The following is a 53,881-nucleotide window of genomic DNA, read 5'->3' on the forward strand; positions in this document are numbered from 1 at the left end:
CGCCGTACAGCTTGAGGTTGCGTTCGAGGAGCCAGCGGTGGACCGCGGGTTCGTTCTCGTCGGGGTGGCGGATGACGAAGGCGTTCAGGGACAGGGAGTGGCGGCCGATCTTGAGGGAGACCGTCGTGGACAGTTTGCGGGTGCCGGGGAGCTTGACGACGTAGTGGTCGGGCTCCGGGGACTCCCACTCCAGTTCGGCGTCCTTCAGGGCGCCTTCGACGATGCGTGCGGCCTGCTGTGACTCACCCATGGTGGGAGCGTACGCGACGCCGATGGGCGTGCAGGGCGGCGGTGTAGACCTCGGCGGTCGCGGCGGCCGAGGTGTCCCAGCCGAAGGAGCGGGCGTGCCGGGCGGCCGCCTCGCCCATGGTCGCCGGCAGGTGCGGGGCGTCGGCGAAGTCGCGCAGCACGCGCGCGTACGCAGCCGGGTCGTGGCCCTGGACGAGGAACCCGGTCTCGCCGTCGCGGACCGCCACCGGCAGGCCGCCGACCGCGGCCGCGAGGACGGGCGTGCCCGCCGCCTGCGCCTCTATCGCCACCAGGCCGAACGATTCGCTGTACGACGGCATGACCAGCACCGACGCCGCGCGGAACCAGTCCGCGAGCTGCTCCTGGCCGACCGGCGGGCGGAAGCGTACGACGTCCGCGATGCCCAGGCGCGCGGCCAGCTTCTGCAGCCCCTCCGGCTTGGCCAGACCGCTGCCGCTGGGGCCGCCCACGACCGGGACGACCATGCGGGAGCGCAGTTCGGGGCGCTCGTCCAGCAGGACCGCCACCGCGCGCAGCAGCACGTCCGGTGCCTTCAGGGGCTGTATGCGCCCCGCGAAGAGGGGGATGAGGGCGTCCTGCGGCAGGTCGAGGCGCTGACGCGCGGCGGCGCGGCCGTCGGCGGGGCGGAAGCGGTCGAGGTTGACGCCGGGGTGGACGACGGCGACCTTCGACGGGTCGGCGGCGTAGTGCCGGACGAGTTCGTCGGCCTCCTCGGCCGTGTTGGCGATGAGCCGGTCCGCCGCGGCGACGATCTGGGTCTCGCCGATGACCCGCGCGGCGGGCTCGGGGGTGTCGCCGTCGGCGAGGTTGGCGTTCTTCACCTTCGCCATGGTGTGCATGGCGTGCACCAGGGGCACGCCCCAGCGCTGGGCGGCGAGCCAGCCGACGTGGCCGGAGAGCCAGTAGTGCGAGTGGACGAGGTCGTAGTGGCCGGGGCGGTGGCCTGCCCACGCCTGCATCACACCGTGCGTGAAGGCGCACAGCTGGGCCGGGAGGTCCTCCTTGGCCAGGCCCTCGTAGGGGCCGGCGTCGACGTGCCGGACGGTCACGCCGGGGACGATCTCGACCGTGGGCGGCAGCGCGGCCGTGGTGGCGCGGGTGAAGATCTCGACCTCGATGTTGATCGCGGCGAGCCGCTGGGCCAGCTCCACGATGTAGACGTTCATGCCGCCCGCGTCGCCGGTGCCCGGCTGGTGCAGCGGGGAGGTGTGCACGGAGAGCATCGCGACGCGCCGCGGGCGGCGGTGCCCGAGCCGGAGCCGCGAGGGAGCCGCCGGAGAGCGACGCCCGAGCCTGCCGACGTAGTGGCTCACGAGGCGTTCCTCCTTGCTGCGGGCATGCCGGACGGAGGACCTGCCGCGCCCTCCAAGGGGGTCCAACCATGGACGGCCCGGTTCCATTTCCCCTCGGGGGATCTTTGCCGAATCATTACGGTTTGTCGCTCAACCGTTCGATATCCCCGGGGGTCCGCCCCGACCGGGCCCGCCGCCCGGCGCGCCGCATACCCTCGTACGTATGACATCCCGCGCCGCCCTCCGCCCCGTGGGCACGGTCACGCGCGGGACGACCAACCCCAACCGGCTGCGCCGCATGGACCGCTGGATCGCCGCGGCCCACGGCGCCGAACTGCGCCGGGCCACCGACCCCGTGGCGGTCGACCTCGGCTACGGCGCCGCGCCCTGGACCGCCGTCGAACTGCTCGGCCGGCTGCGCACGGTCGCGCCGCACGCGCGCGTGGTCGGCATCGAGATCGACCCCGCGCGCGTGCGGGCCGCCCGGCCCTACGAGCGGGAGGGACTCACCTTCCGGCACGGCGGGTTCGAGATCCCGCTCCCCCAGCGGCCCCTGCTGATCCGCGCCGCCAACGTGCTGCGCCAGTACGACGAGGAGCAGGTCACCGCCGTCTGGGAGCGGCTGTGCGCCCGGCTCGCCCCGGCCGCCGGACCCTCGCGCGGCGGGCTGCTGGTGGAGGGCACCTGCGACGAGATCGGGCGCCGGCACGTCTGGGTCGCGCTCGGCCCGGAGGGGCCCCGCACGGTCACCTTCGCCACCCGGCTCGGCTCCCTGGAGCGGCCCTCCGACCTCGCCGAGCGGCTGCCGAAGGCGCTGATCCACCGCAACGTCCCCGGCGAGCCGGTGCACGCCTTCCTGCGCGACTTCGACCGCGCCTGGGCGGCCGCCGCGCCGTACGCCTCCTACGGCGCCCGGCAGCGCTGGATGCGCGCGGTGCGGGACCTGACCGCCGACTGGCCGGTGACGGACGGGCCGGTGCGCTGGCGGCAGGGCGAAGTGACCGTGGCCTGGGAGGCGTTGGCGCCCCGCCGCTGATCCGCCCGGCGGCGGAGCCGGCGGACCGTCACCCACACGGGTGAGCTGCGGGAACGATCCCGGCGAGCCGTTCGTCGAACGGGCGGGGGACGCGCAGGGGACGCGCAGGGGACGGGCGGGGGACGGGCCGGGGGACGGGCCGGGGGAATCGACACGGCCGTATGGCGCTGGGGGGATGGCGGTTCCCGCCCCGGCCGGGCGGGACCTCTGTCGTTTTGGGCGGCGGCATGGCACGATCCCTCAGGCGTCCGTATGTTACTGACGGTTAATCAGTTCTGGATCTGTTTGGGGGAAGAGGAATGGCAACGGGAAAGCGCGGCCTGATCACGGCGGCCCTGACCGTCGTCTGCGCGGTCACCGTACTGTCGGCACCCGGCACGGCCTTCGCCGCTCCGGCCCCCACGCCCGACCCGTCGCCGTCCGCCTCCGCGACCCGGCCGGCTCCCGCCACCAACAAGGAGCTCGAGGCCGTACGACAGCGGCTGGAGGAGCTCTACCACGACGCGGCCGTCGCCACCGACGCCTACAACGCCGCCGAGGAGAAGGCCGACCAGCAGTCCGCGCAGCTGGTCGCGCTGGCCAAGAAGATCACGGCGGGCCGCGAGAGGCTCGCGGAGCTGAAGGACCGCATGGGCGCCGCGGCCGCCGCCCAGTACCGCACCGGCGGACTGCCGCCGGAGGCCCAGCTGGCCCTCAGCGACGACCCGAGCGAGTTCCTCGACGGCACCGGCCGCATCCGCCAGGGCGAGCGCGCCACCGGTCACGTGCTCACCGAAATCACCCGCACCCAGCAGGACTTGGAGCAGTACGCCAAGGACGCCTCCGCCCAGTGGAGGAAGCTGGAGGCCAACCGCAAGGCCAGGGCCGCCGCCCGGCAGCGGATCAACCAGCGCATCACCGAGGCCGAGGAGCTCGAGAAGCAGCTGGAGAAGGAGGAGAAGGAACGCCTGGCCCGCCTGGAGCGCCAGGCCGCGCAGAAGGCCCAGACCGCCTGGCTCGGCACCGGCGTCCTCGACGGCAGCACGGCCGGGGCGAGCGAACAGGGAAAGAAGGCCGTCGAGTTCGCCGCCGCGCAGCAGGGCAAGCCGTACGTCTGGGGCGCCGAGGGCCCCGACTCCTTCGACTGCTCCGGCCTCACCTCCCAGGCCTGGGCGAGCGCCGGCCGCACCATCCCGCGCACCTCTCAGCAGCAGTGGGCCCAGTTGCCCCATGTCGACGTAGCGGACATGCGGCCCGGCGACCTCGTCGTCTACTTCGAAGACGCCAGCCATGTCGGGATGTACATCGGCGACGGCATGATCGTCCACGCCCCGCGCCCGGGACGCACGGTGACGGTCGCGGGCGCCGGTTCGATGCCGATACTCGGGGTGGTACGGCCGGATGCGTGAGGTCTCGCACCTCTCCTGAGGTTTTGTACGGCCCCCCGGGGGTCCCGCCCGGCTTCGCCAAGGCCCTGCACGGCCGGGGAGGGGCGGCGCCACGGGTACGTGACGCACGTCGGCACCACGGGCGCGTGACACACACCTCGTGACGGGGGCCACCGCCGCGAACCCGGCCCCGTGACCGCGGCCACGTGACCTGGCGCACGCCAAGTCCCCCGCAAACTCCGCCCGGACGTGACGTTCGTCATTCCCTGGCCCCGGTCACCTCGCCCAACTGCGGTACGGAACGCGGCATATGACAGTGACCTGCCGCGGGGCGGGGTGGCGTGGACCATTCCGCTGCGGCGGCGTCACCCGCTATGGTCCCGATCGGTGGGTCGAGGTCTTCGCCCCGCCACGCCCTCGGGGGGAGGGAAGGAACACAGGACAATGCCCGTACCCGTACCGCGGCAGAGAGCGATCCCGGCCGTGGAGAGTGGTCAGGCGCCGGCCGCGTCCACCGCAGGCCCCACCAAGGAGGACACCACCGCCCCCCTGACGCTGCTGCTGATCGAGGACGACCCGGCCGGCTCCGCCATCGTGCCGGACCTGCTCGACTCGGCCGGCCAGCCGATCCGCGTCCGCACCGCCCGCAACCTCACCGAGGCCGAGCGGCTGCTCACCGACGACGTCCACTGCATCCTGCTCGACCTGGCGCTGACCGCGCCCGGCCGGGCGGGCGAGCCGGACGACGACGAGCTGGCCGTGCTCAAGCACGTGCTGGAGATCGCACCCCGGCACGCCGTCCTCGCGCTCACCGCCTCCGGTGACGCCGAGCGCGGCGCCCACGCCGTGCGCGTCGGCGCCCAGGACTACCTGTTCCGGGACGAGCTGGACGGCCGGCTGCTGAGCCGGGCGATCCGCTACGCCGTGGAGCGGAAACGTTCCGACACGGCCGAGCGGCGGCTCGCCGAGGGCCGTATGCGCGCGCAGGAGAACCGCCGCCTCGAGCGGGGGCTGCTGCCCACGCCGCTCCTGGAGGGCTCCCCGCTGCGCTTCGCCGCGCGCTATCGCCCCGGCCGCTCGCGCGCGCTGCTGGGCGGTGACTTCTACGACGTCGTCCGGACGCCGGACGGCACCGTGCACGCCATGATCGGCGACGTCTGCGGGCACGGCCCCGACGAGGCCGCGCTCGGCGTCGAGCTGCGTATCGCCTGGCGCGCGCTGACGCTGGCGGGGCTGTGCGGGGACCAGCTGCTGAGCACGCTGCAGCAGGTTCTGGAGCACGAGCGGTCCGACGACGAGATCTTCGCGACCCTGTGCACGGTGGACATCGCGCCGGACGGCCGTCGGGCCGGTCTGTGCCTGGCCGGGCATCCGGCCCCGCTGATAGCCCGCCCCGGCCGGGCCCCGCGGCTGCTGCCGTACGACAACAACGGGCCGGCTCTCGGGTTGCTGCCCGGCGCCCGGTGGCCCCGGATGCAGGTCGAGCTGGGTGCCGAGTGGAGCCTGATGCTCTACACCGACGGCCTGATCGAGGGCCACATCGGTGAGGGCCGGGAGCGGCTGGGCCAGGACGGCATGGTCGAGATGGTCAGCCGGCAGCTGGCGGAGGGCCTGCGCGGGGAGGAACTGCTGCGGGCGGCCGTGCACGAGGTGCGCGAGCTGAACGGCGGCGAGCTCACGGACGACGTGGCCGTGCTGCTGCTGGACCGGCTGCCCTAGCCTCCGGCGGGCTGGGTCGGGAGCTCGGCTCGCTGAGGCCGCCTGACTGAGCGGGCCGTAATCTCCGGCGGCGCCGGGGGCTGGCACGCTGAGGCTGGCGGCGGGGCCACGGGCTGGGCTCGCTGAGGCTGCCCGACCGGGCGCCGGGCGTGGCGGCCGAGGGCGGGGCGTTCGCGCGACTCGGCGCTACGAGGTGCCGCCGCGCCCACCCGTGCCGCCCCAGGCGGCACGCATGCCCGCGACCGGGACGCCCCAGGGGCGCGAGGAACCGCGCGACCAGCCCACCACGATCCGCAGGCCCGCTCGCTGCCCGCGACGGGGACGCCCCGCGGCCACGCCCCAGGGGCGCGAGGAACCGCGCGACCATCCCACCACGACCCGCAGGCCCGCTGCCCGCGACGGGGACGCCCCGCGGCCACGCCCCAGGGGCGCGGGGAACTGCGCGAGCAGCCCACCACGGTCCGCAGCCCGACGACGCGACCAGCCACACCGCACCGCACGCCCGGCGTCCGCCGAGCCGCACCGCACGCCGGCCGCACCACAGCCCGGTCCGTCCGCCCCCGCAAGGAGCCCGGAGGGCCTAGCGGCCGCCGTTCCAAGGCCCGTACGGCCCGTCGCTGCTGCTGCCGCCCCGGCGCCGCGGGCCCGAGATCTGGCGGAGCGCCGGCCGGACGTCGACCATGTACACGATCGTGGCGATGAGGCCGATGATCGGCAGGAACGACAGGATGCCGAAGATCAGGCTCACCACGAAGGCCAGACCGAGGATGACCAGCCAGAACGTCTTGGTCTGCTTGTCGGCGGCGCGATAGGCGTCCTCGCGGCGCACGGCGGCGTCCACCAGCGCGAAGCCGCTGAAAAGGGTGAAGGCCAGGCTCAGCAGGGCCATGAACCCCGCGAATCCCTCCATCAGCATGATGTCCACCATCCGGTTCGGCTCGTCCTACCCGGTCACCGTACCCGCAAGCCCGGCCCCGCTACCCGGACAACGGGCCGAGCACCCGGGAAGTGCCCGGCCCGCCCTGCGGGACAGAGTGATCACTCGGCGGGCGGCGTCGCCTTCTTCGCGGCCGGCTTGCGGGCCGGCGCCTTCTTGGCGGGGGCCTTCTTCGCGGGCGCGGCGGCCTCGGCCCCGGCGGGCGCGACCGGCTCGGCGGGCTCCGGCTTGACCGTGACCGGCTCACCGCTCGGCTCGACGGCCACGGCGAGGTCCTCGATCTGCTCCGCGGCCTCGCCCCGCCAGGACCGCACGGCCAGCTCACCGTGCTCGGCGACCTTCTCGTAGGTCTCACGGGCGCGGACGGCGTACTCCGCGGCCACGCCCACCCCGCGCAGCGCGAGGTCCTGGGCGGACTCGCCGAGCTTCTTCAGGTCGCCGTCGAGGGCGCCGAGGAGTTCGGTGACCTTCGTCTGCAGGGTCTCCTGGGCCTCCTTGGCGCGCGCGGCTGCGCGCTCCTGGACGACCTTCGGGTCGGTGTTGCGCACCGCCTCGATCCGGGCCGGGGCCTCGGTGCGCAGCTGCTCCACCAGGCCCGGGACCTTCTTCGCCTGCTGCAGGGCGAGGTCGGCGGTGCCGGCGGCGAAGTAGAGCGGGGTCGGGTCGCTGAGGGTCTTGCGCAGGTCGTCGGTGATGGCCATGGTGAGGGTCCTCCCGGATTCGCGTTCGGCTGAGGGTTCGGTGGGTCCGCGGTACGTCGGCCGGTCCCCTGGTCCGGTCAACCGGCCGACTGCCGCGGCTCTCCGTCGGCGGGGCCGCCGTCCTTCCGGACGTCGGTGCCGTCCGTCGGGAAGGCGTCGGTGCCGTCCACCCGGACGGCGTCGGTGCCGTTCTCCTTGCGGAACGACTCGTAGATCTGCAGCAGCGTCTGCTTCTGCCGCTCGTCGAGCGTGGGGTCGGCGAGGATGACGGCACGCGTCTCCACCTCGTCACGGCCTCGTTCCGCGTCCAGGATTCCCGCGCGGACGTACAGCGTCTCCGCGGAGATCCGCAGCGCCTTGGCGACCTGCTGCAGCACCTCCGCGCTCGGCTTGCGCAGCCCGCGCTCGATCTGGCTCAGATACGGGTTCGACACCCCGGCGGCCTCGGCGAGCTGCCTGAGCGACAGTTGCGCGCTGCGCCGCTGCTCGCGCAGGTACTCACCGAGGTTGCCGACATTGAGCGATGCCATGGCTCCACTGTGCACCCATCGCGCTAACAATTGCAAGCAACCCGCTTGCAAGAGTTACTCGGAGGTGTTCAGCGCCCCTCGGCCGCCTTCCGCGCCTCCGCCTCCAGCCGTTCCCGATGACGCTCCCACCAGGCCGGGTCGCCGGACGGCAGGCTGGTGTTGGTCTCGTCCATGCCGACGGAGCCGTCGATGAGCTCGCGGAGGATGTCGGCGTGGCCGGCGTGCCGGTGGGTGTCGGCGATCACACGGGTGACGGCGTGGTGGAGGGTGACCTCGTCCCGGCCGTCGGGCCACCAGGGGACACGGCCGACCGTGTCCAGCGCGAGCGCCTCGATCGTGGCGTCGGCGTGCGCCCAGGCCCGGCGGTACAGCCCCACGATCTCCTCGCGGGACTCCTCCGCCGTCGCCCACATGTCGCCGTTGTCCTCGGCCGCTCCCTCCAGCCAGGGCAGCGCCTCGCCGTGCGGCCGGCCGAAGGTGTCGCCGAGGTAGCCCAGCTCGACGGTGGCCACGTGCTTGACCAGCCCCAGCAGATTGGTGCCGGTCGGGGTCATCGGGCGGCGGGCGTCGTACTCCGAGAGCCCCTCCAGCTTCCACAGCAGTGCGTCGCGGGCGGACTGGAGGTAGAAGCGGAGGGCGACCTCGGGGTCGGGATCAGCTGGATTCATGGGGCCAGTGTGCCGGGGAGGGGGAGCCGGCCCCTACCCACTTTTTTGTGGGTACTTGGCGGCCGCCGGGCCCTGCGCGACGCTGGTCGCAGGTGATCAGGAGGCCGCGGCCGCCAGTCGCTCCAGGCGACGGTGGCCCCAGTCGGAGAGGGGGGCGAGGGCCTCGGAGAGTTCACGGCCGAAGGCGGTCAGCGAGTACACCGTCTTCAGCGGCAGGACGTCGTACACCTCGCGGTGCACCAGACCGTCCTCCTCCATCTCGCGCAGTGCCTGAGTCAGCACCTTCTCGCTGAGGCCCGGCAGCCTGCGGCGCAGTTCGCCGGGGCGGTGCGGGCCCGACTCCAGCAGCCACAGCAGCGCGGTCTTCCACTTGCCGTCGATCACGGCGATCGCGGCGGTCACTCCGCAGACGTTCGGGTCCTGGGCCCGGCTGCGCGTCATCCTCGCCCCGTTTCTTCTGCGTTGTTCCTGCGTCCGGTCAATTGTGCAGTTTTCCAGAGGAGTTCAAGCATGTCCTTCTACGACGATCAGTCCGCCGTCACCGTCATCGGCCTGGGCCCGATGGGGCGGGCGCTGGCCGGGGCCTTCCTCGACGCGGGCAGGCCGACCACCGTGTGGAACCGTACGCCCGGACGGGACGCGGAGCTGGTCGCCCGCGGCGCGCGGAGCGCCGGGTCGGCCCGTGAGGCGGTCGAGGCGAGCCCGCTGACCGTGGTCTGCGTGGTGAACTACGACGCCGTGGACGCGGTCCTGCGGCAGGACGAGGTGGCGGCCGCGCTGAAGGGGCGCACGGTCGTCAACCTCAGCGCCGACACCGCGGCCCGGGCCCGTGACCTGGGCGTATGGGCCGCCGAGCACGGGGTCGACTACCTCGACGGGGCGATCATGACGCCGGCGCCCAGCATCGGCACCGCGGAGGCGGTGTTCCTGCACAGCGGGCCGGCCGCGCTGTACGAGCGGACGCGCGAGGTGCTGGGCGCGCTCGGCGGCACCCACACGCACGTCGGTGAGGAGATCGGGCGCGCGGCGGCGTACGACCTCGCCCTGCTGGACGTGTTCTGGACGGCGATGTCCGGGTACGCCCACGCGCTCGCCATGGCACGGGCGGAGGGCGTGCTGCCGCGGGAGCTGGCACCCTTCGCGCAGGGCATAGCGGCGATCCTGCCGCCGCTGTTCGAGGAGTTCGCGGGGGACGTCGAGGACGGGACGTACTCGGGGCACATCAACCCGGTCACCTCGGCCGTGTCCACCATGGCGCACATCGTGCACGCCTCCGAGGCGCACGGCATCGACGCGAGTGTGATGCGCGCGACGGAGGGGCTGGCCCGGCGGGTCATCGGGCTCGGGCACGGCGGGGACGGGTTCATGCGGGTGGCCGAGCTGCTGGGGCGGCGCGGCTGAGAAGCGGCCGAATTCCCGTGGCGCTCCGGCCGCTCCCCCGCTAGCGTGGCGATCATGACTGCCGGGTCGGCCAAGTGCCGCGAACGAGTTGGGTGTTGCCCGGCCTCTGAGTGAGGCCGGTGCGGACCAGGGGTCCGCCGTCTCTGTCTCTCCTCCCCGTCCCAGGAAGAGAAGCGAGCGACAGAGAGACAACATGCCCAACGATTTCAATCAGCGTGTCATCGACGAGTTCCGCGCCCGGCACGGGCACGTCGGCGGGCCCTTCGAGGGAGGCCGGCTCCTGCTGCTGACGACCACGGGCGCCCGCACCGGGCGGCCCCACACCACCCCGGTCGGCTATCTGCCCGACGGCGGCGAGCGGGTCCTGGTGATCGCCTCGGCCGGCGGCGCCCCCCGGCACCCCGACTGGTACCTCAACCTCCTCGCCCACCCCGAAGTGACCGTCGAGAGCGGCCTCTTCACCTACCGGGCGCGCGCCGTGCCGCTGGTGGGCGAGGAGCGGGACGCGGCCTTCGCGCGGGCCGTGGAGGCGGATCCGGGCTGGGCCGAGTACCAGGCGAAGACCGAGCGGGTCATCCCCGTGGTCGCCCTGCACAGCGCGAACGACGGGCCGCCGCGGGTCAACGCCCGCTCAGCCGCGGAGGCCGTCCAGGTCGCCCACGACGGCTTCCGCCGCGAACTGGCCCTGCTGCGACAGGAGATGGACACCACGGGGGCCGGCCTCGGTGCCCAGCTGCGGATCAACTGCCTCACCTTCTGCCACGGCCTGCACAACCACCACATGGGCGAGGAGCTCATGCTCTTCCCGTCCGTCGAGGCGGAGCACCCGCGGGCCGCGGCGGCCCTGGTGCGGCTGCGCTCGGAGCACGAGCGGATCGCCGTGCTCGTCGAGGAGCTGCGCCGGGTCGTCGCCGGCGGCGACACCGCGACCGCCCGCGCGGAGGTCGAACGGCTGACGCGCGAGCTGGAGGCCCATCTCGCGTATGAGGAGGAGCACTTGCTTCCGCTGCTGGTCGACCGGGGCAGGGCTTGACCTCAACTCCGCTTGAGGTCGAAGACTGCGGGCACGGCAACAGATCACCTCCTGGGGAGAAGCCATGCGCGCAGTGCACGTGACGGAGTTCGGCGGGCCCGAGGGCCTGGTCCCTGTCCGGCTGCCGGACCCGGTCCCGGGACCGGGCGAGGTGCTGATCGAGGTGGCGCACGCCGACACGATCTTCCTGGAGACGCAGCTGCGGTCCGGCTGGGGCCAGGAGTACTTCCCGGTGCGCCCGCCGTACGTCCCCGGGGGCGGGGTCACCGGTGTGGTGCGGGCGCTGGGGGCCGGGGTGGAGGAGACCTGGCTGGGGCGGCGGGTCGGCGCGTTCGTCACCGGCAGCTACGCCGAGCTGGCGGTGGCGGGCGTCGACGCGCTGACCGTCGTACCGGACGGCCTCGACCTGCTGACGGCCGCCGCGCTGGTCCACGACGGGGTCACGGCCTGCGGGGTGATCGAACGCACCGGCGTGGGCGCCGGTGACCGGGTCCTGGTCCTCGGCGCGTCCGGCGGCATGGGCACCCTGTTGGTGCAGCTGGCCCGCGCCCGCGGCGCCCGTGTGGTCGCACCCGCCCGTGGCGCGGCCAAGCTGGCCCTGGTGCGGGAGCTGGGCGCGCACGAGACGGTCGACCTCACCGCCGGCGACTGGACCGAGCGGGCCCGGGTCGCGCTGGGCGGCGCGGCGGACGTCGTCCTGGACGGCGTGGGCGGCTCCCTGGGCGCGGCCGCGTTCGCCCTGGCCGCCGACGGCGGCCGCTTCTCCGCCCACGGCGCCCCCACCGGCGGCTTCGCGCCCGTCGACGCCGACGAGGCGAAGCGCCGGGACATCACCCTCTACGGCATCCAGGACTACCGGTACGCCCCCGCCGACGTGCGCCGCCTCACCACCGCCGCGTTCACCGAGGTGGGGGCGGGCCGGCTGCGGCCGGTGATCGGCGAGGTGTTCCCGCTGGCCCGCGCGGCGGCGGCGCACGCGGCGATCGAGGGGCGGGGGCTGGTGGGGAAGGTGGTGCTGAAGGTGTGAAAGCCGGCCCGGGCCGTGCGCGTGCGAGGCCCTCTCAGGCCAGTGCCCGGACCAGGCACGGCCCCGCGGTCCGCGGCCGGCGCAGCCCCAGCGCGGCCAGCGCGGCCGCGAGCGTCATGGCGTAGGAGTCGACGGCCCGGCGGACGTTGGGCACGTCCAGGCTCGCGCCGCTGACCAGCCGGTCCAGGTCCACGTACGCCGACCGGACGATCTCCAGCCAGCGGTAGACCCGCCAGTCCTCGGCCCAGCCGCGGGTGCACTCCTCGGGCATCCGCTGCGCCCAGCGGCGGATCATGCGGTCGCGGATCTCGGGCCGGGTCGGCGTCAGGTGCAGATGCCGGACGAGGTCGTGCAGCGGGTCGCCGACCAGGGCCATCTCCCAGTCGATCAGGGTCAGCGCCCTGCGGTCGGGGCGGCGTACGAGGTTCCACGGGTTGAGGTCGCCGTGCAGCAGTACGGGCGTGCGCCGCGCGACCGCGTGGCGCGCGAGGATCTGCCGCAGCCGGGGGGCGTCCGGCAGGCCGAGGGAGCGGGCGAGGTGCTGGGTGCGGTCCGGCAGCCCGGCGACCAGGACGGCGAGCTGGTCGCACAGCCAGGGGTGGAAGCCGCCCTCGCCCGCGGTGGGGTCGATCTGCCGGCAGTCGACCCGGGTCAGCTCGCACAGCTGGTCGACGAGCCCGTCCGCCTCGTGCGGCAGCAGCCCGTACACCGGGTGGGCGGGCGGCCGGTCCAGGTCGCGGGGGCCGACGTAGGTGTGGACGGCGAACGGCTCGCCCTGTCCGCAACGGCCCAGGGCGAGGACCCTGGGCGCGGCGACGGCGGCGCCGGACGCCTCTACGGCCCGCAGGACGGCGTGCTCGCTGAGGTAGCCGGTCTCGCGCCGCTCGACGTGGCTCACCTTGCGCCGTACGACGACGGGGAAGCCGACGCCGGGCACCTGGACGACCGTGTTGAGGTGCGCGGTGCCCTGGAGGACCCGTTCGGCCGGGGCCGCGCCCTCGGCGAGCAGCGCGCGCGTCACCGCGTCGGCCGGGAAGCGGGGGTGTTCGCCGACGCGGGCGTCGGGCTCCCAGGCGACGGTGAGCACCGGCCGTCCCGGGGTGCCGGCCCGCGACGCGCTCCAGCGGTGCAGGATGCCGGCGATCTCCCCGAGGCCGGGGCGCCGCCGGAGCCCGAGCGGCCCCTCGGCGTCCGCCAGGGCCCGGTCGACGGCGCGCGCCGCCGCTCGCAGGCCCGGGTCCCCGGTGGACCGCTCCAGGGAGCGCGCGGCCCGGATGACCTCGGCGTAGGCGGACCGCGCGCGCTCGAAGTCGACGTAGTGGCCGAGGTCCCGGCCGACGCCGTTCAGCGCGGCCGGGCGCACACGGCCCATGGCGTCCGTCCACGCCTCGATCACCTCGTCCCACTGGGCGGCCGGGTACCGCATGCGCCACAGATGGGCCGCCAGGTCGTGCAGGGGGTCGCCGAAGCCGGCCGTCTCCCAGTCGATCGGGACGAGCGGGGCGCCGTCGCCCGCCGGGACGATCACATTGCCGCGGTGCAGGTCGCCGTGGAACAGCCCGTACGGCCGCCGGGCCAGGGCGGGGACGCGCTCGGCGAACCGCGGCAGGGCGTCCTCGGGCACGCCGAGCGCCTTGAACAGGCCCCCGTAGGCAGGCCAGTTGGGGCGCCGGACCTGTAGCTCCGCCAGATGTGCCAGGCCCCGCAGGAAGGCCCGGCTGTCGGTGTGGTTGCCGGGCCGGCCGGCGGGCAGGGGCGGTACCGCGGACCGGCGCACCCGGGCCGTGCCGGCGAGCAGCCGTGTCAGCTCCGCGACCAGCAGGGTGTCGACGGGCTTGCCGTCGGGGCAGAGCGCGGCCAGGGTGACGCCCTCGACGAAGTCGAGGACCGCGACGCCGTCGCCCTCGGCGAGGCACCGGGGCACCTGCGGCAGGACGGTCCGGGCCGCCGCGTGGACCGCGGCCTCCCTCGCCCAGGTCCTGATCGCCACGGCCGGCGCGTCCGTACGGAGTACCCGCACGGTCACCGGCGTTCCCGGGCCGCGGCCCACCCAGGGCGCCAGGTCCTCGGGAAGCGTCAGCAGGAAACTGCGGTGGTGCCGGCCGCCGCGCTCCACGCCCTCGGCGGCGGCGCGCTCGGCGAACGCCTGGAGAACGCCTCCGGGTACAGGAGGTACGTCCACTGGCCGCTCCGAGGGCTGTCACGAGAGGTAGGGCAAAGGTAAGGCTCGACAGTCACAGCCCACGACCGGGGCCGGGTGCGAGTGGGCGCAACGGGTGGTCCGCCACTCTTCGGCATGAGGTCGTTCGAAGCTGCTCGACATGCCCCGGCCTCGTGCGGACGGGGAGACGGCTCGCGCGGTGCGGGCATGCTAACGCGTCGGGTCCCCGGGCGCGGTCATGGCGCCCCTGCCGCCCGGTCGCGTCGGCGGACGGCGTCCAGCACCGGTTCCAGGGAGTTCACCACGGTGGTGGCGCCCGCCTCCCGCAGCCGCTTCTCCTTGCGGAGGTTGCGGGCGTAGCCGAGGAAGGGGACCCCGGCCGTCGCGGCGGCCTGGAAGTCCGTGGCCGTGTCGCCGATCATCAGGGCCTCCTCGGGGGCCGCGCCGGTGGCGTTCAGCGCCAGGTGCAGACAGTGCGGGTGCGGTTTGAGCAGATGGAGGTCGGCGGTACGGCCGTAGATGTACGGGAAGCAGTCCGCGAGGCCCCGGCCGTCCAGGTAGGCGCGCACTCCGCGCGGGGAGTTGTTGGTGGCGACGGCCAGCCGGACGCCGACCGCCGCCCAGGTGCGTATCAGCGGGTCGGCGAAGGCGGTGGGCATCGCGGAGGAGACGGCGCGCAGTTCGTGCCGGGTGAGGTGCTCCTCCAGCTCGGTCAGCAGGTCGCTGCCGGGGTGCCGGCGGTCCACCGCGCGCAGCACCACGTGCGGGTCCGCGGTGTCGCGTTCGCCGTCCTCCAGCAGCCCTCTGAGCCCCTGTCCCTCCAGCCACTCCACCAGTGCGCGTGCCACGCGCCGTGCCGAGTGGCCGGCGAAGAGACGGCAGACGGGGCCGTCGAAGTCCCAGAGGACCACGCGGGCGCGGCCGATCAGCTCGTGCAGCGCCTTCGTGCCGGAAACCGCGTCGTAAGTCGCATCGGAAATCGCATCGGAAATCGCGTCGGAAGTCGCGTCGGAAGTCACTAGGAGAGTGTCAGGTCCGTGGTGATGGTTTCCCAGAGGGCGTTGAACCACAGCTGCGACTGCGCCACGAACGCCTCGTCCCGCTGTCCGCTGCGCCGGTCGAAGGAGAACAGCAGCGACTCGGTGCCCAGCACGTCGTACATGTCGAGGGTCTCGCCGTCGGTGGTCTCCTCGCGGCGGGCGACCATGTAGTAGGCGAGCAGCGCCTCCGTGCCGTTGAGCAGGTACAGCTTCACCGGCGGGGTGAAGGGCAGCGCACGGAAGGCGACCTTGACGTCGATGCCGTGGGTGGCGCGCAGGGCCTGGAGGTTGTGGCGCAGGACGTGGCCCTGGGCGTTGCGCTGGGCGAGCCAGCGCTCGTGGACGGGGTCGTCGTCGCCGCTTCCGCCGACCGGCACCGGGAAGGCGAGGTTGATCTTCCGGGAGGGCAGCAGGATGCGTACGTCGATGGACTCGGGGCTGATGCTGCCCTCGTGGATGCGGCGCAGCGGCTCGCCGAGGGCCAGCATCAGGGTCTCCGCGGTCAGACAGGCGGCGTCGATGCGGACGTGCCGGGCGGAGAACGCCTCGGTGAGGCGGGGCGCGAGGGCGACCATGGTCGGCTGCGGCTCGGCCTGCGCGGGGGTGGGCTCGGCGATGCGCGGGGGGCTGCCCTTGCTGACGTTGCTCAGCAGGCCGTCCTCCTGGAGGGCGCGCAGTGCCTGGCGGACGGTGCCGCGCTCCACCCCGAACTCCTCGGCCAGCTCGGCCTGGGTGGGCAGGCGGTCGCCGGCCCGCAGTTCGCCGCTCCGGATCCGCTCGCGCAGAGTGCCGGCTATCTCCTGGGGCGTGCGCCTTCTGCTGCCGTTCACCGCCACGTTCTCCTGGGTCACGACCAAACGCTACAACTTCCACCCATCTATGGGGAGTTGCTTGAAAGTTGTTTATGAGCACCGACCAAGTGGGGACAACTTAATCAGAGTTGGCAACCAACTCGGCCAAGTTGGCGGAAGCTTTACCTCCCACTTCCCGGGCCTCCGCCCCTGGCTTCCGCCTCCTGCCCGAAGGGGGAACCACCGTGCCCGTACTCGCCCTCCTCACCGCGGTCCTCGTCGTCGCCTTCGAGCAGCTCGTCGAGTGGAAGTACGGCCCCACCGGGATCGTCGGCCTGCTCCTGCTCACCGTCGGCCTCAAGGCGAAGAACCCCGCCGTCAGCTCCGCCGGCGCGGTGGTGCTCGCCCTGCTGGTCACCGGGCCGGCTCTGTGACGCCTTCACCGGCAGGTGGTTATGAGCTGCCTCAAGTGGGCATGACTACCGTTGAGTTGGTCGCCAACTTGAGCGACCTGGTCACACTTCCGGGGGAGTTGGCCCGGTCGGACTTCCTCCCGGAGGGGAGCCGGAAGCCCGGCCCACGCACAGTCACAACTGAACACCGGCTACGGATGAGCACAGCCACAACCGAAGAGCACAGCCACAACCGAACAGGCAGTCGGCGGAGCGGGGTCGCGCAGAACAGGAGGCACCGGTCAGAACACGTCCGGGCACCAAGGCCGCCGGGACGTGCGCAGCAGGGCGTCGGCCAGCCGGGCGGCGCCCGCTCGCTGTTCCCGTACCCGCCCCAGCGCGGCCAGCCGCACCGCCGACTCGTCGCCCAGCCACAGCGCGCCCAGCTCACCGGCGCCCAGCACCAGATCGGCGTCCCGGCCGGTCGGCGCGCAGGACGCCCCCTCGGCGGACGCCTCCAGCAGATAACGCCCCGCGGTGAGCCCGTCCGGGTCCGCCACCTCCAGCACGAGCGTGCCCTCACCGCCGTAGGTACGCGCCTGAAGCGCCCGTACGACGTCCAGCACCCGCACCCACAGCCAGTCGGCCTGCGTGGTGATCCGGGCCGCCCGCGGGTCGGGCAGCAGCAGCGGCAGCAGGTCGTCGGGGGCCCGCCAGCCGGACTTGACCTGGGTGATCCAGTCGATCGAGCAGAGGTAGTGCCACAGCGCCCGCTCGGCGGCGGGGCCGGCCGCCACCAGCCAGTTCACGCTCGCCGTGTTCTCCGGCTGCTTCGCCTGCCAGTTGTCGTCCGAGCGGTACGACACCATGCCCTCGACCTCGCCCCGCGCCGACCGGTACACGGCGAAGAACGGCTCGTTCCACGGACTGCGGCCGAGCCGCAGCGCACCGGTCGCCACCTGCCACCACCGCTCGCCCCGGTCGATCGCGCCCGGCTGCGCCCGCCGCACCCGCTCGTGCAGCTCCGGCCCCAGCTTGCGCACGTCCGCCGGGTCCACGAGGTCCACCCGGCCCCCGTCGTCCGGCCCCGACCAGCGCGGGTCGAGCCCGGTGCGCCGCACGTCGACCGTCCACTCGGCGGCCCAGGTGGCCGGGCCGAAGCCGAAGCGGCCGTAGATCGGGTACTCGGCGGCGATCAGCGTCGCCAGCACGTCCCCGCGCTCCTTCGCCGCCGCCAGGTCATGGGCCATCATGCGGCTGAGCAGACCCCGCCGCCGGTGGGTCGGCGACACGGTCACGTTGGAGATGGCGTCCGCGGCCACGACCGCACCGCCCACCGCCGTCACCTCCTGCGCGAAGGACCGGAAGGTGGCCACGCAACGGCCGTCCTCGAAGGCGCCCAGCGTGCGGGCCGGGTCGATGTACGACGCCCGGTCGGCGACCTCCTCCTCGGAGCTCTCGGGCGCGCGCAGGAAACCGGTGTTCAGGGCACGGCTCCAGTCGGCGATCTCGGACGCGTCGACGGGGCGTACGGCGATGTCGGTGTGGCCAGTCATGGGCCCACGGTAGGTGCGGTCCGGGACGCTGTCGCCCGTATTTCCACCTGCGGAAACACGGGCGGTGCTCACATCAGCAGGTCGTCCACCTGGGCCAGTCCCTCCCGGTACCGGCGGGCGATCTCCGCGCTGCACGCGTCGGTGGTGTGCTGCAGCCCGGCCCGCCGCCGGGACACCTGCTGCTCGTACCGTACGAGCCGGCCCATCGCGGCGTTCAGTTCCGGATCCGTGCGCGCGGCGAGGTCGGACAGCTCGACCTCGCCCAGCATCTCGGTGGCGAGCCGCCGGTACTCCTCCCCGTGCGGCGTGCCCAGCGTAACGTGCCGGGCCGAGGAACGGTGCCGGGCCGGCGCGTCGGTGAGGATCTCCGGCAGCCGGTCGACCACGGACGCCTCACCCGGCTGCGCGGGCACGGCCGCCGGCCTCCGCCGGGCCAGCTCCGCGCGCAGGATGTCGATCCGTCCCTGCAGCAGCCTGCGCACATAGCTGAGGTCGGCCTCGTCGCGCTGCGCGTCGCGACGCAGCGCCCGCAGCTCGGGCAGGCTCAGCAGGTTCAGATCGGGCGCGGCGGGCTCGGCGCCCAGCGCGCCGCCGGCGGCTCCTGCGGAACCGTCCGTGCGCTGCACGGGCGTGCGCTGGGTGGTCATGCCCAGCTGCCCGGTGCTCGGTGTGCTCATGTGCCTCTACCGTCCCCTCGACCGGCGTGTGGGAAGCATCGTGCCACCCCAACCCGCCGCAATGTGACCGAGTGCCCCCGAACGGCCCCAGATGGGCTCTTAAGGAGCGAAAGGAAAACGACCGCACGGCACGTCCGGACGCCACGGCATGATGGTCCGCATGCGAGCAGTGGTACAGAGGGTGGACGGCGCGAGTGTCGTCGTGGACGGCGAGACGGTCGGGGAGATCACCGGCGAGGGTCTGTGCGTCCTGGTGGGGGTGACCCACGAGGACACCAAGGAGAAGGCGGCCCAGCTGGCCCGCAAACTCTGGTCGATCCGCATGCTCTCCGACGAGAGCTCGTGCAGCGACATCGACGCCCCGCTGCTCGTCGTCAGCCAGTTCACCCTGTACGGCGACGCCCGCAAGGGCCGCCGCCCCACCTGGAACGCCGCCGCGCCCGGTGACGTCGCCGAACCCCTCGTCGAGGAGGTCGTCGCCCAACTCCGCGCCCTGGGCGCCACGGTGGCGACGGGCCGCTTCGGCGCGAAGATGCGCGTGTCCCTGACGAACGACGGCCCGTTCACCGTGCTGCTGGAGATCTGACCCCTCAGGGCTCGACCACGGCCTCCTGGGCCGCCGCCGTGTCGCCGGCCACCAGGCGGGCGTCCACGGGAACGTTGCGCTTGACCAGGGCCAGGGCGATCGGGCCGAGCTCGTGGTGGCGTACGGAGGTCGTCACGAAGCCGAGCTTGCGGCCGTCGGGGCCGTCGTCGGCGAGACGGATCTCCGTGCCGGGCGCCGGGAGGTGGACCTCGCTGCCGTCGAGGTGCAGGAAGACCAGGCGGCGCGGGGGCTTGCCCAGGTTCTGGACGCGGGCGACGGTCTCCTGGCCGCGGTAGCAGCCCTTCTGGAGGTGCACGGCCGTGCCGATCCAGCCCAGCTCGTGCGGGATGGTGCGGTGGTCGGTCTCGAAGCCGAGCCGCGGACGGTGCTGCTCGACCCGCAGGGCCTCGTACGCCAGGATCCCGGCGGCGGGCCCGGCCGTCTCGGCGTACGACTCCAGGTCCGCGCGCGGGAGGAAGAGATCACGGCCGTACGCCGTCTCACGGACGACGACCCCCTCGGGCACCGGCGCGATGGACCCGGCCGGCAGGTGCACGACCGCGAAGTCCGCGGTGCGGTCTGCGACCTCCACGCGGTAGAAGAACTTCATCGACTCCAGGTACGCGATCAGCGACTCCTGGCTGCCGGGCTCGACATGCGCCCAGACCGTCGCACCGTCGTCGACCAGGTACAGGGCGTGCTCGATGTGGCCGTGCGCCGAAAGGATCAGCGCCTCCGTCGCCTCGCCGGCCGGCAGCTCGCTGACGTGCTGGGTGAGCAGCAGATGCAGCCAGCTCAGCCGGTCCTCGCCGGAGACGGTGACGACACCGCGGTGGGAGAGGTCCACGAAACCGGCGCCGTCGGCGAGGGCGCGCTGCTCGCGGAACAGGTCGCCGTAGTGGGCGGCGACGCCTTCGTCCACGCCCTCGGCGGGAACGGCGCCGGGCAGGGACAGCAGGGGGCTCTTCATAGCCTCAAGACTACGACTCGGTAGTTGAAGCCTTCCCGGTGCAGTCCTTGCAGCGGCCGAAGATCGCGAAGTGCTTCAGATCGGTGTCGAAGCCGAACTCCTCGCGCAGCTTGGCCGTGAAGCCGGCGGCCACCGACAGATCGGCCTCGATGACGTTGGAGCAGTCCCGGCACACCAGGTGGATGTGGTGGTGCCGGTCGGCCAGGTGGTACGTCGGCGCCCCGTGCCCCAGGTGCGCGTGACTGACCAGCCCCAGCTCCTCCAGCAGCTCCAGGGTCCGGTACACCGTGGAAATGTTGACCCCCGACGCCGTCTTCCTCACTTCCGCGAGGATGTCGTCGGGGGTCGCGTGCTCCAGGGTGTCCACGGCTTCGAGCACAAGCTGCCGCTGCGGGGTCAGCCGGTAGCCGCGCTGCCGCAGATCACTCTTCCAGTCGGTGCTCACCACACCCACGAGTCTAGGACCACGCGGCTCGAGGCCCGCCGGAAGACGGCGGCCGGCCTACTTGAAGAAGGCGATCCCGTCGTCCGGCAGGTCCTGCGGCAGGGCCTTCGCCCAGCGCTCGACCTCCTCGGGCGTGACGACCTTCTTCAGCTGGGCCGACATGTAGGGGCGCAGCTCGACCTCGGGGGTCTGCTTCTCGCCGACCCACATCAGATCGCTCTGGACGTAGCCGTAGAGCCGCTTGCCACCGCTGTACGGCCGGGAGGCCGCGGTGCGCGCGACGGCGTCCGTGACCAGGTCGATCTGCGGCTTCTTGTCGGCCATCTCGCCGTACCAGATCTCGATGACACCGTCGTCGCGGGTCATCGTGACCTCGACCTGGCGCTTGTCGTCGATACGCCAGAAGCCGGACTCCGACTCCAGGGGGCGGACCTTGTTGCCGTCCTGGTCCAGCACCCATGTGTGCGACCGGTACTCCAGGAAGTCACGTCCGTCGTGCGTGAAGGAGACCTCCTGGCCGAAGTTGCACTTCTCGGAGCCGGGGAAGTCGTGCACGCCGGCACCGGCCCACTTGCCGAGCAGGAAGGCCAGCGGGACGAGGCTCTTGTGGAGGTCGGACGGGATCTCGATCATCAGCGGAAGTTCCTAGACGTGGTTCAGCGCTGGCCCTGGTACAGCTTCTTCACGGTCAGCCCGGCGAAGGCGATGACGGCGACGGCCACGGCGACCAGCAGCAGCTCGAAGAAGAGGATCACGGGGCGCTCCTTGGTGAGCGGAGGGTTACGAATGCACGGCCGGCCCCCAGCTTACGCCGCCGGCCCCCGGCCTTCTCTGTGAGGTAGGCCCGCCGCGCACCACCGCTCAGCCGGCCAGGTCGCCCTTCCGCACACCGCCCACGAAGGCCGACCACGCGCCCGCGCCGAAGAGCAGGGGGCTGCGGGTGGTGTCCTTGCTGTCACGGACGGGGACGAGGGAGGGGAGGCTGTCGGAGACTTCGACGCAGTTGCCGCCGTCCGTGTTGCTGTAGCTGCTCTTGCGCCACGTCACGTTGCTCAGGTCGATGGCTCGCACGGCACTTCCTCCAGCTTCCGAAGAATGAACGCCCGCGACTCGGCAGCGCTCAGCGCAAGGTCGCGCACCGCATCATAGGCACGGAGCAGGCGCTCAACCCGCCCTGTTTCCTCGACCAGTTCACCCCATACGTCGTTCTCTGCATAGGCCACCGTCCGGCCGTCCAGCAGCCGCAGGAACATCACGTCACTGTTCACCAAGCCGTGCAGCCCGGTGCCCAGCGGCAGCACCTGAAGGGTGACGTTCGGGCGCTCAGACATCCGCACCAGGTGCTCCAGCTGCTCACGCCAGTCGCCTGGATTGCGCAGGGAATTGTGCAGCACCGCCTCGGAGAGGACCACGCGGAACGGCGGCGCGTCGTCCGATTCCAGGAGTATCCGCCGCCCGAGGCGGGCATCGACCTGCTGCTCGAGTTCGCGGCCCTGAAGACCACCCGCCGCGAGCGCCTCCCGCACGAACCCGGGCGTCTGAAGCAGACCAGGCGGCAGGATCACGGAGTACTGCGACAGGGCCATCGCCTCCGCCTCCAGCACCATGTACCGCCGGTACTGCTCCTTGAACTGCGTCGGGTCGGCCATCGCCAGTTCCCACAGGGTCAGCAGCAGTCCCGGCGTCTCGTAGAACTGGTCCAGCGCCTCCGCGATCTCAGGGCCGCCCAGCGTGTGCCCGTTCTCCAGCCGGCTGAGGGTGGAGGCGTCCCAGCCGACGGCGTCCGCCAGGTCTCGTAAGGTCATCCCCTTTTTGGCCCGCAGGAGCCTCAGCTCCTCGGCGAACCGCAGCCTCGGCTCCTGACTCCTGCCCGTGATCGCCCGCCTCGGCGGCATGTGTCCCTCCCGGCTGTTGCGTTTGTTGCATTTGGAGCGCCCCTTGTTGCGTTTGCGCCCGTTCCCCTCGCGGTCCGCCCCCACGCTGCGACATGCTCGGAACACGCAGAGTAGTGCAACTGTCGCATTACGTACAGATGTTGGGCAAAAGGAGAGATACCGCATGGAACCCGGAACCCTTCTCTACGACCCCGCCACCGACAAGGTCGGCGAGTACCAGGACCGCTCGGGGCCCTACGCCCTGCTGCGGCCGATCGGCGGAGGCCGCGAGTGGCAGGCGGACCCCGCTGCGCTGCGGCCCGCGACCGACCGGGAGCGGATCGGTGCCGGGGTCCGGGCCGCGAACAGCCGCACCCGTGAACTGCTGCCGCCCCGGCCCGTGCCCGGCTGCTCCCTCTGCGCGGAGCTGGCGGGACTGCGGGAGGCCGCGCAGGCGGCGTACGACCGCAGTGCGGAGACGGACGCGAACGTGCTGCTGCGCCAGCACCAGCGGCAGGCGCACGCATGACCCGGCGCCGGATCATCCAGGAGGCGAGCCCGAGGTACGCCGTGCCGCCCCCGCTGCTGCCCCCGCCCCCGGCGGAGCCGAGCCGCAGGGAGGACGTCCTGTGGACCGTCCTGCTGACCGCCGTCAGCGTCGGGAGCCTGCTCGTGGCGGCCGGCCTGCGCCTTCTGCTGTAGCGGCTACGCTGCCCGCATGGCGAAGAAGCTGGTGATCAAGGTGACGGCCGGGGCCGACGCTCCCGAGCGGTGCTCGCAGGCGTTCACCGTCGCGGCGGTGGCCGTGGCGAGCGGCGTGGACGTGTCGCTGTGGCTGACCGGGGAGTCGGCGTGGTTCGCGCTGCCGGGCCGGGCGGCCGAGTTCGAGCTGCCGCACGCCGCGCCGCTGCCGGATCTGATCGACTCGCTGCTGGCGGGCGGGAGGATCACGCTGTGCACGCAGTGCGCGGCCCGCCGGGAGATCACCGAGAAGGACGTCATCGAGGGCGTGCGGATCGCCGGGGCGCAGGTGTTCGTGCAGGAGGCGCTGGCGGAGGACACGCAGGCGCTCGTCTACTGAGACGCCTCCTACCGCGGCCGTTTCTTCCCGTCCAGCTCGTCCCACCACTCGTCGGACTTCGGATCGCCGGACGGGTCGTCCCACCAGCGGTCGTCCGGCCCTCGCCGGTTCGCGACCATCGCGGCGACCGGCGGGATGACCATGGCGACCACGCACATCCCGACCGCGGCCTCCGTCGACCACAGCCGTACGAGGGCCCACGCCAGGACGAACAGCACCAGGCAGGTGCCCATCATGGCGAAGTAGACGTGCCGTCGCCGTGCGTACATGTCTCCAGCGTAGAACGCCGTAGGACCGCACCTCAGGCGTCCAACCCGAGAGATGCGGTCCTACGGTGCTCAGGCCGTCAGACGGCGATCGCGACCTCCGCGAGGCCGCCCTGCTGGGCGACGACCGTGCGGTCGGCGGTGCCACCGGGAACGAGGGCGCGAACGGTCCAGGTGCCCTCGGCGGCGTAGAAACGGAACTGGCCCGTGGCGGAGGTGGGGACCTCCGCGGTGAACTCGCCGGTCGAGTCGAGCAGGCGCACGTAGCCCTGCACCGGCTCGCCGTCGCGGGTCACCTGGCCCTGGATGGTGGTCTCACCGGGCTTGATCGTCGAGGCGTCGGGGCCGCCGGCCTTCGCTCCGCACATGTTGAACTCCTTGAGGGGTAAAGGTCGGGGAGGTCTTACTTGTTGGCGCCGAGCTCGATCGGCACGCCGACGAGGGAGCCGTACTCGGTCCAGGAGCCGTCGTAGTTCTTGACGTTCTCCACGCCCAGCAGCTCGTGCAGCACGAACCAGGTCAAAGCCGAGCGCTCACCGATGCGGCAGTAGGCGATCGTGTCCTTGGCGAGGTCCACCTGCTCCTCGGCGTAGAGCTCCTTGAGCTCCTCGTCCGACTTGAAGGTGCCGTCGTCGTTGGCGTTCTTCGACCACGGGATGTTGCGGGCGCTCGGGACGTGGCCCGGACGCTGCGACTGCTCCTGCGGCAGGTGGGCCGGGGCGAGCAGCTTGCCGGAGAACTCGTCGGGCGAGCGGACGTCGACGAGGTTCTGCGAGCCGATCGCCGCCACCACGTCGTCGCGGAAGGCGCGGATGGAGGTGTCCTGCGGCTTGGCCTTGTACTCGGTCTTCGCGCGCTCGGGGACCTCGTCGCCGGCGACCAGCTCGCGGGCGTCCAGCTCCCACTTCTTGCGGCCGCCGTCGAGCAGCTTGACGTTCTCGTGGCCGTAGAGCTTGAAGTACCAGTAGGCGTACGAGGCGAACCAGTTGTTGTTGCCGCCGTAGAGGATCACCGTGTGGTCGTTGGCGATGCCCTTCTCCGACAGGAGCTTCTCGAAGCCCTCCTGGTCGACGAAGTCACGGCGGACCGGGTCCTGGAGGTCCTTGGTCCAGTCGATCCGGATGGCGTTCTTGATGTGGTTCTTCTCGTAGGCGGAGGTGTCCTCGTCGACCTCGACGATGGCGATCGTCGGGTCGTCCAGGTGCTCCTGCAGCCAGTCGGCGTCGACCAGGACGTCGCTGCGGCTCATGCTTCTTCTCCTCCGGGGCAGTTACGGCGGGGGTGTGCGGGAAGGGTGCGGGTGCGCGGCCGGGCGTGCGGCGGCGCACACGGATGCCCAGGGCAGGGCGGCTGGGGAAGGCGGTCGGCCGGCTGCGGTGCCGGGCCGCTCAGAAGGTGCGACAGAGCATGGCGGCGACGCGGCACAGGTCTACTGCCCGCCGCTTCGTGAGATCCGCCTGTCGCTTCATGCCGTCGATCGTAGGGACGGACAGCGGGGCGTGTCACCGGCGTGTCGCATACTGAGACACGATCGTCCGCATTCCGGGACCGGTTACGGCCGACAGCCCCTCCCGCGCGGCCCCCGGCCCCCTGCTCGGCCACCGGCATCTGCGCTGCGGACGGCCCCGTCTCGCCCTTCGGACAGCCGCCCGATCAGAGCGGCACCCCGGCACCACCGGCGCCACCGGCGCCACTGCCGGCCCCCCGGCACCGCGGCACCGCGGCACCGCTGCACCCGCAGGGCCGTCCGGCACCTACAGCGCCGCCCTACCCGGCCAGGCGGACGTTCGAACCCTTCACGGAGATCTCCACGCCGTCCTCGGCGGCCTCCACCTTGTCCAGCCGGATGCCGCCGGGGAGCTGCTCTATCACCTGGTCGAAGTCGGTGATCTCGCGGACCCGGTCCTCGGCGATGGAGACGCCGCCCATCTCGGGCAGCGCGTCGGCCTTCACACGGACGGTGTCGCCCTCGACGGTGACGGTGCTCAGCACGTCGACCGGCCGGGGCAGCTTCGCACCGAGGACCGTCGCCTCGACCGCGACCTTGATCTTGCCGTTGCCGCCGTCGGAGAGGCCGACGACCTGCGCGGTGACGCCGGGAGCGACCTGCGTGGGCTCGGACTTGGCGGTCCGCAGCAGCTCCTCGTAGGAGATCGTCGCCACACCGGTCGCGGTCGACGCGGTGGCGGAGCTGTAGTCGCCCTCGAAGCGGACGCCCTTCATGCTCGCCCTCAGGTCGTCGATGCGGATCTTCTCCGCGCCGTCGCCGGTGGCCGCCTCGTAGTCCGTGATCCCGACCTCGACGTCGTCCAGCTCACCGCCGGCCACCTGGGTCAGGAACGGGAAACCCTTGATCGACACGTCCGGGGTCTCGGCCAGGCCCTCGCTGGTGCGGAGCTTGTCCGCGGCCTCGTCCTCGGCGAAGTTCACCGCGAGGCGGTCGGCGACGACGAAGAGAGCACCGAGCACGACTATGACGATCCCCAGTATCCGCAGCGCTCGCATGTTCCCCACCCTCGGCGTCCGTCCGGTCGGGTGTCACGGTAACCCGGTGCGGGGCGGGGACCGCCGGATTGTCGATCAGCTGTGACGGAACGCCGCCCCGGCTACAGGCCCCGGCCCAGCACCCAGACCACCGGTGCCGCCGCCGCCAGCGGAAGGGCGACTCCCGCCGTGAAGTGGACGAACCTCGACGGGTAGTCGTAGCTCGCGACCCGGTGGCCGATCAGCGCGCACACCGCCGCGCCCGCGCCCAGGACGGCGCCCGCGGGGCCGGCCCCGGTCATACCGCCGACCGCGATCCCGGCGCCGGCCGCCGCGAGCAGCGCCACGACGACCGAGGCGGCCGTCGGCAGGGGCAGGGCGCGGGCCAGTACGGCCACCGCGACCGCGGCCGCGCCGACCGTGACCGCGTCGGGCTCGGCGGCGAGGAAGCCGGTCGCGAGGATGGCCAGGGCGGCCGAGACGACCGTGGCCATGAGGCCGTACATCCGCTCGTCCGGGTCGGCGTGCGAGCGCAGCTGGAGGACCAGGACGAGCAGCACCCAGACGCCGAGCGTGCCCAGGATGGCCGCGGGGGCGTTGTCCCGCCCCACCACCAGCAGTGCCGCGTCAGCGGTCAGCGCCCCGGCGAAGGCCAGCGCGATGCCCTGCCGGGCCGGCCACATGCCGTTCAGCCGGAACCAGCCCGCGGCGGTGACGCCCTGCAGCACGACGAGCGGCACCAGCAGCGCGTACGAGCCGAGGGCCGCGGCCCCCGACAGCAGCAGACCCAGCGCCGCCGTGAGCAGCGCGGGCTGCATCCCGGGCTCGATGATCGGCGAGCGCCCTTCGAGCCGGGCCCGCTGGGCATCGGTGATCCGCGGGTTCCCGGCGAGGGTGGCGGGCCCGTAGCCGGCGTCGGCGGCGGGTCCGGGGCCGGGCTCGGCGGCGGACCCGGCCTCGTGCCGGGCGTCGTAGGAGCCGTGAGCGGCGTGCACCGCGGCCGGCTCGGCCCAGGGCTCCTGCTGCTGGGGCAGGTACGCCGTCTCGGCGGCGCCCGGGGCGACGGGCTCCTGCGCCTGCGTCTCCCAGGTCTGCCCCTGCCACTGCTGCGTGTACTGCGGGTCCTCGTACGACTGCTGGTACGGCTGCTGCTGCCCGTGGGCGCCGTACGGCCCCGGGTAGTCCTGGTACGGCTGGTTGGTCATCGCTCCGGTCACCCTCCTGCGAACGGCGGGAGCACCTCGACCGTGCCGCCCTCGGCCAGCCGTACCGCGTCGTGCGCGCGCGTCCCGACGGGGTCGCCGTCGACGAGGAACGAGCACCGCAGCAGCACGCGCGTGAGCTCACCCGGGTGGCGCTCGCGCACCGCGTCGAGCGCCTCGGCGAGCGTCGCGGCCTCGTGCGGCTCCTCGGCGACACCGGCCGCGGCCTTGGCGGCGGCCCAGTAGCGGACCGTGACCTTTGCCATCTCGTCCTCAAGTCGGTTCGGCGGTGAACAGTCGGTTCGGCAGTGAACAGGCCCAGGCTAGCCCGCCCGGGACACCGCCCAGTCCCCGATCCTCGCCAGCAGGGCGTCGGCGGCGGCGTGCTCGGCGTGCCCCATGCCCGGCTCGAGCCACAGTTCGCCGTGCTCGCCCGCGGCCGCGGCCAGCATGCGCGGGTGGTCGAGGGGGAAGTAGCCGTCGCGGTCGCCGTGGACGACGAGGAGCGGCGCGGGCGCGATCCGCGGGACCGCCTCCACCGGCGACAGCGGGACCGGGTCCCACTCCCGGTGGTGAATGCGGGTGCGGAACCCGTAGCGGCCCACCAGCCGGCCCGACGGCCGGGTGACCAGCCAGTGCAGGCGCCGCATGGGGGCGGTGCCCCGGTAGTACCAGCGGGCGGGCGCGCTGACGGAGACGACGGCGTCCGGGGCGCCGTACAGCGCCGCGTGCCGCAGCACCACCGAGCCGCCCATCGAGAAGCCGACCGTGACCACCCGCGTGTGCCCGAGCCCCCGGGCGTGGGCGACCGCCGCCTCCAGGTCGAGGACCTCCCGGTCGCCGACCGTGGAGGTCCCGCCGGAGCGGCCGTGACCGCGGAAGGAGAAGGTCAGGACGGCCCCGTACCGCCGGAACGCGGCGGCGATACGGCGTATGTGGGGCTTGTCCACATCCCCGGTGAAGCCGTGGGCGACGACGAACACCAGGTCGACGGGGGGTGAAGCCGAGGAGTCGTATACAACGGACGGCGGATCGTATACGGAATCGATCGCCACCCCGTCGGACGTGCGCAGATACGTCCGCAAGGGTCCCCTCCCGCTCGTCTCGGAATGCGGACGAACGGTGGAACGTGCCACATCACCTGCCGGACCGTCGCTCATGTCGGCTATTCTGCTGGGCAGAGGACTCGGGCAGCGTAGCCCCCGGGTCCTTTTGTGCTTTCGGAAGCGTTGTATACGAAGCGGGAAACCTCAGGCGAACGCTCGTGTATGGGGCACCGGGATCGCAGAGCAGTTCCGTACCGCACACGTCCTCGCAGGGACCGAGGAGGAACCAGACGTATGAGTTCTCTGCTGCTCCTGACCAACGCCCTCCAGCCGTCGACGGAGGTGCTGCCCGCGCTCGGCCTGCTCCTGCACAACGTGCGGGTCGCCCCGGCCGAGGGGCCCGCACTCGTCGACACCCCCGGTGCCGATGTGATCCTGATCGACGGCCGGCGTGACCTGCCGCAGGTGCGCAGCCTGTGCCAGCTCCTGCGCTCCACCGGACCCGGCTGTCCGCTCCTGCTGGTCGTCACCGAGGGCGGCCTCGCCGCCGTCACGGCCGACTGGGGCATCGACGACGTCCTCCTCGACACCGCGGGCCCCGCCGAGGTGGAGGCCCGCCTCCGGCTCGCCATGGGCCGCCAGCAGATCGTCAACGACGACTCCCCCATGGAGATCCGCAACGGCGACCTGTCCGTGGACGAGGCCACCTACTCCGCCAAACTCAAGGGCCGGGTCCTGGACCTGACCTTCAAGGAGTTCGAGCTGCTGAAGTACCTCGCCCAGCACCCGGGCCGGGTCTTCACCCGCGCCCAGCTGCTGCAGGAGGTCTGGGGCTACGACTACTTCGGCGGCACCCGGACGGTCGACGTGCACGTACGGCGGCTGCGGGCCAAGCTCGGGCCCGAGCACGAGGCACTCATCGGAACCGTCCGGAACGTCGGTTATCGATTCGTTACGCCCGAAAAAGTCGAGCGTGCCGCCGACGAGGCCAAGGCCAAGGCCGCCCGGCCAAAGCCGGAGGATGCGGACAACCCGGCCGCGAAGGCCACCGCAGAGGTCACGGCCGACGCGTGACGGACATACGGACGGGGCTCCCCGGGCGCCCGCACGGCCCCCAGCCGGCCCCCTTTACGCCCTGCCCAGGGGCGGTCCATCCGCGTAGACTCCGCGCGTGGCCAAGGTGACTCGGGATGACGTGGCACGACTGGCGGGTACCTCCACCGCCGTCGTCAGCTACGTCATCAACAACGGACCCCGGCCGGTCGCCCCGGCCACGCGCGAGCGTGTCCTCGCCGCCATCAAGGAGCTGGGCTACCGGCCCGACCGGGTGGCCCAGGCGATGGCCTCGCGGCGCACCGACCTCATAGGCCTGATCATCCCCGACGCCCGTCAGCCCTTCTTCGGCGAGATGGCGCACGCGGTCGAGCAGGCCGCCTCCGAGCGCGGAAAGATGGTGCTGGTCGGCAACACCGACTACGTGGGCGAGCGCGAGGTGCACTACCTGCGCGCCTTCCTCGGGATGCGGGTCTCCGGCCTGATCCTCGTCTCCCACGCGCTGAACGACATGGCGGCCGCCGAGATCGAGGCCTGGGACGCCCGTGTGGTGCTGCTGCACGAGCGGCCCGAGTCCATCGACGACGTCGCCGTCGTCACGGACGACCTCGGCGGCGCCCAGCTGGCCGTACGCCACCTGCTGGAGCACGGCCACCCGTACGTCGCCTGCATGGGCGGCACCGCGGAGACCCCGGCCGTCGGCGACCCGGTCTCCGACCACGTCGAGGGCTGGAAGCGCGCGATGTCCGAGGCGGGCCTGTCCACCGAGGGCCGCCTCTTCGAAGCGCCGTACAACCGCTACGACGCCTACCGGGTCGGGCTGGAGATCCTCTCCGGCCCCAGGCGCCCGCCCGCGATCTTCTGCTCCACCGACGACCAGGCGATAGGCCTGCTGCGCGCGGCGCGCGAACTGCGGATCGACGTCCCCGGGGAGCTGGCCGTGGCCGGCTTCGACGACATCAAGGAAGCGGATCTGGCCGACCCGCCGCTCACCACCGTCGCCTCCGACCGCTCGGCGATGGCCCGCGCGGCCGTCGACCTCGTCCTCGACGACGGGCTGCGGGTGGCGGGCTCGCGCCGCGAGCGGCTGAAGGTGTTCCCGTCGCGGCTCGTCCTGCGCCAGTCCTGCGGCTGCGCCTGAGGGCTTCCCCCGGCCTTTTCGCCCCCGCCCTTTATGTCGGGCGTACGAGGTTCTGCCGGGCTTCTCAGGCGGCCCTCAGGAAGCTCTCATGGTCGGGCGTGAAGCTCATGGACATGACCGAGAGCAACGTGAACCCCGAGTGGCCGCCCCCGCCGGCGTACCAGCCGGCCCAGCCGTACGGGCCGTACGAGCCCACCGCGCTCCTCACGGAGCCCGTGGCCCGGCGGCGCGGCAGGAAGCGCGGGCCCGTGGCCCTGCTCGCCGCCGTGGCGATCGTCGCGGCGGCCGTCGGCGGCGGCACCGCGTACGGCATCCAGGAGCTGACCGAGGGCTCCCCCACCGTGGCCGCGTCCTCCACCGGCACCGACGTGGTGCCGGCCAGCCAGAGGGGCACGGTCGCCGGGGTCGCCAAGGCGGTCGGCCCGAGCATCGTGGAGATCAGCGCGACCGGGAACGCCGGCTCCTCCACCGGCTCCGGTGTGATCATCACCGCCGACGGCGAGATCGTCACCAACAACCACGTGATCTCCGGCGCCTCGCAGATCAAGGTCCGCACCAGCGACGGCAAGGAGTACGGCGCCGAGGTCGTCGGCACCGACAGCGCCAAGGACCTCGCCCTGATCAAGCTGTCCGGCGCGTCCGGCCTGAAGGCGGCCACCCTCGGCGACTCCGACGGGGTCGAGGTCGGCGACCAGGTCGTCGCGATCGGCTCCCCCGAGGGCCTCACCGGCACGGTGACCAGCGGCATCGTCTCCGCCCTCGACCGCGACGTGACCGTCCCCACCGACGAGGGACGACAGCAGCAGCCCGACCAGGGCTGGCCGTTCGAGTTCGGCGGCCGTGAGTTCAACGGCGACACCGGCTCCTCGACGACGACGTACAAGGCGATCCAGACCGACGCCTCCCTCAACCCGGGCAACTCCGGCGGCGCGCTCATCGACATGAACGGCAACGTCGTCGGCATCAACTCGGCGATGTACTCCTCCGCTTCGGGCTCCTCCTCGTCCGAGGCGGGCAGCGTGGGCCTGGGCTTCGCCATCCCGGTCAACACGCTGAAGGCCGACCTCGCCAAGCTGCGCGCGGGCTCGACGGAGTGAGCCGGCCGCCGTTCGGCACCGGACGTGCGACGCTGAGAACGAGCGCAGCGAGAGCAGCACCCCCGTCCCCACGCACACGAGGAACCCGACACCCATGACCAGCGCCGAAGGCGACCGTGACCGTGCCCCCCAGCGCATCCTCGTCGTCGACGACGAACCGGCGGTGCGCGAGGCCCTCCAGCGCAGCCTCGCCTTCGAGGGGTACGGCACGGAGGTCGCCGTGGACGGCCTGGACGCGCTGGACAAGGCACGGGCCTACCAGCCCGACCTGATCGTCCTGGACATCCAGATGCCCCGCATGGACGGCCTGACGGCGGCCCGCCGCATCCGCGGGGCCGGCGACACCACCCCGATCCTCATGCTCACCGCCCGCGACACGGTCGGCGACCGCGTGACGGGCCTCGACGCGGGCGCCGACGACTACCTGGTCAAGCCCTTCGAACTCGACGAGCTCTTCGCCCGCATCCGCGCCCTGCTGCGCCGCAGCTCCTACGCCTCCGCCTCCGGGACGGCCGCGGAGGACGAGGCCCTCACCTTCGCCGACCTGCGCATGGACCTCGCGACCCGCGAGGTCACACGTGGCGGGCGGCCGGTGGAACTGACCCGCACGGAGTTCACGCTCCTGGAGATGTTCATGGCCCACCCCCGCCAGGTCCTCACCCGCGAGCAGATCCTCAAGGCGGTCTGGGGCTTCGACTTCGAGCCGTCGTCGAACTCCCTGGACGTGTACGTCATGTACCTGCGCCGCAAGACCGAGGCGGGCGGCGAGCCGCGCCTGGTCCACACCGTGCGGGGCGTCGGCTACGTACTGCGGCAGGGCGGCACCGAGTGAGGAAGCTGATGAGGCTCCCCCTGCGCTCCCGGCTCGCCCTGCTGGCGGCGTCGGCGGTGGCGTTCGCCGTGGCGGCGGTCTCGGTGACGTGCTGGTTCATCGTGCAGAAGAAGCTGTACGCGGAGATCGACGACAACCTGCGCCACAGCAACGTGCAGCTCGACAGCCTCCGGATCCGGAACACCCTGGCCGGCTGCACGCAGTCGGCGGACGACGGGCTGCCGTACGGGCCGCGCAGCCGCACCTACATCGAACTGGTCACCGCCGACGGCCAGTACTGCGTCTTCGACGACTCCACCGGCTCGGTGAAGATCTCCCCCGGGGATGTCGAGGTCGCCGCAGGCACCCGCACCGAGCCGCGCTTCGGCACCGCCAAGGACACCGAGGGCAACTCCGTGCGTACGCTCACGGTCCCCCTGCCGCCCATCGACGGCGTCGCCGTCCTGGTCGCCCTGCCGCTGGAGGACACCGAGAAGACCCTCGACGAACTCGCGCTGCTCCTCCTCCTGGTCTCCGGCATCGGCGTGGTCGGCGCCGGAGCGGCGGGCCTCGCGGTGGCGCGGGCCGGACTGCGCCCGGTCGACAGGCTGACGGAGGCCGTGGAGCACGTGGCCCGCACGGAGGACCTGACCATCCGCATCCCGGTGGAGGAGGGCGACGACGACGAGGTGGCCCGCCTCTCGCGCTCCTTCAACTCCATGACGACGTCCCTGGCCAGCTCCCGGGACCTCCAGCAGCAGCTGATCGCCGACGCCGGCCATGAGCTGCGCACCCCCCTCACCTCCCTGCGCACCAACATCGAACTCCTCACCCGCAGCGAGGAGACGGGCCGCCCGATCCCGGAGGCCGACCGCAAGGCGCTGCTGGCCTCGGTGAAGGCCCAGGTGACAGAACTGGCGGCGCTGATCGGTGACCTGCAGGAGCTGTCCAGGTCCGAAGGGCAGCGAGGCGAACGCGTCCAAGTCGTCTCCCTGGAGGACACGGTCGGCTCGGCCCTGCGCCGGGCCCGCCTGCGCGGCCCGGAGCTGACGATCACGGCGGACCTGGAGCCCTGGTACGTCCGCGCGGAACCGGCCGCCCTGGAGCGGGCGGTGGTCAACATCCTGGACAACGCGGTGAAGTTCAGCCCCGAGGCGAGCACCGTGGAAGTGACCCTGCACGAGGGCGTCCTCCGGGTCCGCGACCACGGCCCGGGCATCCCCGCCGACGAACTCCCCCATGTCTTCGACCGCTTCTGGCGCTCCCCCTCCGCCCGCTCCCTCCCCGGTTCCGGCCTCGGCCTGTCGATCGTCGCCCGCACGGTCCACCGGTCCGGCGGCGAGGTGGCCCTGACCCCGGCCGAGGGCGGCGGCACCCTGGTGACGGTCCGGCTGCCGGGGGCGGCCACACCGCCGCCTTCGACGACCCCGTAGGGGCGCCCGGGAACCGCCCGGCGACGGTCACTCCCCGATGCGCACCACCTCCCGCACCTCGGGCGGCAGCGTCTGCCCCGCCCCTTCCGCCACCAGGACGACGTCCGGCGAGCCGGTGCCCGTGGTGATGGCCACGGCAGGGTCGACGCCCTCGACGGCGAAGGCGGGCACGCGTCGCCCGGGTGTGCCGGGGTCGTCGGGCCGGCCGCCCGTGTCGTCGCAGGCCGGCAGCACCGCCGTACCGAGCCGCTCGCCGACCTGGACGTCACCGGCTTCGTAGCCGGAGTACCGGCGGCCGTCGTACAGCGCGACATAGGCGCAGGAGCCCGCGGCCTCGCCGTCGCCGCCGCTCACCGTGCACCCCGCGAGCAGCACCCCCGCGAGCAGCACCACCGCGAGGGCGCTTCCTCTCCCCACAAGTCTCTTCACACCACCCCGACGCACGACCCCGCCCTTTCGTTCGGACGGACGCGGCAACCCGCCCGCCCCCGGCGGCAACCACTCACCGACCCTTCCTCCCCACGGAACGGAAATCCCCACATGAGTGAGAGCCGCCGCAGGTCCACGTCCCGTCACCGCAGGCGCAGGACGGCCCTGATGACCGGGGTCCCGCCGGCCGTGGCAGCCGCCGGGGTGCTGGCCTACGGGTCGGTGTTCGGACTCGGGGCCGCCGAGAGCGCCTCCGCGGCCACCGCCCCCGCCTGGGCGACCGCGACGGCGGACGGTTTCGCCTCCGTCGACGCGCTGGGCCAGAACGGAACGTACGGCGGCCGCGACGGCCGGACCGTCACCGTCAGGACCCTCGCCGACCTGGAGAAGTACGCGACGGCCCCCGAGCCGTACGTCGTCGTCGTGGCGGGGACGATCACGATGAACCCGGCCGGCAAGGAGATCAAGGTCGCCTCGGACAAGACGATCATCGGCTCCGGCACCTCCGGTCACATCGTCGGCGGCGGCTTCTTCCTCGGCCAGGGCGTCCACAACGTGATCATCAGGAACCTGACGATCAGGGACGCCTACCAGGGCGTCTGGAACGACAAGGAGCACGACTTCGACGCGATCCAGATGGACGGGGCGCACCACGTCTGGATCGACCACAACGACCTGCGCCACATGGCCGACGGTCTGATCGACGTCCGCAAGGACAGCACGTACGTCACGGTCTCCTGGAACCGCCTCAGCGACGACAACAAGGCGTTCGGGATCGGCTGGACCGAGAACGTCGTCACCGACATCACGATCCACCACAACTGGATCCGCGAGACCGAACAGCGCAACCCGTCCACGGACAACGCCGCCCACGCGCATCTCTACAACAACTTCCTGGAGGACGAGCCGAACACGGCGGTCAGGTCGTCGTACGGCAACTACGCCCGGGGGAAGACGAGGATGGTGCTGGAGAACTCCTACTTCCGGGGCTTCACCAACCCGGTGATCCGGGACGGCACCGCCGTCCTCGTCCAGCGCGGCAGCGTCTTCTCCGGCACCAGCGGCCGCAACGAGAGCGGCGGTGGCACGGCGTTCGACCCGAGGCAGTACTACGGCTACACGCTCGACGCCGCCGACAAGGTCCCGTCCCTGGTCAAGTCGGGTGCCGGCCCGAGGACTTCACTGGGCACGACGGCTGCGGCACCGGCGGCCACCACCCTCACGGTCGCCAAGGACGGCACCGGCCAGTACACGACCGTCCAGGCGGCGGTGGACGCCGTACCGGCGAACAACCCCGCCCGGGTCGTGATCGCCGTCGGGCCGGGCACGTACCGCGAGACGGTGAAGGTCCCCTCCGGCAAGCCGCACATCACCGTCCAGGGCACGGGAGCGAGCCGCAAGGACACGGTGATCGTCTACAACAACGCGTCCGGCACGCCGAAGCCCGGCGGCGGCACCTACGGCACGGGCGGCAGCGCCACGGTCGCCGTGGAGGCGGACGACTTCCAGGCCCGCAACCTGACGATCGCCAACGACTTCGACGAGAAGGCCAACCAGTCCCTCTCCGGCCACCAGGCGGTGGCCCTGCGGACCGCCTCCGACAAGGTCTTCCTCGACGGCGTCATCGTCGAGGGCGATCAGGACACCCTGCTCCTGGACACGGCGTCGAAGGACCGGCTGGGCCGGGTCTACATGACGAACTCCTACGTCGTCGGCAACGTCGACTTCATCTTCGGCCGGGCCACGGCGGTCGTGGACAGGTCCGTCATCACCCTGAAGAAGCGCTGGGACGGCACCTCGGCCGGCTATGTCACCGCCCCCAGCACGGCCGCCGGCCGCAAGGGCCTGCTGATCGCCAACTCGACGGTCACCGGCGCGGTCTCGGACCGCAGCTTCTACCTCGGCCGCCCCTGGCACGCCGGCGGCGACGCCACCCTCGACCCGCAGACCACGGTCCGCAACACGACCCTGAGCGCCGCCGTCAGGACGGCACCCTGGACCGACATGAGCGGCTTCTCCTGGAAGGACGACCGCTTCGCCGAGTACCGGAACACGGGCCCCGGCTCCGGCCCCGCCTCCGCCGACCGCCCCCAGCTGACGGACACCCAGGCGGCGGACCAGGAGGTCCAGGACTGGCTGGCGGGCTGGACGCCTTCGGCATCCTGACATGCGGCACGGCGAAGGGGCCCGAGGACGGCGTCCCCGGGCCCCTTCGCGCGGTCGGTCACTTGATGACGTTCACCCGGTCCGTCGCGGGCGTCGGCAGCGGGGCGGCCGCCGAGGAGTTGGCGGACAGGTAGGACTCGAAGGCCCTCAGGTCGTCCTGGCCGACGAACGGGTTCGCACCCTTGGCCAGCTCCGTGAAGCCGTCCCCGCCGCCGGCGAGGAAGGAGTTGGCGGCGACCCGGTAGACCGCGGCCGGGTCCAGCGGGGCACCCGCGACCCGGACGGAGTCGGCGACGATCCGGTCCGCGCCGGTCTTCGTCAGGTCCAGCGTGTACGTCAGACCCGACGGCTGCAGGATCTTCGGGGCAGCCGCGTTGGCGCCGGAGACCTGCTGCTGCAGCACGGTGAGCAGCTGGGCGCCGGTGAGGTCGACCATGTTCACCGTGTTGGCGAACGGCTGCACCCGGAAGGCCTCGCCGTACGTCACCACGCCGTCGCCCTCACCCGCCGGGGAGGACACGTACGTGAGGTTGGCCCGCACCCCGCCCGAGTTCATCAGCGCCAGGTCGGCGCTCGGGTCCACGGACTTGGCGTAGGCGAGCTGCGCGTCCGCGATCACGTTGCCGAGCGTGGAGTCGTCCGGCGTCTTGGGCTGGGCCAGCTCGGAGGCGATCCAGCCGATGGGCCGGTTCTCGACCGGTGCGGACATCGCCTTGTAGTGGGCGATCAGGTCGGTCATGTCGGAGGCCGGGTTCTGCCGGACGACGACGTGGTTCGCGGACTGCACCGACGTGCGCACGATGTCGCCGCTGCGCCGGTCGTAGGTCAGCGTGGTGTCCGTGTAGAGACGGCCGAAGGACGCGGCGGAGGTCACCGTGCGCGGGTTGCCCTCCGGGTCCGGGATGGTGCACGCGTACGCGGCGTGGGTGTGGCCGGTGACCAGCGCGTCGACCTTGGCCGTGACGCCCTTGGCGATGTCGACGATCGGGCCGGAGATGCCGGAGCCCGCGCCGCCGGCGTCGCAGTCGTAGTTGTACGCGTCGGACGCCGGGGCGCCGCCCTCGTGGATCAGGGCGACGATCGACTTCACGCCGCGCTTCTGCAGTTCACGCGCGTACTTGTTGATCGTCGCGGTCTCGTCGAGGAACTTCAGGCCCTTGACACCGTCGGCGGTGACGATGTTCGGGGTGCCCTCCAGGGTCACGCCGATGAAGCCGACCTTCACGCCGTTCTTCTCCCACACGTAGGTGGGGTCGAGCATCGGCTTCCCGGTCTTCTCGTCGACGACGTTCGCGGCCAGGTACGGGAACTGCGCGCCCTCGAAGGTCCGCCCCTCCTCGTAGCAGCCGTCCTTCGGATGGCAGCCGCCGTCCTGCATCCGCTTGAGCTCGGCGGCGCCCTCGTCGAACTCGTGGTTGCCGACGCCCGTGACGTCCAGGTCGAGGGCGTTCATCGCCTCGATCGTGGGCTCGTCGTGGAAGAGCGCGGACATCAGGGGGCTGGCGCCGATCAGGTCGCCCGCGGCCGCCGTGATCGAGTACGGGTGGCCCTCGCGGGCCTTGCGCAGCGAGCCGGCCAGGTACTCCACGCCGCCGACGCCCTCGATGGTCTTGACGCTGCCGTCCGGCTGAATCTCCGTGAGCCGCGCCGAAGAACTCGTGGGGGGCTCCAGGTTGCCGTGGAAGTCGTTGAACGACAGCAGCTGCACTTCCTGGTAGCGGCCCGGGTGCTTGCCCGTGCGGTCGCCCTCGTCGGCGCTCGCCGTACCGGGCAGCGCGGCGGCGAGCGCGCCGACCGTGGCGAGTCCGGCGGCGGCCGCGAGCAGCCGGTGCGTACGGCGTCGGCGGTGGTGCGGCTGGGATATGGCAGGCATGCGCCCCCCTGTGGTGCATGAAGAGGTGTGGCTCGGTCCGGGCGCAGCCTAGAGTCAACGCGCGTAGCGCGACAGGGGTTTCAGGTCACATCTGGGTCTCCCTTTGCCCGGACTCCGGCGGTGCCGCCGTTTACCCTCGTAGGCATGACCAGCGACGACTTCGCACGGCCCGGCCAATCACGCGCCATCGAGACCTACGCCGCGCTCGACGCGGAGCAGACCGACGCGGTGCTCGACCTGCTCGCCGAGGCGGCCCGAGGCGACGGCCAGCAGGCGGTGTCCGAACAGGGCAGGCTCCAGCTGCGCGGCGGGGCACGCGAGGGCGTGTCCCATCTGCTGCTCACCCTCGACGGCCAACTCGTCGGCTACGCCCAGCTGGAGGACACCGACCCCGTCGAGGCACCGGCCGCCGAGCTGGTCGTCCACCCGGCGCACCGGGGCCACGGCCACGGCCGCGCGCTGGGCTCGGCCCTGCTCGCCGCGACCGGCAAGCGGCTGCGGGTGTGGGCGCACGGCGGGCATCCGGCCGCCCGGCATCTGGCCCAGGTGCTGGGGCTGACCCTCTTCCGCGAACTGCGTCAGATGCGCCGCCCGTTGGCCGGCCTCGAACTCCCCGAGCCCGTTCTGCCCGAGGATGTGACGGTACGTACGTTTATCCCCGGCCAGGACGACGCCGCCTGGCTCGCCGTCAACGCGGCCGCCTTCGCACACCACCCCGAGCAGGGCTCCCTCACCCAGCGCGACCTCGACGACCGCAAGGCCGAGCCCTGGTTCGACCCGGCCGGTTTCTTCCTCGCCTTCCGGGGGGACCGGCTGGTCGGCTTCCACTGGACGAAGGTGCACGCCGAGGAGCAGCTCGGCGAGGTCTACGTCGTCGGCGTCTCGCCCGACGCCCAGGGCGGGGGCCTCGGCAAGGCCCTCACCACGATCGGCCTGAACCACCTCGCCGCCCAAACCCTGCCGACCGCCATGCTCTACGTCGACGCCGACAACAAGGCGGCGGTGGCCGTGTACGAGGGGCTGGGGTTCACGACCCACGAGGCCGACCTGATGTACCGCACGGAGACCTGAGCCGGTCCGGCCGGTCCGAGTCCCCGGGCCGTGGGCGGCTGCTCGCGCAGTCCCCGCGCCCCCGTGCGAGGACGCCCTCGCCCACCGAGCAGCCGCCCCGGCCCGTCCCGCGCCCCCGGCCGTGGGCGGCTGCTCGCGCAGTTCCCCGCGCCCCCCAAGGCTGCTATCGAACAGTTGTTCCATAGAGGGGCCCGCTGTCGCATCTCGTGAGCCTCCCCCCGCTATCCCGCACGCCATGTCTCCGTAACCACCGGTTCAAACAGGCTTGCGACGCTCGGCCAATGAACCCCGCCGTGCCAGAGCCTTCGCCGCCTCCCGAGTGGGCCGCCTTCACGCTCCCGCCCGCGACTTCCGACGCGCCTGTCTCGCTGCTCGCGCGGAAGAATGGGTCCATGAGCCAGCAGAACACCCAGGCCGAGGTCCAGCACGCGCAGCCCTCCGTGGGCTCCATAGCCGCCCACCGCCCGCACACCGTGGCGGCCGTCGTCTCCGATCTCGAACCCGATCTCGACGCGGACCTCGACGCGTACGAGGAGAGCCCGGAGAGCCAGGGGGACGGGGCCAAGCTCCCGCAGGGCCGCTTCCTGGACCGGGAGCGCAGCTGGCTCGCGTTCAACGAACGCGTGCTGGAACTCGCCGAGGACCCGAACACGCCGCTGCTGGAGCGGGCGAACTTCCTGGCGATCTTCGCGAGCAACCTGGACGAGTTCTTCATGGTCCGGGTCGCCGGCCTGAAGCGCCGTATCGCCACCGGGGTCGCCACCCGCTCGGCCTCCGGGCTGCAGCCCGGCCAGGTGCTGGAGATGATCTGGGCCCGCTCGCGCGAGCTGATGGCCCGGCACGCCGCCTGCTTCCACGAGGACGTCGCCCCCGGTCTCGCGGAGGAGGGCATCCACCTGGTCCGCTGGAGCGAGCTGACCGAGAAGGAGCAGGCCCGGCTCTTCACCCTGTTCCGGCACCAGATCTTCCCGGTCCTCACGCCCCTGGCGGTGGACCCCGCGCACCCCTTCCCCTACATCTCCGGCCTCTCCCTGAACCTGGCCGTCGTCGTGCGCAACCCCGTCAGCGGCCACCGGCACTTCGCCCGCGTGAAGGTGCCGCCGCTGCTGTCGCGCTTCCTGGAGTCCAGCCCCGGCCGCTACGTCCCCATCGAGGACGTCATCGCCGCGCACCTGGAAGAGCTGTTCCCGGGCATGGAGGTGCTGGAGCACCACGCCTTCCGCATCACCCGCAACGAGGACCTGGAGGTCGAGGAGGACGACGCCGAGAACCTCCTCCAGGCCCTGGAGAAGGAGCTCATGCGGCGCCGCTTCGGCCCGCCGGTGCGCCTGGAGGTCGAGGAGTCCATCGACCGCGAGGTCCTCGACCTGCTGGTGCGCGAGCTGAAGATCACCGAGGCGGAGGTCTACCCGCTGCCCGGCCCGCTCGACCTGACCGGCCTGTTCCGCATCCACGGCCTGGACCGGCCCGAGCTGAAGTACCCCAAGTTCGTCGCCGGCACCCACCGCGACCTCGCCGAGGTCGAGTCGGCCTCCCCGCCGGACATCTTCGCCGCGCTGCGCAGCAGGGACGTCCTGCTGCACCACCCGTACGACTCGTTCTCCACCTCCGTGCAGGCCTTCCTGGAGCAGGCCGCCGAGGACCCGGACGTCCTCGCGATCAAGCAGACCCTGTACCGCACCTCCGGCGACTCCCCGATAGTCAACGCGCTCATCGACGCCGCCGAGGCCGGCAAGCAGGTCCTGGTCCTGGTCGAGATCAAGGCCCGCTTCGACGAGCACGCCAACATCAAGTGGGCGCGCAAGCTGGAGGAGGCCGGCTGCCACGTGGTCTACGGCCTGGTCGGCCTGAAGACCCACTGCAAGCTGTCGCTGGTGGTCCGCCAGGAGGGCGACACCCTGCGCCGCTACAGCCACGTCGGCACCGGCAACTACCACCCCAAGACGGCCCGCCTGTACGAGGACCTCGGCCTGCTGACGGCCGACCCGCAGGTCGGCGCCGACCTCTCGGACCTCTTCAACCGGCTGTCCGGCTACTCCCGCCGCGAGACCTACCGACGCCTGCTCGTCGCGCCGAAGTCGCTGCGCGACGGCCTGGTCTCCCGCATCAACAAGGAGATCCAGCACCACAGGGCCGGGCGCCCCGCGTACGTCCGCATCAAGGTCAACTCGATGGTCGACGAGGCCGTCATCGACGCCTGCTACCGCGCGTCCCAGGCGGGCGTGCCGGTCGACGTGTGGGTGCGCGGCATCTGCGCGCTGCGCCCCGGGGTCGCGGGCCTGTCGGAGAACATCCGGGTCCGCTCGGTCCTCGGCCGCTTCCTGGAGCACTCGCGGGTCTTCGCCTTCGGCAACGGCGGCGAGCCCGAGGTGTGGATCGGCAGCGCCGACATGATGCACCGCAACCTCGACCGCCGTATCGAGGCGCTCGTCCGGGTCGTCGACCCCAGCCACCGGGCCTCCCTCAACCGGTTGCTGGAGACCGGCATGTCCAGCGCGACGGCCTCCTGGCACCTGGGCGCGGACGGCGAGTGGACCCGGCACGCGGTGGACGCGGAGGGCCAGCCCCTGCGGAACATCCAGGAGATGCTCATAGACGCCCGGAGGCGCCGGCGTGGCACAGCAACACCTTGAACCGACGGACCCCCTGGCCCGCCCGGTGACCGGGGAGGCCCTCGCGGGCTATCTCCGGTGCCAGGCCACGGAGTTCCTGCGCGCGCTGCGCCGGCTCCGGGAGTCCGGCGCGGGCGGGGGCGCCCCCGCCCGAGGCCGTCCGGGTGTGGCGGACAGCGGCTCGCCGGAGTCCGCCCAGGCGGCGCGCGCCCTGCGCCGCTCGGCCCGCCGGATCAGCGGCAGCCTGCACACCTACCGGCCCCTGCTGGACGCCGACTGGTCGGAGGGCATGCGCCCCGAACTCGCCTGGCTGTCCGGCACCCTGGCGCTGGAGCACGCCTTCTCCGCCCGCCTGGAGCGGCTGCTGGCCGCACTGCACCGGTTGTCGGGCTCGGCGGGCCTGCCGGTCCAGCCGGGCACCCCCGGCGGGGCCCCGCCCGCCCCCGAGCGCGGCAGCCTCACCGTGGGCGCGGCGAAGGCGAGCGCCCTGCTCGACCGGCAGCTCACCCTCGCCCGCACCCGGGCCCACTCCACCGCCCTGCAGGCCCTGGGCAGCAGCCGCTTCCACGCGGTCGCCGACAAGGTCGCCTTACTCGCCAGCGAGGTGCCGCTCACCCAGGCCGCCGCCGACACCGACCTGCGCGCGCTGGCGGCGGCCGCCGAGGAGCGGCTCACGGACGCGGTCGCCGCGCTGCCGCTGGTCACCGCGGGCAGCCCCTACAACGCCGAGGCCCTGGTGCACGGCCTGTCCACCGACCCGGCCCCGCACCCCCAGGACGCCCCCTGGCACCAGGTCCGCCTGCTGCTGCGCCTGCACCGCTACGCCCGCGAGGTGCTCCAGGGCCAGGACGGGCCGGTGAACGTACGCCTGCTCGCCGCGGGCCAAGCCCTCGACCGGCACCGGGACGCCTCGGAGGCGGCCGCTGCCGCGGCGCAGGCGGCCCGTACTCCGCGGATCGCCCCGGCGACGGCGTACGCCCTCGGCGTGCTGCACGCCGACCAGCGGCACGAGGTGGAGGCGGCCCGGTTCGCCTTCCAGCGGTCCTGGCAGAAGCAGACGGTGGCGGCGCCCTGAGCCGCCCGCACGGAAGGCGGTGAGGCGTGGATGTCCTCCCCGGCGAAGAACTCCCCGGTCCTGGCGGCCGGTTGTGTCCTGTGGCGCCGCTCCCCGGCCGACGGGGAGCCGGAGATCTGCCTGGTGCACCGCCCCAGGTACGACGACTGGTCGCACCCCAAGGGCAAGCTCAAGCGCGGCGAGGACGCGCTCACGGGCGCGCTGCGCGAGGTGGTGGAGGAGACGGGCCACACCGCCCGTCCCGGCGGCGAGCTGTCGACCGTCCACTACCTGGCGGGCGGCCGCCCCAAGCAGGTCCGCTACTGGGCCGCCGAGGCCACGGGCGGCGGCTTCGTCCCCACCACCGAGGTCGACCGCGTCCTGTGGCTCCGCCCGCAGGCGGCCCGGGCGCGGCTGACCCAGCCGCGCGACCGGGAGCTGGTCGACGAGCTGCTGCGGTCCTTCGAACGCACGTAGCGGAAGGCTCCATGCCGCTGAAACCGGGGATCGGCAGCGGACCGGCTCCCGACCGGTCGCCGGGGCCGGTCACAGCGCCTGGGGGTAGGTGAACACCCGCTCCGGGTCGTACCGCCGCTTCAGCTGGGTCAGCCGCGGCGCCGCGTCGCCGTAGTACGCCGTGCGCCAGTTCGTCAGCGTCGGGTCGGTGTAGTTCTGGTAGGCGGCGCCCGAGGCGTAGGGGCGCATCGCGCGGTGGGCGTCGGTGAGCCAGGACTGGGCCGTGGAGCCGGAGGTGCCCGCCCGCCAGGCGCCGATGTACTGGGCCAGCATCCGGGAGCGGCGGTGCACGAAGGCCGTCGCCGTCGGGGAGACCCGGTTGACCGCCCCGCCCAGCGCGGTCAGGGCGATGGAGCCGGTGCCGCCGCGCACCGAGCGGATCTGCGACAGCAGGGTGCGGATGCCGGCCGCGGACAGCGAGCGGTCGAAGAAGTCCGAGCGGGCGGCGTACGTCTCGCGGCCCAGCGCGCCCTGCGGGGAACGGCCCGGGGTGGAGCCCGGCAGATGGCACTGCGCGTCGGTGGCGAAGGAGGAGCAGCCCGCGTACACCTCCATCGCCTCCTCGTACGACCGCCGCCGCAGGGACACGCTCGTCGCCGACGCGCCGATCCGGTCGGCCAGGCGGTCGACGGCGTTCTGCAGCTCGCCGTAGGTGCCGAGGGAGAACGCCGCGACGGAGACGGTCGGGGTCCCGCCGGCCGCGTTCGCCAGGTGCAGCGACGACCAGATCTCGTCGGGCTGACCGGGCCCCCACTCCTGCCAGGCCTTCACCACCGCGGCCGCCTTCGACCACGGCCAGCTCATGTACGCGGACACCGCCTGCGGCGCCGGGTGGGTGCGGAAGTGCAGCTCGGTGACGACGCCGAAGTTGCCGTTGCCCGCGCCGCGCAGCGCCCAGAAGAGGTCCTTGTTCTCGCGGGCGTTCGCCACCAGCTGCCTGCCGTCGGCGGTGACCAGGGTGGCCTGGGTGAGGCTGTCGCAGGTCAGGCCGTACGCCCGGGAGACCACGCCGTGTCCGCCGCCGAGGACGAGCCCGGAGACGCCGACCGTGGGGCAGGAGCCCGCCGGGATGGTCACGCCCTTGGCGGCCAGCGCCCGGTAGACGTCGATCAGCTTGGCGCCGGCCCCGACGACGGCCGTGCTCCCGCTCGCGCGGACCCGGCTCAGCTTGGAGACGTCGATGATCAGCCGTCCGTTGCCCGAGGACCAGCCCGCGTAGGAGTGGCCGCCGTTGCGGATCGCCACGCGCAGATCATGGGCCTTCGCGTACGACAGGACGGTGCGGATGTCGGCCGGGTGGGCGACGTAGGCGACGGCGGAGGGCTTCAGGCCGTCGAAGCGGGTGTTGTACAGCTGCCGGGCCGCCGCCCAGGAGGCGTCGCCCGGGCGGATCAGCGGGCCGTCGAGGTCGCGGGCCAGGGCGGCCCAGCCGGCCGCCGCCGCGGAGGCGCCGGTCGCCGTCATCGCGGTGACCGTCGGCGCCTTGGACGGGGGCGTACGGCTCGGGCGGGCCGTGCCGTCGCCGCCGGTGCAGGCGGCCGACGTGGCCGCCGCGAGGGCGGCGACCCCGCCGCCGATGAACGTACGCCGTTCCATGTCCGCCTCCGCATCGCGCCGGTCCCCATGGAACGAGACGGGCCCGCGGGCCGCCGGGTTCCAGACCGGGCGCCGGTCGTGCGCCGGTGGCCGGCCGCGTGTGCGACACCAGAGACAAGTATCCTTTTTGTCCTGGTAGATGGAGTCGCTGTTGCAGGACGGCCGACTTGCTCCGGTACCTCCACGTGCCCTCCCCGTGAGCATTCCGTGACCTAACCGCACCGACCGCAGGGGTTCACCCCCCGTTCACTTCCGGCCATCGGCGGCTTCACCTGTTCTGCCTAATTTCGGCCTTACCCGGTGAGGGCGCGCCCAGTGCGGCTCGTGCCGGTCAGACTTCGCACGCCGCCGATCAGGACGGCGGCTCCTGGAAGGAATTCCCGAAAGTGAAGCTTCAGCGCATGAACCGGCGGGCCCTCACCCTCGGTGCTCTCGCCGTCTCCGGCGCCCTGGCCCTCACGGCGTGCGGCTCCGACGACACCGGCGAGAAGACCAGCGGCGGCGGCGCCTCCACCAGCACCCAGGCCGGCGACATCAAGTGCGACGACGCCAAGGGCCAGCTGCTGGCCGACGGCTCGTCCGCGCAGAAGAACGCGATCGACGCCTGGGTCAAGGCCTTCACGCAGGCCTGCAACGGCGTGCAGATCAACTACAAGGGCGGCGGCTCCGGCGCCGGCGTGACCGCGTTCACCCAGGGCCAGGTCGCCTTCGCCGGCTCCGACTCCGCGCTGAAGCCCGAGGAGATCACCGCCTCCAAGGAGATCTGCCAGGGCGGCCAGGGCATCGACCTGCCCATGGTCGGCGGCCCGATCGCGATCTCCTACAACGTCCCGGGTGTCGACAACCTCGTCCTGGACGCGCCGACCCTCGCGAAGATCTTCGACAGCAAGATCACCAACTGGAACGACAAGGCCATCAAGGCGCTCAACCCCGACGCCAAGCTGCCCGACCTGAAGATCCAGGCGTTCCACCGCGCCGAGGACTCCGGCACCACGGACAACTTCACCAAGTACCTGATCGCCACCACCCCGGAGAACTGGAAGTACGAGGGCGGCAAGGCCTGGCAGGCCAAGGGCGGCCAGGCGGCCTCCGGCTCCGCGGGCGTCGCCCAGCAGGTGAAGCAGAACTCCGGCGCCATCGGCTACATGGAGCTCTCCTACGCCAAGGACCTCCAGGTCGTCTCCCTCGACACGGGCGCCTCCGCCCCGGTCAAGGCCTCCACCGACAGCGCCACCAAGGCCATCGCGGACGCCAAGGTCGTCGGCACGGGCAAGGACCTCGCCCTGGAGCTGAACTACAAGACCAAGGCCGAGGGCGCCTACCCGATCACCCTCGTCACCTACGAGATCGTCTGCGACAAGGGCAACAAGGCCGACAGCCTGCCCGCCACCAAGGCCTTCCTGCGCTACATCGCCAGCGAGGACGGCCAGAAGGTCCTCGCCGACAACGACTACGCGCCGATCCCGGCCGACATCATCGCCAAGGTCCGCACGACCATCGAAGAGCTGAGCTGACCTCCCGGTGCGGTCCGGTCCCCACCGGGGCCGGACCGCACCGTCCGGTGCACCGCCGCCAGGGGCCGCACGACGAGTACGGCTCCACCGAGCCGCCCTCCGCGGACGGCTCCGCAGACCGGAGAACCCGATGGACACAAAGACGCAGAACACCCACGTACCTCCGCCCGCCCCACAGCCGACCGTGACCGAGCAGAAGCGCAACGCACGCGGCGCCACCCGCCCCGGGGACCGGATCTTCCTCGGCCTCTCCCGCGGCTCCGGCATCCTGCTGCTCGCGGTCATGGCCGCGATCGCGATCTTCCTCACCTACCGGGCGTTCCTCGCCATCGGCGAGGACGAGGGCAACTTCCTCACCACCTTCGAGTGGAACACCAACCTCCAGCCCCCGGTGTTCGGCATCGCCGTCCTGGCCTTCGGCACGATCGTCTCCTCGGTCATCGCCATGGTCATCGCGGTCCCGGTCGCCGTCGCCATCGCGCTGTTCCTCACCCACTACGCCCCCCGCCGACTGAGCAGTCCCATCGCCTACGTCGTCGACCTGCTCGCCGCCGTGCCGTCCATCGTCTACGGCCTGTGGGGCGCCCTGGTCCTCGTCCCGCACATGAACGGCCTCTACGGCTGGCTGGACGACTACCTCGGCTGGACCGGCATCTTCGAGTGGCAGGGCGGCGCCCCGCGCTCCATGCTCACCGTGGGCATCCTGCTCGCGATCATGATCCTGCCGATCATCACCAACGTCAGCCGCGAGGTCTTCCGGCAGGTCCCGCAGATGCACGAGGAGGCCGCGCTGGCCCTCGGCGCCACGCGCTGGGAGGTCGTCCGCATGGCCGTCCTGCCCTTCGGCCGCTCCGGCGTGATCTCCGCCTCCATGCTCGGCCTCGGCCGCGCCCTCGGCGAGACCATGGCCGTCGCCACCGTGCTCTCCCCGAGCTTCACCATCGAGGCCAGCCTGCTCAACCCGGGCGGCGGCACCTTCGCCCAGAACATCGCCGGCAAGTTCAACGAGGCGACGCCCTTCGGCCGTGACGCGCTCATCGCCTCCGGTCTGGTGCTGTTCGTCATCACCCTGCTGGTCAACGGCGCGGCCCGCGCGATCATCGCCCGCCGCAAGGAGTACTCGGGGGCCAACGCATGAGCCACGCAGCCGTCGTCACCGACAAGCGCCCCAGCACCCTGCGCGGCGCCAGCCTGCCCAAGTGGTCCCCGTGGGCCATCGCCGCGGGCTCCGTGGCCGTCGCGGTCGGCATCGGCCTCGCCGCCGGCCTGGACAGCCGTATCCAGTGGGGCCTGATCGCCGCACTGCTCTTCGTCCTCGGTACGTACGCCATCGCCGCACGCGTCGAGGGCAAGCGGCAGGCCAAGGACCGCGTCGCCACCTCCGTGGTGTGGGTCGCCTTCGTGCTCGCGATCGTCCCGCTCGCGTCGCTGATCTGGGCGACCGTCCAGCGCGGCATCAAGGTCCTCGACGTCTACTTCCTGACCCACTCCATGGGTGTGGTCGCCGACTCCGAGGTGGGCGGCGGTATCTACCACGCCATCATCGGCAGCCTGGAGCAGGTCGGTCTCGCCACCGCGATCGGCGCGCCGATCGGTGTCCTCACCGCGATCTACCTGGTCGAGTACGGGCGGGGCAACCTGGCCCGGGCCATCACCTTCTTCGTCGACGTGATGACCGGCATCCCGTCGATCGTCGCCGGCCTGTTCATCCTCAGCCTCATGCTGATGTGGGACATGCAGCCCTTCGGCTTCGCCGGCTCGCTCGCCCTGGCCATCCTGATGATGCCGGTGGTGGTGCGCTCCACCGAGGAGATGCTCAAGCTCGTCCCGAACGAGCTGCGCGAGGCGTCCCTCGCGCTGGGCGTGCCGAAGTGGCGGACGATCCTGAAGGTGGTCCTGCCGACCGCGATCGGCGGCATCACGACCGGCATCATGCTCGCCGTCGCGCGGATCGCCGGTGAGACCGCGCCCGTGCTGCTGCTGGTGTTCGGCAACCCGTTCATCAACACGAACCCCTTCGAGGGCGCGCAGGCGTCGCTGCCGCTGTACATCTACCAGCAGTACCAGCAGAGCCAGTCCGAGGCGGCGTACGACCGCGCCTGGGCCGCGTCCCTCACGCTGATCGCCTTCGTGATGATCCTCAACCTGGTGGCCCGCGGGATCGCCCGCTGGAAGGCCCCGAAGACCGGTCGCTGACGCGGCCAACGGCGACCGATCGAAATCTGGAAGTGAAGCAATCATGGCCAAGCGAATCGACGTAAGCGGACTGACCGCCTACTACGGATCCCACAAGGCGATCGAGGACATCTCGATGACCGTCGAGCCCCGCTCGGTGACGGCCTTCATCGGCCCGTCCGGGTGCGGCAAGTCGACCTTCCTGCGCACGCTGAACCGGATGCACGAGGTCACGTCCGGCGGACGGGTCGAGGGCAAGGTGCTGCTGGACGACGAGGACCTGTACGGGGCGGGGATCGACCCGGTGTCCGTGCGGCGTGAGGTCGGCATGGTGTTCCAGCGGCCGAACCCGTTCCCGACGATGTCGATCTTCGACAATGTGGCGGCGGGGCTGCGGCTGAACGGCAACTACAAGAAGAGCGAGCTCAGCGACATCGTGGAGAAGTCGCTGAAGGGCGCGAACCTCTGGAACGAGGTGAAGGACCGCCTGAACAAGCCCGGCTCCGGGCTCTCGGGCGGCCAGCAGCAGCGTCTGTGCATCGCGCGGGCGATCGCCGTGGAGCCGAACGTGCTGCTGATGGACGAGCCGTGCTCGGCGCTGGACCCGATCTCGACGCTCGCGATCGAGGACCTCATCGGTGAGCTGAAGGAGCGCTTCACGATCGTCATCGTGACGCACAACATGCAGCAGGCGGCGCGGGTGTCCGACCGGACGGCGTTCTTCAACCTGGCGGCCGTGGGCCAGCCGGGGCGTCTGATCGAGATCGACGACACGGAGCGGATCTTCTCCAACCCGTCCGTCCAGGCGACCGAGGACTACATCTCCGGCCGCTTCGGCTGAGCCGTCGTTCCTCCCCGAACCCCTCGCGGTGCTGCATGGCGGTGCCACCGCGAGGCAGAAGAGGGCCCGCCCCCCGGCTCCCGGGGGGCGGGCCCGCTCTCGTCCGCCTGCGGCGGCCTGCGCGGGCCGGGTGGGGGCTGCTGTAGCCCACCGAGTTCGGTGGGCGGGCCGGGGCCGGGGAGGGGGGGTCGCTTCCCCTTGTACGCACCTGACGGCAGCCCCCAGGGGCGCGGGGAACTGCGCGCCCAGCCCCGAACGACCCGCACCCGCCCACGGCGAGACGGGCCTGCCCGGATGGGCGGCTTCCAGGGGCGCGGGGAACCGCGCGACAAACCACCGACGGGCCCGCACCCGCACACGGCGAGACGGGCCCGGTCGGATGGGCGCTTCCAGGGGCGCGGGGAACTGCGCGACAAACCACCGACGGGCCCGCACCCGCCCACGGCGAGACGGGCCCGGTCGGATGGGCGCTTTCAGGGGCGCGGGGAACTGCGCGACAAACCACCGACGGGCCCGCACCCGCACACGGCGGAACGAACCCTGCCGGGATGGCGGCCTTTCAGGGGCGCGGGGAACTGCGCGACCGACCACGAACGGCCCGCACCCGCACACGGCGGAACGAACCCTGCCGGGATGGCGGTCTTTCAGGGGCGCGGGGAACTGCGCGACAAGCCGCCGACGGGCCCGCACCCGCGCACGGCGAGAACGGGCCGAGTGGGACGGCGCCCTACAGGAAGGCCAGATTCACCAGGCCGAACGCGCAGGCGGCCACGGCCCCCGCCGCCGGCATGGTGATGAACCAGCCCAGGACGATGTTCTTGGCCACACCCCAGCGGACGGCGTTCACCCGCTTGGTCGCCCCGACGCCCATGATCGCGGACGTGATGACATGCGTCGTGGAGATGGGCGCCTTGAAGAGGAAGGCCGTCGTGAACATGATCGACGCCCCCGTCGTCTCGGCGGCAAACCCCTGCGGCGGATCCAGCTCGATGATCTTGCGCCCGAGCGTACGCATGATGCGCCAGCCGCCGGCGTACGTACCGAGGGAGAGCATCACGGCGCAGGCGATCTTCACCCAGATCGGGATCGGATCGTCGGATCCCTGGACGTCGGCGATGACGAGGGCCATCACGACGATGCCCATCGTCTTCTGGGCGTCCTGGAGGCCGTGGCCGAGCGCCATGCCCGCCGCCGAGACGGTCTGGGCGATGCGGAAGCCGCGCTTGGCCTTGTGGGGGTTGGCGCGGCGGAAGATCCACATGATCGCGGTCATGACCAGGTAACCGGCGACGAGGCCGACCACCGGGGACACGAACATGGGGATGACGATCTTCTCCAGGACGCCCGACCAGATGACGTCCGTGCCACCCGCGAGGGCCGCGCCCACCATGCCGCCGAACAGCGCGTGCGAGGAGGACGAGGGAAGGCCGAAGTACCAGGTGACGAGGTTCCAGACGATGGCGCCCACGAGCGCGGCGAAGAGGATGCCCATCCCCTTGTCACCGGTGGGCGTCTCGATCAGGCCCTTGCTGACGGTGTGCGCGACCCCTTGGCCGAGGAAGGCACCCGCGAGGTTCATCACCGCGGCCATCGCCAGCGCCGCCCGTGGCGTGAGCGCGCGGGTCGACACCGAGGTGGCGATGGCGTTGGCGGAGTCGTGGAAGCCGTTGGTGTACGTGAAGCCGAGCGCGACCGCGATGGTCACGACCAGAGCGAAGGTGTCCATGGACGGGTCAGGACTCCTTGACCGCGATGGTCTCCACCGTGTTGGCCACGTGCTCGAAGGCGTCGGCGGCCTCCTCGAGGACGTCCACGATCTGCTTGAGCTTCAGGACCTCGATGGCGTCGTACTTGCCGTTGAAGAGGTGGGCGAGCAGCTTGCGGTGGATCTGGTCGGCCTGGTTCTCCAGGCGGTTGACCTCGATCCAGTACTCCGTGAGGTTGTCCATCGTGCGCAGGTTGGGCATGGCCTCGGCCGTCAGCTCGGCCGCCCGGGACAGGACCTCGATCTGCTGCTCGACGCCCTTGGGCAGCTCCTCGACGTTGTAGAGGACGACCAGGTCGACGGCCTCCTCCATGAAGTCCATGATGTCGTCGAGGGAGGACGCGAGGGAGTAGATGTCCTCGCGGTCGAAGGGCGTGATGAACGAGGAGTTCAGCTGGTGGAAGATCGCGTGCGTGGCGTCGTCACCGGCGTGTTCCGCGGCCCGCATACGCTCTGCGATCTCGGCCCGGGCGGAGGTGTCCGCCCCGAGCAGTTCCATGAGGAGCTTCGAGCCCGTGACGATGTTGTCCGCGGACGCGGCGAACATGTCGTAGAAGCTCGTCTCCCTGGGGGTCAGACGAAAGCGCACGTGGGGTCCTCGGGGTGCTTCGGTTTCGGTCAGGCTGATGCTAGGCGCAACATTCGGCCACGGCTAACGGGCCGTCCCCCAGTGTCGCCCATCAGGCAGAGTTATCGGCAGGCGGGCGGGGCAGGCCGTACAGAAGGTGGTCTCGGACACAGGGCCCTCATACCCGCGAAATTCGGTACCATATACCCGCCGGGGGTATATGACCAAGCTCGTCTTGATTGGGAGGCCGTGATGACGACCACCGAGGCCGGCGCAGAGGCGCCCGCCGAGGCCGTGGTGACCGACCACGACCATGGAGTGCACGGGTACCACAAGCAGAAGGACGAGCACCTCAAGCGCCTGCGGCGGATCGAGGGCCAGATCCGCGGCCTGCAGCGCATGGTCGACGAGGACGTCTACTGCATCGACATACTCACGCAGGTGTCCGCCTCCACCAAGGCGCTGCAGTCCTTCGCCCTGCAGCTCCTCGACGAACACCTGCGGCACTGCGTGGCCGACGCGGCCCTCAAGGGCGGCGACGAGATCGACGCGAAGGTGGAGGAGGCCACGAAGGCGATCGGGCGGATGCTGCGCACCTGAGCCGGGCCGCGGGACGGGAGGCGCTGTGCGGCGGGCGGTGGTTCTCGGCCGTCCGCCGTCGCCGTCCGTCTACGCCTCGGCGCCCGGGTCGTTCCTCGTCCCGGCTCGCTCCTCGGCGACCCTGAGCACCGCGTCGATGCAGTCGAGGCTGAGCCGCTCCACATCGGCCGCCGAGGCCGCGATGATCAGCTCCCCGCACAGCTCGATCTCGGCGAGGGCCACGTGGTCCTGCACCGCCGTACCGCCGACCGGAGCCACGCGCATCACCTCTCCTCCGCCGTCACCGGCTTCCTAGAGTAGGGAGCGGCCTACGCACCGCGCATGGCACGGACGGGCTAGTTCTCATACAAGTGCGGGGCTGCTCACTCCTCCGCGATCCGGCCCGCGTAGATGTCCTCCTCGGCCGGCAGCCGCACGTCGGCGGGGACTCCGAAGTCATACAGGAGCGTGGTGGAGGCGACCGCGACCGTCGCCCGGTGGCGGCCGTTGACGAAGCTGAAGCGGTGCCGGATCTTACGGATGCGGCCCTCCTCGTCGAGGAACACGTCGAACGGCACCACGGACGTGGCGAACCCTTTCGCCGCCGCCGCCAGGGAGTCCCGCGCGCCCCGGGAGGCGCCGCGGGCGGCCGCCGAGAGGTCGGCCGTGCCCCGGTAGTGCCACACCTCGGTGCCCGCGATGTCGGTGGTGCCGACGAAGGTCGCCGAGCGGGTGCCGCGCAGCACCTCGGCCGCCGCGAACGGGTCGGTGGCCCCGCCGGTGACCAGGTTCCCGTCGGACAGCGTCGCCGTCTCCACCCGCACCCATTTGTCGGCGGGCACGCCCGCGCCCCGGTTCTTCATGAACAGCGCGCCCGGCGCGAGGAGTTCGGTGATCGGCCGGTGCTCGGTCCGGCCGGCCGGATCCTGCGGCAGCAGCACCCTGAGCCGGCCCAGCTGCCGGGTGTAGTCGTAGACGCCCTCGCCGCGGATGGTGACCCGGGTGCCGCCGGTCGCCATCTCCATCGACGTACGC

General features: G+C 72.2%; 58 protein-coding genes (2 of these 58 running past the window's edge). 26 read left to right on the top strand and 32 right to left on the bottom strand.

The annotated features are described in order from the left end of the window. Positions 1-250, bottom strand: the beginning of a protein-coding gene (locus ACIGXJ_RS22035; RefSeq protein ID WP_399647909.1) for a YbjN domain-containing protein. It extends 251 nt beyond the left edge of the window; 250 of the gene's 501 nt are visible here — the first part of the coding sequence; it begins with the start codon at positions 248-250; the stop codon falls past the left edge of the window. Continuing rightward, on the bottom strand, positions 243-1,583 hold the full coding sequence (mshA, locus tag ACIGXJ_RS22040) for a D-inositol-3-phosphate glycosyltransferase (protein WP_399647911.1): 1,341 nt from the start codon (positions 1,581-1,583) through the stop codon (positions 243-245). The genes ACIGXJ_RS22035 and mshA overlap by 8 nt, the downstream gene beginning before the upstream one ends. Before the next feature lie 202 nt (positions 1,584-1,785). Between mshA and ACIGXJ_RS22045 the strand changes: the two genes are divergently transcribed. From ACIGXJ_RS22045 to ACIGXJ_RS22055, 3 genes are all read left to right on the top strand, one after another. Continuing rightward, complete coding sequence (locus tag ACIGXJ_RS22045) at positions 1,786-2,598, top strand: class I SAM-dependent methyltransferase (RefSeq protein WP_399647914.1); 813 nt, start codon at positions 1,786-1,788, stop codon at positions 2,596-2,598. A 299-nt stretch (positions 2,599-2,897) separates the two neighbouring features. Then, a complete protein-coding gene (locus ACIGXJ_RS22050) occupies positions 2,898-3,986 on the top strand; it encodes a C40 family peptidase (protein WP_399647917.1) in 1,089 nt (362 codons plus the stop codon). A gap of 423 nt (positions 3,987-4,409) precedes the next feature. Then, on the top strand, positions 4,410-5,684 hold the full coding sequence (locus tag ACIGXJ_RS22055; protein ID WP_399647920.1) for a PP2C family protein-serine/threonine phosphatase: 1,275 nt from the start codon (positions 4,410-4,412) through the stop codon (positions 5,682-5,684). A 580-nt stretch (positions 5,685-6,264) separates the two neighbouring features. Here ACIGXJ_RS22055 and ACIGXJ_RS22060 read toward each other — a convergent pair. The 5 genes from ACIGXJ_RS22060 to ACIGXJ_RS22080 form a co-directional block, all read right to left on the bottom strand. Then, entirely contained in the window at positions 6,265-6,600 is a 336-nt protein-coding gene (locus ACIGXJ_RS22060) for a DUF2516 family protein (protein ID WP_399647922.1), read from the bottom strand. Positions 6,601-6,722: 122 nt separating this feature from the next. Then, positions 6,723-7,322, bottom strand: a complete 600-nt coding sequence (locus tag ACIGXJ_RS22065) for a hypothetical protein (protein WP_399647923.1) — start codon at positions 7,320-7,322, stop codon at positions 6,723-6,725. 77 nt (positions 7,323-7,399) lie between these two features. Continuing rightward, a complete protein-coding gene (locus tag ACIGXJ_RS22070; RefSeq protein WP_399647925.1) occupies positions 7,400-7,852 on the bottom strand; it encodes a helix-turn-helix domain-containing protein in 453 nt (150 codons plus the stop codon). Between the two features lie 68 nt (positions 7,853-7,920). After that, the gene (locus ACIGXJ_RS22075; RefSeq protein ID WP_399647928.1) at positions 7,921-8,520 is read right to left on the bottom strand and encodes a DinB family protein; all 600 of its coding nucleotides are present in this window, start codon (positions 8,518-8,520) and stop codon (positions 7,921-7,923) included. Between the two features lie 96 nt (positions 8,521-8,616). Continuing rightward, a complete protein-coding gene (locus tag ACIGXJ_RS22080; protein ID WP_399647930.1) occupies positions 8,617-8,961 on the bottom strand; it encodes a winged helix-turn-helix transcriptional regulator in 345 nt (114 codons plus the stop codon). A 69-nt stretch (positions 8,962-9,030) separates the two neighbouring features. Here ACIGXJ_RS22080 and ACIGXJ_RS22085 point away from each other — a divergent pair, with 69 nt between their 5' ends. From ACIGXJ_RS22085 to ACIGXJ_RS22095, 3 genes are all read left to right on the top strand, one after another. Further along, positions 9,031-9,921, top strand: coding sequence for an NAD(P)-dependent oxidoreductase (locus ACIGXJ_RS22085; protein ID WP_399647933.1), 891 nt, complete (start codon positions 9,031-9,033; stop codon positions 9,919-9,921). Between the two features lie 193 nt (positions 9,922-10,114). Then, a complete protein-coding gene (locus tag ACIGXJ_RS22090) occupies positions 10,115-10,954 on the top strand; it encodes a nitroreductase/quinone reductase family protein (RefSeq protein WP_399647936.1) in 840 nt (279 codons plus the stop codon). A 64-nt stretch (positions 10,955-11,018) separates the two neighbouring features. Then, on the top strand, positions 11,019-11,981 hold the full coding sequence (locus ACIGXJ_RS22095) for a zinc-binding dehydrogenase (RefSeq protein ID WP_399647939.1): 963 nt from the start codon (positions 11,019-11,021) through the stop codon (positions 11,979-11,981). 34 nt (positions 11,982-12,015) lie between these two features. Here the strand turns inward: ACIGXJ_RS22095 and ACIGXJ_RS22100 are convergent, their stop codons facing one another. The 3 genes from ACIGXJ_RS22100 to ACIGXJ_RS22110 form a co-directional block, all read right to left on the bottom strand. Continuing rightward, positions 12,016-14,163, bottom strand: coding sequence for a phosphotransferase (locus tag ACIGXJ_RS22100; protein WP_399647941.1), 2,148 nt, complete (start codon positions 14,161-14,163; stop codon positions 12,016-12,018). Between the two features lie 215 nt (positions 14,164-14,378). After that, positions 14,379-15,212, bottom strand: a complete 834-nt coding sequence (locus ACIGXJ_RS22105) for an HAD family hydrolase (protein WP_399647944.1) — start codon at positions 15,210-15,212, stop codon at positions 14,379-14,381. After that, positions 15,161-16,039 (bottom strand): GntR family transcriptional regulator, encoded by an 879-nt coding sequence (locus ACIGXJ_RS22110; RefSeq protein ID WP_399647947.1) that lies wholly within the window; start codon positions 16,037-16,039, stop codon positions 15,161-15,163. Before ACIGXJ_RS22110 ends, ACIGXJ_RS22105 begins: the two co-directional genes overlap by 52 nt. 179 nt (positions 16,040-16,218) lie before the next feature. On the opposite strand from ACIGXJ_RS22110, the gene ACIGXJ_RS22115 reads away from it, so the two are divergent. After that, positions 16,219-16,407 (top strand): hypothetical protein, encoded by a 189-nt coding sequence (locus ACIGXJ_RS22115; RefSeq protein ID WP_399647950.1) that lies wholly within the window; start codon positions 16,219-16,221, stop codon positions 16,405-16,407. Between the two features lie 260 nt (positions 16,408-16,667). Here ACIGXJ_RS22115 and ACIGXJ_RS22120 read toward each other — a convergent pair whose 3' ends face one another. Then, complete coding sequence (locus ACIGXJ_RS22120; RefSeq protein ID WP_399647952.1) at positions 16,668-17,921, bottom strand: GNAT family N-acetyltransferase; 1,254 nt, start codon at positions 17,919-17,921, stop codon at positions 16,668-16,670. A gap of 68 nt (positions 17,922-17,989) precedes the next feature. Further along, a complete protein-coding gene (locus tag ACIGXJ_RS22125; protein ID WP_399647954.1) occupies positions 17,990-18,598 on the bottom strand; it encodes an aerial mycelium formation protein in 609 nt (202 codons plus the stop codon). A gap of 160 nt (positions 18,599-18,758) precedes the next feature. On the opposite strand from ACIGXJ_RS22125, the gene dtd reads away from it, so the two are divergent. Further along, positions 18,759-19,184, top strand: a complete 426-nt coding sequence (gene dtd / locus ACIGXJ_RS22130) for a D-aminoacyl-tRNA deacylase (protein ID WP_399647956.1) — start codon at positions 18,759-18,761, stop codon at positions 19,182-19,184. Positions 19,185-19,188: 4 nt separating this feature from the next. On the opposite strand, the gene ACIGXJ_RS22135 is transcribed toward dtd, so the two are convergent. The 5 genes from ACIGXJ_RS22135 to ACIGXJ_RS22155 form a co-directional block, all read right to left on the bottom strand. Further along, the gene (locus ACIGXJ_RS22135; RefSeq protein WP_399647959.1) at positions 19,189-20,154 is read right to left on the bottom strand and encodes a YgfZ/GcvT domain-containing protein; all 966 of its coding nucleotides are present in this window, start codon (positions 20,152-20,154) and stop codon (positions 19,189-19,191) included. Positions 20,155-20,164: 10 nt separating this feature from the next. Further along, complete coding sequence (locus ACIGXJ_RS22140) at positions 20,165-20,602, bottom strand: Fur family transcriptional regulator (RefSeq protein ID WP_399647962.1); 438 nt, start codon at positions 20,600-20,602, stop codon at positions 20,165-20,167. Positions 20,603-20,656: 54 nt separating this feature from the next. Then, complete coding sequence (locus ACIGXJ_RS22145) at positions 20,657-21,232, bottom strand: FABP family protein (RefSeq protein WP_399647964.1); 576 nt, start codon at positions 21,230-21,232, stop codon at positions 20,657-20,659. Positions 21,233-21,460: 228 nt separating this feature from the next. Further along, a complete protein-coding gene (locus tag ACIGXJ_RS22150; RefSeq protein WP_399647967.1) occupies positions 21,461-21,670 on the bottom strand; it encodes a DUF397 domain-containing protein in 210 nt (69 codons plus the stop codon). Further along, positions 21,652-22,494: a helix-turn-helix domain-containing protein gene (locus ACIGXJ_RS22155; protein ID WP_399648115.1), complete on the bottom strand. Its 843-nt coding sequence runs from the start codon at positions 22,492-22,494 to the stop codon at positions 21,652-21,654. Before ACIGXJ_RS22155 ends, ACIGXJ_RS22150 begins: the two co-directional genes overlap by 19 nt. A gap of 163 nt (positions 22,495-22,657) precedes the next feature. Here ACIGXJ_RS22155 and ACIGXJ_RS22160 point away from each other — a divergent pair, with 163 nt between their 5' ends. Genes ACIGXJ_RS22160 through ACIGXJ_RS22170 form a run of 3 tightly spaced genes read left to right on the top strand, consistent with a single transcriptional unit; the run spans position 22,658 to position 23,554 of the window. Next, positions 22,658-23,002: a hypothetical protein gene (locus ACIGXJ_RS22160; protein WP_399647969.1), complete on the top strand. Its 345-nt coding sequence runs from the start codon at positions 22,658-22,660 to the stop codon at positions 23,000-23,002. Then, entirely contained in the window at positions 22,999-23,175 is a 177-nt protein-coding gene (locus ACIGXJ_RS22165; protein WP_399647971.1) for a hypothetical protein, read from the top strand. Before ACIGXJ_RS22160 ends, ACIGXJ_RS22165 begins: the two co-directional genes overlap by 4 nt. Before the next feature lie 16 nt (positions 23,176-23,191). Further along, positions 23,192-23,554 (top strand): DsrE family protein, encoded by a 363-nt coding sequence (locus ACIGXJ_RS22170; RefSeq protein WP_399647974.1) that lies wholly within the window; start codon positions 23,192-23,194, stop codon positions 23,552-23,554. Positions 23,555-23,562: 8 nt separating this feature from the next. Here the strand turns inward: ACIGXJ_RS22170 and ACIGXJ_RS22175 are convergent, their stop codons facing one another. The 8 genes from ACIGXJ_RS22175 to ACIGXJ_RS22210 form a co-directional block, all read right to left on the bottom strand. Continuing rightward, the gene (locus ACIGXJ_RS22175; RefSeq protein ID WP_399647976.1) at positions 23,563-23,823 is read right to left on the bottom strand and encodes a DUF3099 domain-containing protein; all 261 of its coding nucleotides are present in this window, start codon (positions 23,821-23,823) and stop codon (positions 23,563-23,565) included. Positions 23,824-23,900: 77 nt separating this feature from the next. Further along, a complete protein-coding gene (locus ACIGXJ_RS22180) occupies positions 23,901-24,188 on the bottom strand; it encodes a DUF1416 domain-containing protein (RefSeq protein WP_110628959.1) in 288 nt (95 codons plus the stop codon). Positions 24,189-24,223: 35 nt separating this feature from the next. After that, positions 24,224-25,069, bottom strand: coding sequence for a sulfurtransferase (locus ACIGXJ_RS22185; RefSeq protein WP_399647980.1), 846 nt, complete (start codon positions 25,067-25,069; stop codon positions 24,224-24,226). A gap of 139 nt (positions 25,070-25,208) precedes the next feature. Beyond that, a complete protein-coding gene (locus ACIGXJ_RS22190) occupies positions 25,209-25,289 on the bottom strand; it encodes a putative leader peptide (protein WP_350310325.1) in 81 nt (26 codons plus the stop codon). Positions 25,290-25,587: 298 nt separating this feature from the next. Beyond that, positions 25,588-26,325, bottom strand: a complete 738-nt coding sequence (locus ACIGXJ_RS22195) for a DUF2993 domain-containing protein (protein WP_399647983.1) — start codon at positions 26,323-26,325, stop codon at positions 25,588-25,590. 101 nt (positions 26,326-26,426) lie between these two features. Then, the gene (locus tag ACIGXJ_RS22200; RefSeq protein WP_399647985.1) at positions 26,427-27,509 is read right to left on the bottom strand and encodes a hypothetical protein; all 1,083 of its coding nucleotides are present in this window, start codon (positions 27,507-27,509) and stop codon (positions 26,427-26,429) included. 8 nt (positions 27,510-27,517) lie between these two features. Continuing rightward, complete coding sequence (locus tag ACIGXJ_RS22205) at positions 27,518-27,772, bottom strand: MoaD/ThiS family protein (RefSeq protein WP_399647988.1); 255 nt, start codon at positions 27,770-27,772, stop codon at positions 27,518-27,520. A gap of 57 nt (positions 27,773-27,829) precedes the next feature. Beyond that, complete coding sequence (locus ACIGXJ_RS22210; protein WP_399647991.1) at positions 27,830-28,666, bottom strand: alpha/beta hydrolase; 837 nt, start codon at positions 28,664-28,666, stop codon at positions 27,830-27,832. Between the two features lie 180 nt (positions 28,667-28,846). On the opposite strand from ACIGXJ_RS22210, the gene ACIGXJ_RS22215 reads away from it, so the two are divergent. From ACIGXJ_RS22215 to ACIGXJ_RS22235, 5 genes are all read left to right on the top strand, one after another. After that, positions 28,847-29,626 carry a winged-helix domain-containing protein gene (locus tag ACIGXJ_RS22215; RefSeq protein ID WP_399647993.1) on the top strand — a complete coding sequence of 260 codons (780 nt, stop codon included), beginning with the start codon at positions 28,847-28,849 and terminating at the stop codon, positions 29,624-29,626. A gap of 97 nt (positions 29,627-29,723) precedes the next feature. Then, complete coding sequence (locus tag ACIGXJ_RS22220) at positions 29,724-30,746, top strand: LacI family DNA-binding transcriptional regulator (RefSeq protein ID WP_399647996.1); 1,023 nt, start codon at positions 29,724-29,726, stop codon at positions 30,744-30,746. A gap of 107 nt (positions 30,747-30,853) precedes the next feature. Further along, positions 30,854-31,843 (top strand): S1C family serine protease, encoded by a 990-nt coding sequence (locus ACIGXJ_RS22225; protein WP_399648117.1) that lies wholly within the window; start codon positions 30,854-30,856, stop codon positions 31,841-31,843. Between the two features lie 94 nt (positions 31,844-31,937). Continuing rightward, a complete protein-coding gene (locus ACIGXJ_RS22230) occupies positions 31,938-32,675 on the top strand; it encodes a response regulator transcription factor (protein ID WP_399647999.1) in 738 nt (245 codons plus the stop codon). Between the two features lie 8 nt (positions 32,676-32,683). Further along, complete coding sequence (locus ACIGXJ_RS22235; protein WP_399648001.1) at positions 32,684-34,087, top strand: ATP-binding protein; 1,404 nt, start codon at positions 32,684-32,686, stop codon at positions 34,085-34,087. Positions 34,088-34,114: 27 nt separating this feature from the next. Here ACIGXJ_RS22235 and ACIGXJ_RS22240 read toward each other — a convergent pair whose 3' ends face one another. After that, positions 34,115-34,504 (bottom strand): DUF6281 family protein, encoded by a 390-nt coding sequence (locus ACIGXJ_RS22240; protein WP_399648003.1) that lies wholly within the window; start codon positions 34,502-34,504, stop codon positions 34,115-34,117. 123 nt (positions 34,505-34,627) lie between these two features. Here ACIGXJ_RS22240 and ACIGXJ_RS22245 point away from each other — a divergent pair, with 123 nt between their 5' ends. After that, positions 34,628-36,682 (top strand): pectinesterase family protein, encoded by a 2,055-nt coding sequence (locus ACIGXJ_RS22245; protein WP_399648006.1) that lies wholly within the window; start codon positions 34,628-34,630, stop codon positions 36,680-36,682. 58 nt (positions 36,683-36,740) lie between these two features. Here the strand turns inward: ACIGXJ_RS22245 and ACIGXJ_RS22250 are convergent, their stop codons facing one another. Further along, entirely contained in the window at positions 36,741-38,555 is a 1,815-nt protein-coding gene (locus tag ACIGXJ_RS22250; protein ID WP_399648009.1) for a bifunctional metallophosphatase/5'-nucleotidase, read from the bottom strand. Positions 38,556-38,699: 144 nt separating this feature from the next. On the opposite strand from ACIGXJ_RS22250, the gene mshD reads away from it, so the two are divergent. The 4 genes from mshD to ACIGXJ_RS22270 all read left to right on the top strand — a co-directional run bounded on the left by mshD (position 38,700) and on the right by ACIGXJ_RS22270 (position 43,769). Then, positions 38,700-39,626 (top strand): mycothiol synthase, encoded by a 927-nt coding sequence (mshD, locus tag ACIGXJ_RS22255; protein ID WP_399648012.1) that lies wholly within the window; start codon positions 38,700-38,702, stop codon positions 39,624-39,626. A gap of 281 nt (positions 39,627-39,907) precedes the next feature. Continuing rightward, the gene (locus ACIGXJ_RS22260; protein ID WP_399648014.1) at positions 39,908-42,259 is read left to right on the top strand and encodes an RNA degradosome polyphosphate kinase; all 2,352 of its coding nucleotides are present in this window, start codon (positions 39,908-39,910) and stop codon (positions 42,257-42,259) included. Further along, on the top strand, positions 42,240-43,313 hold the full coding sequence (locus ACIGXJ_RS22265; protein WP_399648017.1) for a CHAD domain-containing protein: 1,074 nt from the start codon (positions 42,240-42,242) through the stop codon (positions 43,311-43,313). Before ACIGXJ_RS22260 ends, ACIGXJ_RS22265 begins: the two co-directional genes overlap by 20 nt. A gap of 30 nt (positions 43,314-43,343) precedes the next feature. Further along, complete coding sequence (locus tag ACIGXJ_RS22270) at positions 43,344-43,769, top strand: NUDIX hydrolase (RefSeq protein ID WP_399648020.1); 426 nt, start codon at positions 43,344-43,346, stop codon at positions 43,767-43,769. Between the two features lie 69 nt (positions 43,770-43,838). On the opposite strand, the gene ACIGXJ_RS22275 is transcribed toward ACIGXJ_RS22270, so the two are convergent. After that, complete coding sequence (locus ACIGXJ_RS22275) at positions 43,839-45,404, bottom strand: FAD-binding oxidoreductase (protein WP_399648024.1); 1,566 nt, start codon at positions 45,402-45,404, stop codon at positions 43,839-43,841. A 386-nt stretch (positions 45,405-45,790) separates the two neighbouring features. Here ACIGXJ_RS22275 and pstS point away from each other — a divergent pair, with 386 nt between their 5' ends. From pstS to pstB, 4 genes are all read left to right on the top strand, one after another. After that, a complete protein-coding gene (pstS, locus tag ACIGXJ_RS22280) occupies positions 45,791-46,918 on the top strand; it encodes a phosphate ABC transporter substrate-binding protein PstS (protein WP_399648026.1) in 1,128 nt (375 codons plus the stop codon). Between the two features lie 130 nt (positions 46,919-47,048). Then, a complete protein-coding gene (pstC, locus tag ACIGXJ_RS22285; RefSeq protein ID WP_399648029.1) occupies positions 47,049-48,056 on the top strand; it encodes a phosphate ABC transporter permease subunit PstC in 1,008 nt (335 codons plus the stop codon). Continuing rightward, positions 48,053-49,114 carry a phosphate ABC transporter permease PstA gene (gene pstA, locus ACIGXJ_RS22290; RefSeq protein WP_399648031.1) on the top strand — a complete coding sequence of 354 codons (1,062 nt, stop codon included), beginning with the start codon at positions 48,053-48,055 and terminating at the stop codon, positions 49,112-49,114. The genes pstC and pstA overlap by 4 nt, the downstream gene beginning before the upstream one ends. Positions 49,115-49,157: 43 nt before the next feature. After that, positions 49,158-49,934, top strand: coding sequence for a phosphate ABC transporter ATP-binding protein PstB (gene pstB / locus ACIGXJ_RS22295; RefSeq protein WP_399648033.1), 777 nt, complete (start codon positions 49,158-49,160; stop codon positions 49,932-49,934). Between the two features lie 727 nt (positions 49,935-50,661). Here pstB and ACIGXJ_RS22300 read toward each other — a convergent pair. Then, complete coding sequence (locus tag ACIGXJ_RS22300) at positions 50,662-51,660, bottom strand: anion permease (RefSeq protein ID WP_399648036.1); 999 nt, start codon at positions 51,658-51,660, stop codon at positions 50,662-50,664. Between the two features lie 7 nt (positions 51,661-51,667). Next, on the bottom strand, positions 51,668-52,288 hold the full coding sequence (locus ACIGXJ_RS22305) for a DUF47 domain-containing protein (RefSeq protein ID WP_399648038.1): 621 nt from the start codon (positions 52,286-52,288) through the stop codon (positions 51,668-51,670). A gap of 231 nt (positions 52,289-52,519) precedes the next feature. On the opposite strand from ACIGXJ_RS22305, the gene ACIGXJ_RS22310 reads away from it, so the two are divergent. Further along, positions 52,520-52,867 (top strand): metal-sensitive transcriptional regulator, encoded by a 348-nt coding sequence (locus ACIGXJ_RS22310; RefSeq protein WP_399648040.1) that lies wholly within the window; start codon positions 52,520-52,522, stop codon positions 52,865-52,867. A 69-nt stretch (positions 52,868-52,936) separates the two neighbouring features. On the opposite strand, the gene ACIGXJ_RS22315 is transcribed toward ACIGXJ_RS22310, so the two are convergent. Then, a complete protein-coding gene (locus ACIGXJ_RS22315; protein WP_399648042.1) occupies positions 52,937-53,131 on the bottom strand; it encodes a hypothetical protein in 195 nt (64 codons plus the stop codon). A gap of 98 nt (positions 53,132-53,229) precedes the next feature. Beyond that, a protein-coding gene (locus ACIGXJ_RS22320; protein ID WP_399648044.1) for a hypothetical protein crosses the window boundary here: on the bottom strand, positions 53,230-53,881 show its 3' portion. Its footprint extends 173 nt past the window's final position; only the last 652 of its 825 coding nucleotides appear in the window; its start codon lies off the right edge, out of view; it ends in the stop codon at positions 53,230-53,232.

Source organism: Streptomyces sp. NPDC053367, assembly GCF_044545925.1.
Taxonomy (GTDB): Bacteria; Actinomycetota; Actinomycetes; order Streptomycetales; family Streptomycetaceae; genus Streptomyces.

Bases quoted from the DNA above. Each gene is read 5' to 3' on its own strand.
- ACIGXJ_RS22045 (WP_399647914.1), top strand. From the start codon at position 1,786: ATGACATCCCGCGCCGCCCTCCGCCCCGTGGGCACGGTCACGCGCGGG.
- ACIGXJ_RS22050 (WP_399647917.1), top strand. From the start codon at position 2,898: ATGGCAACGGGAAAGCGCGGCCTGATCACGGCGGCCCTGACCGTCGTC.
- ACIGXJ_RS22055 (WP_399647920.1), top strand. From the start codon at position 4,410: ATGCCCGTACCCGTACCGCGGCAGAGAGCGATCCCGGCCGTGGAGAGT.
- ACIGXJ_RS22060 (WP_399647922.1), bottom strand. From the start codon at position 6,600: ATGCTGATGGAGGGATTCGCGGGGTTCATGGCCCTGCTGAGCCTGGCC.
- ACIGXJ_RS22065 (WP_399647923.1), bottom strand. From the start codon at position 7,322: ATGGCCATCACCGACGACCTGCGCAAGACCCTCAGCGACCCGACCCCG.
- ACIGXJ_RS22070 (WP_399647925.1), bottom strand. From the start codon at position 7,852: ATGGCATCGCTCAATGTCGGCAACCTCGGTGAGTACCTGCGCGAGCAG.
- ACIGXJ_RS22075 (WP_399647928.1), bottom strand. From the start codon at position 8,520: ATGAATCCAGCTGATCCCGACCCCGAGGTCGCCCTCCGCTTCTACCTC.
- ACIGXJ_RS22080 (WP_399647930.1), bottom strand. From the start codon at position 8,961: ATGACGCGCAGCCGGGCCCAGGACCCGAACGTCTGCGGAGTGACCGCC.
- ACIGXJ_RS22085 (WP_399647933.1), top strand. From the start codon at position 9,031: ATGTCCTTCTACGACGATCAGTCCGCCGTCACCGTCATCGGCCTGGGC.
- ACIGXJ_RS22090 (WP_399647936.1), top strand. From the start codon at position 10,115: ATGCCCAACGATTTCAATCAGCGTGTCATCGACGAGTTCCGCGCCCGG.
- ACIGXJ_RS22095 (WP_399647939.1), top strand. From the start codon at position 11,019: ATGCGCGCAGTGCACGTGACGGAGTTCGGCGGGCCCGAGGGCCTGGTC.
- ACIGXJ_RS22120 (WP_399647952.1), bottom strand. From the start codon at position 17,921: ATGACTGGCCACACCGACATCGCCGTACGCCCCGTCGACGCGTCCGAG.
- ACIGXJ_RS22125 (WP_399647954.1), bottom strand. From the start codon at position 18,598: ATGAGCACACCGAGCACCGGGCAGCTGGGCATGACCACCCAGCGCACG.
- dtd (WP_399647956.1), top strand. From the start codon at position 18,759: ATGCGAGCAGTGGTACAGAGGGTGGACGGCGCGAGTGTCGTCGTGGAC.
- ACIGXJ_RS22135 (WP_399647959.1), bottom strand. From the start codon at position 20,154: ATGAAGAGCCCCCTGCTGTCCCTGCCCGGCGCCGTTCCCGCCGAGGGC.
- ACIGXJ_RS22145 (WP_399647964.1), bottom strand. From the start codon at position 21,232: ATGATCGAGATCCCGTCCGACCTCCACAAGAGCCTCGTCCCGCTGGCC.
- ACIGXJ_RS22155 (WP_399648115.1), bottom strand. From the start codon at position 22,494: ATGCCGCCGAGGCGGGCGATCACGGGCAGGAGTCAGGAGCCGAGGCTG.
- ACIGXJ_RS22160 (WP_399647969.1), top strand. From the start codon at position 22,658: ATGGAACCCGGAACCCTTCTCTACGACCCCGCCACCGACAAGGTCGGC.
- ACIGXJ_RS22165 (WP_399647971.1), top strand. From the start codon at position 22,999: ATGACCCGGCGCCGGATCATCCAGGAGGCGAGCCCGAGGTACGCCGTG.
- ACIGXJ_RS22170 (WP_399647974.1), top strand. From the start codon at position 23,192: ATGGCGAAGAAGCTGGTGATCAAGGTGACGGCCGGGGCCGACGCTCCC.
- ACIGXJ_RS22175 (WP_399647976.1), bottom strand. From the start codon at position 23,823: ATGTACGCACGGCGACGGCACGTCTACTTCGCCATGATGGGCACCTGC.
- ACIGXJ_RS22180 (WP_110628959.1), bottom strand. From the start codon at position 24,188: ATGTGCGGAGCGAAGGCCGGCGGCCCCGACGCCTCGACGATCAAGCCC.
- ACIGXJ_RS22185 (WP_399647980.1), bottom strand. From the start codon at position 25,069: ATGAGCCGCAGCGACGTCCTGGTCGACGCCGACTGGCTGCAGGAGCAC.
- ACIGXJ_RS22190 (WP_350310325.1), bottom strand. From the start codon at position 25,289: ATGAAGCGACAGGCGGATCTCACGAAGCGGCGGGCAGTAGACCTGTGC.
- ACIGXJ_RS22195 (WP_399647983.1), bottom strand. From the start codon at position 26,325: ATGCGAGCGCTGCGGATACTGGGGATCGTCATAGTCGTGCTCGGTGCT.
- ACIGXJ_RS22200 (WP_399647985.1), bottom strand. From the start codon at position 27,509: ATGACCAACCAGCCGTACCAGGACTACCCGGGGCCGTACGGCGCCCAC.
- ACIGXJ_RS22205 (WP_399647988.1), bottom strand. From the start codon at position 27,772: ATGGCAAAGGTCACGGTCCGCTACTGGGCCGCCGCCAAGGCCGCGGCC.
- ACIGXJ_RS22210 (WP_399647991.1), bottom strand. From the start codon at position 28,666: ATGAGCGACGGTCCGGCAGGTGATGTGGCACGTTCCACCGTTCGTCCG.
- ACIGXJ_RS22215 (WP_399647993.1), top strand. From the start codon at position 28,847: ATGAGTTCTCTGCTGCTCCTGACCAACGCCCTCCAGCCGTCGACGGAG.
- ACIGXJ_RS22225 (WP_399648117.1), top strand. From the start codon at position 30,854: ATGGACATGACCGAGAGCAACGTGAACCCCGAGTGGCCGCCCCCGCCG.
- ACIGXJ_RS22230 (WP_399647999.1), top strand. From the start codon at position 31,938: ATGACCAGCGCCGAAGGCGACCGTGACCGTGCCCCCCAGCGCATCCTC.
- ACIGXJ_RS22235 (WP_399648001.1), top strand. From the start codon at position 32,684: ATGAGGCTCCCCCTGCGCTCCCGGCTCGCCCTGCTGGCGGCGTCGGCG.
- ACIGXJ_RS22245 (WP_399648006.1), top strand. From the start codon at position 34,628: ATGAGTGAGAGCCGCCGCAGGTCCACGTCCCGTCACCGCAGGCGCAGG.
- ACIGXJ_RS22250 (WP_399648009.1), bottom strand. From the start codon at position 38,555: ATGCCTGCCATATCCCAGCCGCACCACCGCCGACGCCGTACGCACCGG.
- mshD (WP_399648012.1), top strand. From the start codon at position 38,700: ATGACCAGCGACGACTTCGCACGGCCCGGCCAATCACGCGCCATCGAG.
- ACIGXJ_RS22260 (WP_399648014.1), top strand. From the start codon at position 39,908: ATGAACCCCGCCGTGCCAGAGCCTTCGCCGCCTCCCGAGTGGGCCGCC.
- ACIGXJ_RS22270 (WP_399648020.1), top strand. From the start codon at position 43,344: ATGTCCTCCCCGGCGAAGAACTCCCCGGTCCTGGCGGCCGGTTGTGTC.
- ACIGXJ_RS22275 (WP_399648024.1), bottom strand. From the start codon at position 45,404: ATGGAACGGCGTACGTTCATCGGCGGCGGGGTCGCCGCCCTCGCGGCG.
- pstC (WP_399648029.1), top strand. From the start codon at position 47,049: ATGGACACAAAGACGCAGAACACCCACGTACCTCCGCCCGCCCCACAG.
- pstA (WP_399648031.1), top strand. From the start codon at position 48,053: ATGAGCCACGCAGCCGTCGTCACCGACAAGCGCCCCAGCACCCTGCGC.
- pstB (WP_399648033.1), top strand. From the start codon at position 49,158: ATGGCCAAGCGAATCGACGTAAGCGGACTGACCGCCTACTACGGATCC.
- ACIGXJ_RS22300 (WP_399648036.1), bottom strand. From the start codon at position 51,660: ATGGACACCTTCGCTCTGGTCGTGACCATCGCGGTCGCGCTCGGCTTC.
- ACIGXJ_RS22310 (WP_399648040.1), top strand. From the start codon at position 52,520: ATGACGACCACCGAGGCCGGCGCAGAGGCGCCCGCCGAGGCCGTGGTG.
- ACIGXJ_RS22315 (WP_399648042.1), bottom strand. From the start codon at position 53,131: ATGCGCGTGGCTCCGGTCGGCGGTACGGCGGTGCAGGACCACGTGGCC.